55 protein-coding genes, 1 pseudogene and 1 riboswitch (2 of these 57 running past the window's edge) are annotated in these 55188 nt (G+C 61.0%); of the genes and pseudogenes, 24 read left to right on the forward strand and 32 right to left on the reverse strand.

From position 1 onward, the window contains the following. Window positions 1-638, reverse strand: the 5' portion of a protein-coding gene (locus J3P76_RS20730) for a FadR/GntR family transcriptional regulator (RefSeq protein ID WP_434650037.1). 76 nt of this gene lie to the left of the window's left edge; 638 of the gene's 714 nt are visible here — the first part of the coding sequence; the start codon lies at window positions 636-638; its stop codon lies off the left edge, out of view. Between the two features lie 96 nt (window positions 639-734). On the opposite strand from J3P76_RS20730, the gene J3P76_RS20735 reads away from it, so the two are divergent. Continuing rightward, on the forward strand, window positions 735-1478 hold the full coding sequence (locus J3P76_RS20735) for a FadR/GntR family transcriptional regulator (RefSeq protein WP_434609640.1): 744 nt from the start codon (window positions 735-737) through the stop codon (window positions 1476-1478). A gap of 146 nt (window positions 1479-1624) precedes the next feature. On the opposite strand, the gene J3P76_RS20740 is transcribed toward J3P76_RS20735, so the two are convergent. From J3P76_RS20740 to J3P76_RS20770, 7 genes are all read right to left on the reverse strand, one after another. Next, window positions 1625-2347 carry an oligogalacturonate-specific porin KdgM family protein gene (locus J3P76_RS20740; RefSeq protein WP_434609638.1) on the reverse strand — a complete coding sequence of 241 codons (723 nt, stop codon included), beginning with the start codon at window positions 2345-2347 and terminating at the stop codon, window positions 1625-1627. Window positions 2348-2477: 130 nt separating this feature from the next. Continuing rightward, a complete protein-coding gene (locus tag J3P76_RS20745; RefSeq protein ID WP_434701186.1) occupies window positions 2478-3245 on the reverse strand; it encodes an ABC transporter ATP-binding protein in 768 nt (255 codons plus the stop codon). A gap of 10 nt (window positions 3246-3255) precedes the next feature. Continuing rightward, entirely contained in the window at window positions 3256-4095 is an 840-nt protein-coding gene (locus J3P76_RS20750; protein WP_434701188.1) for an ABC transporter ATP-binding protein, read from the reverse strand. A 10-nt stretch (window positions 4096-4105) separates the two neighbouring features. Continuing rightward, the gene (locus tag J3P76_RS20755) at window positions 4106-5014 is read right to left on the reverse strand and encodes an ABC transporter permease (protein WP_420764110.1); all 909 of its coding nucleotides are present in this window, start codon (window positions 5012-5014) and stop codon (window positions 4106-4108) included. Then, window positions 5014-6051 carry an ABC transporter permease gene (locus J3P76_RS20760; protein ID WP_434701189.1) on the reverse strand — a complete coding sequence of 346 codons (1038 nt, stop codon included), beginning with the start codon at window positions 6049-6051 and terminating at the stop codon, window positions 5014-5016. Before J3P76_RS20760 ends, J3P76_RS20755 begins: the two co-directional genes overlap by 1 nt. A gap of 33 nt (window positions 6052-6084) precedes the next feature. Then, entirely contained in the window at window positions 6085-7707 is a 1623-nt protein-coding gene (locus J3P76_RS20765; RefSeq protein WP_434701190.1) for an ABC transporter substrate-binding protein, read from the reverse strand. 69 nt (window positions 7708-7776) lie between these two features. Beyond that, on the reverse strand, window positions 7777-8931 hold the full coding sequence (locus J3P76_RS20770; protein ID WP_420764107.1) for a mandelate racemase family protein: 1155 nt from the start codon (window positions 8929-8931) through the stop codon (window positions 7777-7779). 266 nt (window positions 8932-9197) lie between these two features. On the opposite strand from J3P76_RS20770, the gene J3P76_RS20775 reads away from it, so the two are divergent. Continuing rightward, window positions 9198-9614: a VOC family protein gene (locus tag J3P76_RS20775; protein ID WP_434701192.1), complete on the forward strand. Its 417-nt coding sequence runs from the start codon at window positions 9198-9200 to the stop codon at window positions 9612-9614. Window positions 9615-9635: 21 nt separating this feature from the next. Here the strand turns inward: J3P76_RS20775 and J3P76_RS20780 are convergent, their stop codons facing one another. After that, complete coding sequence (locus tag J3P76_RS20780) at window positions 9636-10007, reverse strand: PH domain-containing protein (protein ID WP_039592153.1); 372 nt, start codon at window positions 10005-10007, stop codon at window positions 9636-9638. Window positions 10008-10208: 201 nt separating this feature from the next. On the opposite strand from J3P76_RS20780, the gene J3P76_RS20785 reads away from it, so the two are divergent. From J3P76_RS20785 to J3P76_RS20805, 5 genes are all read left to right on the forward strand, one after another. Next, window positions 10209-11204 (forward strand): TRAP transporter substrate-binding protein, encoded by a 996-nt coding sequence (locus tag J3P76_RS20785; RefSeq protein WP_434562385.1) that lies wholly within the window; start codon window positions 10209-10211, stop codon window positions 11202-11204. A gap of 125 nt (window positions 11205-11329) precedes the next feature. Next, on the forward strand, window positions 11330-12325 hold the full coding sequence (gene dctP / locus J3P76_RS20790; RefSeq protein WP_434609626.1) for a C4-dicarboxylate TRAP substrate-binding protein DctP: 996 nt from the start codon (window positions 11330-11332) through the stop codon (window positions 12323-12325). 66 nt (window positions 12326-12391) lie between these two features. Further along, complete coding sequence (locus tag J3P76_RS20795; protein WP_420764103.1) at window positions 12392-13024, forward strand: TRAP transporter small permease; 633 nt, start codon at window positions 12392-12394, stop codon at window positions 13022-13024. Beyond that, window positions 13021-14304 (forward strand): C4-dicarboxylate TRAP transporter large permease protein DctM, encoded by a 1284-nt coding sequence (gene dctM / locus J3P76_RS20800; RefSeq protein WP_420764102.1) that lies wholly within the window; start codon window positions 13021-13023, stop codon window positions 14302-14304. Before J3P76_RS20795 ends, dctM begins: the two co-directional genes overlap by 4 nt. A 111-nt stretch (window positions 14305-14415) precedes the next feature. Next, window positions 14416-16323, forward strand: coding sequence for an alkaline phosphatase D family protein (locus J3P76_RS20805; protein ID WP_434701194.1), 1908 nt, complete (start codon window positions 14416-14418; stop codon window positions 16321-16323). Window positions 16324-16410: 87 nt separating this feature from the next. Here the strand turns inward: J3P76_RS20805 and J3P76_RS20810 are convergent, their stop codons facing one another. The 6 genes from J3P76_RS20810 to J3P76_RS20835 all read right to left on the reverse strand — a co-directional run bounded on the left by J3P76_RS20810 (window position 16411) and on the right by J3P76_RS20835 (window position 26181). Continuing rightward, the gene (locus tag J3P76_RS20810; RefSeq protein ID WP_434562381.1) at window positions 16411-16911 is read right to left on the reverse strand and encodes a methylated-DNA--[protein]-cysteine S-methyltransferase; all 501 of its coding nucleotides are present in this window, start codon (window positions 16909-16911) and stop codon (window positions 16411-16413) included. 171 nt (window positions 16912-17082) lie between these two features. Then, the gene (locus J3P76_RS20815; RefSeq protein WP_434701195.1) at window positions 17083-19815 is read right to left on the reverse strand and encodes a LuxR C-terminal-related transcriptional regulator; all 2733 of its coding nucleotides are present in this window, start codon (window positions 19813-19815) and stop codon (window positions 17083-17085) included. A 335-nt stretch (window positions 19816-20150) separates the two neighbouring features. Next, a complete protein-coding gene (locus J3P76_RS20820; RefSeq protein WP_434650029.1) occupies window positions 20151-21515 on the reverse strand; it encodes a DUF1329 domain-containing protein in 1365 nt (454 codons plus the stop codon). A gap of 25 nt (window positions 21516-21540) precedes the next feature. Continuing rightward, window positions 21541-23436, reverse strand: coding sequence for a DUF1302 domain-containing protein (locus J3P76_RS20825; protein WP_420764097.1), 1896 nt, complete (start codon window positions 23434-23436; stop codon window positions 21541-21543). A gap of 287 nt (window positions 23437-23723) precedes the next feature. Next, complete coding sequence (locus J3P76_RS20830; RefSeq protein ID WP_434675368.1) at window positions 23724-25406, reverse strand: fatty acid--CoA ligase; 1683 nt, start codon at window positions 25404-25406, stop codon at window positions 23724-23726. Window positions 25407-25551: 145 nt separating this feature from the next. Then, the gene (locus J3P76_RS20835) at window positions 25552-26181 is read right to left on the reverse strand and encodes a LysE family transporter (protein ID WP_434562373.1); all 630 of its coding nucleotides are present in this window, start codon (window positions 26179-26181) and stop codon (window positions 25552-25554) included. Between the two features lie 199 nt (window positions 26182-26380). Here J3P76_RS20835 and J3P76_RS20840 point away from each other — a divergent pair, with 199 nt between their 5' ends. The 3 genes from J3P76_RS20840 (at window position 26381) to J3P76_RS20850 (ending at window position 29226) form a co-directional block, all read left to right on the forward strand. Further along, a complete protein-coding gene (locus J3P76_RS20840) occupies window positions 26381-27346 on the forward strand; it encodes a 2-hydroxyacid dehydrogenase (RefSeq protein ID WP_434609611.1) in 966 nt (321 codons plus the stop codon). A 33-nt stretch (window positions 27347-27379) separates the two neighbouring features. Beyond that, window positions 27380-28378 (forward strand): methyltransferase, encoded by a 999-nt coding sequence (locus tag J3P76_RS20845; RefSeq protein WP_434701196.1) that lies wholly within the window; start codon window positions 27380-27382, stop codon window positions 28376-28378. Between the two features lie 51 nt (window positions 28379-28429). Further along, window positions 28430-28551: riboswitch (yybP-ykoY riboswitch) on the forward strand. A gap of 90 nt (window positions 28552-28641) precedes the next feature. After that, the gene (locus tag J3P76_RS20850) at window positions 28642-29226 is read left to right on the forward strand and encodes a TMEM165/GDT1 family protein (protein ID WP_039592168.1); all 585 of its coding nucleotides are present in this window, start codon (window positions 28642-28644) and stop codon (window positions 29224-29226) included. 63 nt (window positions 29227-29289) lie between these two features. Here J3P76_RS20850 and J3P76_RS20855 read toward each other — a convergent pair whose 3' ends face one another. Further along, window positions 29290-30105: a M48 family metallopeptidase gene (locus J3P76_RS20855; RefSeq protein WP_420764092.1), complete on the reverse strand. Its 816-nt coding sequence runs from the start codon at window positions 30103-30105 to the stop codon at window positions 29290-29292. A 1393-nt stretch (window positions 30106-31498) separates the two neighbouring features. Between J3P76_RS20855 and J3P76_RS20860 the strand changes: the two are divergent. After that, window positions 31499-31555 (forward strand): annotated as a pseudogene (locus J3P76_RS20860) (hypothetical protein); the annotation flags it as partial. Between the two features lie 201 nt (window positions 31556-31756). Further along, window positions 31757-32461, forward strand: a complete 705-nt coding sequence (locus J3P76_RS20865) for a methyl-accepting chemotaxis protein (protein ID WP_434702045.1) — start codon at window positions 31757-31759, stop codon at window positions 32459-32461. A gap of 49 nt (window positions 32462-32510) precedes the next feature. Here J3P76_RS20865 and J3P76_RS20870 read toward each other — a convergent pair whose 3' ends face one another. The 3 genes from J3P76_RS20870 to J3P76_RS20880 all read right to left on the reverse strand — a co-directional run bounded on the left by J3P76_RS20870 (window position 32511) and on the right by J3P76_RS20880 (window position 33765). Then, window positions 32511-33134 carry an SOS response-associated peptidase gene (locus J3P76_RS20870; RefSeq protein WP_434701198.1) on the reverse strand — a complete coding sequence of 208 codons (624 nt, stop codon included), beginning with the start codon at window positions 33132-33134 and terminating at the stop codon, window positions 32511-32513. Between the two features lie 178 nt (window positions 33135-33312). Continuing rightward, window positions 33313-33573, reverse strand: a complete 261-nt coding sequence (locus tag J3P76_RS20875; protein ID WP_434609604.1) for a putative signal transducing protein — start codon at window positions 33571-33573, stop codon at window positions 33313-33315. 9 nt (window positions 33574-33582) lie between these two features. Next, on the reverse strand, window positions 33583-33765 hold the full coding sequence (locus J3P76_RS20880; protein ID WP_186612369.1) for a CPXCG motif-containing cysteine-rich protein: 183 nt from the start codon (window positions 33763-33765) through the stop codon (window positions 33583-33585). Between the two features lie 137 nt (window positions 33766-33902). Between J3P76_RS20880 and J3P76_RS20885 the strand changes: the two genes are divergently transcribed. Continuing rightward, window positions 33903-35069 carry a 1-acyl-sn-glycerol-3-phosphate acyltransferase gene (locus J3P76_RS20885; protein ID WP_434562359.1) on the forward strand — a complete coding sequence of 389 codons (1167 nt, stop codon included), beginning with the start codon at window positions 33903-33905 and terminating at the stop codon, window positions 35067-35069. A 66-nt stretch (window positions 35070-35135) separates the two neighbouring features. Here the strand turns inward: J3P76_RS20885 and J3P76_RS20890 are convergent, their stop codons facing one another. Next, on the reverse strand, window positions 35136-35417 hold the full coding sequence (locus tag J3P76_RS20890; RefSeq protein ID WP_420764088.1) for a hypothetical protein: 282 nt from the start codon (window positions 35415-35417) through the stop codon (window positions 35136-35138). A gap of 225 nt (window positions 35418-35642) precedes the next feature. Between J3P76_RS20890 and J3P76_RS20895 the strand changes: the two genes are divergently transcribed. Continuing rightward, window positions 35643-35849 (forward strand): hypothetical protein, encoded by a 207-nt coding sequence (locus J3P76_RS20895; RefSeq protein WP_420764087.1) that lies wholly within the window; start codon window positions 35643-35645, stop codon window positions 35847-35849. Window positions 35850-35983: 134 nt separating this feature from the next. On the opposite strand, the gene J3P76_RS20900 is transcribed toward J3P76_RS20895, so the two are convergent. Next, window positions 35984-36568, reverse strand: a complete 585-nt coding sequence (locus J3P76_RS20900) for a YajG family lipoprotein (protein ID WP_030138601.1) — start codon at window positions 36566-36568, stop codon at window positions 35984-35986. A 205-nt stretch (window positions 36569-36773) separates the two neighbouring features. Here J3P76_RS20900 and J3P76_RS20905 point away from each other — a divergent pair, with 205 nt between their 5' ends. Then, the gene (locus J3P76_RS20905) at window positions 36774-37007 is read left to right on the forward strand and encodes a hypothetical protein (protein WP_420764086.1); all 234 of its coding nucleotides are present in this window, start codon (window positions 36774-36776) and stop codon (window positions 37005-37007) included. A gap of 735 nt (window positions 37008-37742) precedes the next feature. Further along, the gene (gene mqo / locus J3P76_RS20910; RefSeq protein ID WP_420764085.1) at window positions 37743-39251 is read left to right on the forward strand and encodes a malate dehydrogenase (quinone); all 1509 of its coding nucleotides are present in this window, start codon (window positions 37743-37745) and stop codon (window positions 39249-39251) included. A 112-nt stretch (window positions 39252-39363) separates the two neighbouring features. On the opposite strand, the gene J3P76_RS20915 is transcribed toward mqo, so the two are convergent. The 4 genes from J3P76_RS20915 to J3P76_RS20930 all read right to left on the reverse strand — a co-directional run bounded on the left by J3P76_RS20915 (window position 39364) and on the right by J3P76_RS20930 (window position 41356). Further along, window positions 39364-39651, reverse strand: a complete 288-nt coding sequence (locus J3P76_RS20915) for a PA4642 family protein (RefSeq protein WP_420764084.1) — start codon at window positions 39649-39651, stop codon at window positions 39364-39366. Between the two features lie 61 nt (window positions 39652-39712). After that, entirely contained in the window at window positions 39713-40198 is a 486-nt protein-coding gene (locus J3P76_RS20920; protein ID WP_420764083.1) for a hypothetical protein, read from the reverse strand. 122 nt (window positions 40199-40320) lie between these two features. Further along, window positions 40321-40794 carry a WbuC family cupin fold metalloprotein gene (locus tag J3P76_RS20925; protein WP_434562357.1) on the reverse strand — a complete coding sequence of 158 codons (474 nt, stop codon included), beginning with the start codon at window positions 40792-40794 and terminating at the stop codon, window positions 40321-40323. Between the two features lie 4 nt (window positions 40795-40798). After that, window positions 40799-41356, reverse strand: coding sequence for a hypoxanthine-guanine phosphoribosyltransferase (locus J3P76_RS20930; RefSeq protein WP_030138595.1), 558 nt, complete (start codon window positions 41354-41356; stop codon window positions 40799-40801). Between the two features lie 163 nt (window positions 41357-41519). Here J3P76_RS20930 and upp point away from each other — a divergent pair, with 163 nt between their 5' ends. Further along, window positions 41520-42158 carry a uracil phosphoribosyltransferase gene (gene upp / locus J3P76_RS20935; RefSeq protein WP_039592183.1) on the forward strand — a complete coding sequence of 213 codons (639 nt, stop codon included), beginning with the start codon at window positions 41520-41522 and terminating at the stop codon, window positions 42156-42158. Between the two features lie 2 nt (window positions 42159-42160). Continuing rightward, window positions 42161-43435, forward strand: coding sequence for a uracil-xanthine permease family protein (locus J3P76_RS20940; RefSeq protein WP_434562355.1), 1275 nt, complete (start codon window positions 42161-42163; stop codon window positions 43433-43435). 143 nt (window positions 43436-43578) lie between these two features. Here the strand turns inward: J3P76_RS20940 and hemH are convergent, their stop codons facing one another. Both hemH and J3P76_RS20950 read right to left on the reverse strand, forming a co-directional pair. Beyond that, entirely contained in the window at window positions 43579-44604 is a 1026-nt protein-coding gene (hemH, locus tag J3P76_RS20945) for a ferrochelatase (RefSeq protein ID WP_434675371.1), read from the reverse strand. A 13-nt stretch (window positions 44605-44617) separates the two neighbouring features. Further along, window positions 44618-45517: a TIGR01777 family oxidoreductase gene (locus J3P76_RS20950; RefSeq protein ID WP_420764079.1), complete on the reverse strand. Its 900-nt coding sequence runs from the start codon at window positions 45515-45517 to the stop codon at window positions 44618-44620. A 195-nt stretch (window positions 45518-45712) separates the two neighbouring features. Here J3P76_RS20950 and J3P76_RS20955 point away from each other — a divergent pair, with 195 nt between their 5' ends. The 6 genes from J3P76_RS20955 (at window position 45713) to J3P76_RS20980 (ending at window position 51380) form a co-directional block, all read left to right on the forward strand. Beyond that, the gene (locus J3P76_RS20955; RefSeq protein WP_434562351.1) at window positions 45713-46699 is read left to right on the forward strand and encodes an NAD(P)/FAD-dependent oxidoreductase; all 987 of its coding nucleotides are present in this window, start codon (window positions 45713-45715) and stop codon (window positions 46697-46699) included. Between the two features lie 171 nt (window positions 46700-46870). Then, window positions 46871-47833 carry a YbgA family protein gene (locus J3P76_RS20960; protein ID WP_434650022.1) on the forward strand — a complete coding sequence of 321 codons (963 nt, stop codon included), beginning with the start codon at window positions 46871-46873 and terminating at the stop codon, window positions 47831-47833. After that, window positions 47833-48747: a MerR family transcriptional regulator gene (locus J3P76_RS20965; RefSeq protein ID WP_434701199.1), complete on the forward strand. Its 915-nt coding sequence runs from the start codon at window positions 47833-47835 to the stop codon at window positions 48745-48747. The genes J3P76_RS20960 and J3P76_RS20965 overlap by 1 nt, the downstream gene beginning before the upstream one ends. Window positions 48748-48758: 11 nt before the next feature. Next, entirely contained in the window at window positions 48759-50198 is a 1440-nt protein-coding gene (phrB, locus tag J3P76_RS20970; protein WP_434609586.1) for a deoxyribodipyrimidine photo-lyase, read from the forward strand. A 140-nt stretch (window positions 50199-50338) separates the two neighbouring features. Continuing rightward, on the forward strand, window positions 50339-51046 hold the full coding sequence (locus tag J3P76_RS20975; protein ID WP_434702046.1) for an SDR family NAD(P)-dependent oxidoreductase: 708 nt from the start codon (window positions 50339-50341) through the stop codon (window positions 51044-51046). 28 nt (window positions 51047-51074) lie between these two features. Next, window positions 51075-51380: a YkgJ family cysteine cluster protein gene (locus tag J3P76_RS20980; protein WP_420764073.1), complete on the forward strand. Its 306-nt coding sequence runs from the start codon at window positions 51075-51077 to the stop codon at window positions 51378-51380. A gap of 120 nt (window positions 51381-51500) precedes the next feature. Here J3P76_RS20980 and J3P76_RS20985 read toward each other — a convergent pair whose 3' ends face one another. The 5 genes from J3P76_RS20985 to prfA all read right to left on the reverse strand — a co-directional run. Further along, window positions 51501-52019 (reverse strand): acyloxyacyl hydrolase, encoded by a 519-nt coding sequence (locus J3P76_RS20985; RefSeq protein ID WP_434562343.1) that lies wholly within the window; start codon window positions 52017-52019, stop codon window positions 51501-51503. Window positions 52020-52134: 115 nt separating this feature from the next. Then, complete coding sequence (gene murI, locus J3P76_RS20990) at window positions 52135-52926, reverse strand: glutamate racemase (RefSeq protein WP_434701200.1); 792 nt, start codon at window positions 52924-52926, stop codon at window positions 52135-52137. Then, the gene (locus tag J3P76_RS20995) at window positions 52919-53674 is read right to left on the reverse strand and encodes a molybdopterin-synthase adenylyltransferase MoeB (protein WP_434701201.1); all 756 of its coding nucleotides are present in this window, start codon (window positions 53672-53674) and stop codon (window positions 52919-52921) included. Before J3P76_RS20995 ends, murI begins: the two co-directional genes overlap by 8 nt. Beyond that, complete coding sequence (gene prmC, locus J3P76_RS21000; protein ID WP_434609581.1) at window positions 53668-54498, reverse strand: peptide chain release factor N(5)-glutamine methyltransferase; 831 nt, start codon at window positions 54496-54498, stop codon at window positions 53668-53670. Before prmC ends, J3P76_RS20995 begins: the two co-directional genes overlap by 7 nt. Window positions 54499-54512: 14 nt before the next feature. Then, a protein-coding gene (gene prfA / locus J3P76_RS21005; RefSeq protein WP_039592197.1) for a peptide chain release factor 1 crosses the window boundary here: on the reverse strand, window positions 54513-55188 show its 3' portion. It continues 407 nt past the right edge of the window; only the last 676 of its 1083 coding nucleotides appear in the window; the start codon falls outside the window, past its right edge; its stop codon occupies window positions 54513-54515.

Genomic DNA, 55188 nt, shown 5'->3' on the forward strand with positions numbered 1-55188 from the left:
GCTGCTTGCGCATCGTGCCGCGCCAACGCCGCGTAGATCTGCTCCCGCTCGCGCACCACCAGTGCCCGGTTCTGGCCTGTCACCGACGGCCCGGCCTGTTGCACTACCTCGATCAACGTGTTGCCCACATGGGCCATGGCATCGATGAAAAAGCTGTTGCCGGTGCACTGGGCGACCTGCCGATGAAACTCGAAATCGACCCGGGCGCTTTCCTCATCCGTTGGATCAAGCGCATTCGCCGCATCGAGCGCCTCACGCATCGTTAGCAACTGATCCGGCGTGGCGCGTTGCGCAGCGATACCCGCAGCTTCCACTTCCAGGCTCAGGCGCAGCTCGATCACGGCCAGCGCGTCATAAGCACCACCCTTGACATGTTTGCCGCCCTGGAAATCTCCCGGGCGCGCGGTGTCCACCACAAACGTGCCGATGCCATGTCGGGTTTCCACCAAGCCTTCAGCCTGGAGCCGGGACATGGCTTCACGGACAACAGTCCGACTGACGCCACGCTCCTTGATGATCACCTGTTCCGTTGGCAACTTGCTGCCCGCAGGCAGGTCGCCCGTGAGTATCTGCTGCGTCAGGTCGACCACCAGTTGCTGAGTCATGCTCAGGCGTCGATCGGTTGTGACACGCTCCATTGCACCTATCCATCAAGCCAGACGATCGCGGCATTATAGCCGCGACCTTGCCTCAAAACTCACTATAATGCCCGCTGATCTCACTAGAGCACGCCGATGACGGACCAAGCGTTATCTCCATTGAACAAGCCGCGCCGCCTGGCCGAAACACTGGTCGACCGTTTTGCCCAGCGCATGCGCGACGGCATCCTGAAATGTGGCGAAAAACTGCCCACCGAAGTGCACATCATGGAAGCCGAAGGCGTCAGCCGTTCGGTGGTGCGCGAGGCATTGTCGCGTTTGCAGGCGGCGGGGTTGGTGGAGACGCGCCATGGCGTCGGCACGTTTGTTCTGGATATGCCGGCACCGGAAGGGTTTACCCTCGGGCCAGCGACGATTGCCACATTGTCCGACGTGCTCAACTTGCTGGAGTTTCGTCTGAGCCTCGAAGTGCAGGCCGCCGGCATGGCCGCCGAACGCGCCACGCCCGAAGCCCTGGCCGAACTGGCCCAGGCGTTGGATGCGTTGTTGCAAGGGCCGGAAAAATCCGGCACCACCATCAACGCCGACTTTCAGTTCCACTTGAAAATCGCCAAGGCGGCCGGCAATTACTACCTGATCGACATCATGAAGCACCTGGGTACGAAGCTGATCCCGCGCACCCGGATGAACTCCGCCTACTCAGGGCAAAGTGATCGCAGCGCCTACCTGCAGGGGATCAATGCCGAGCACCAGCAAATCTTCGATGCCATCGCCAGTCGCAATGTCGATGCGGCGCGGGCGGCCATGTACCTGCATTTGAGCAACAGCCGCATGCGCCTGTGTGAAACCCAACAACGCCAGGCGTTCTACAACGACTAAATGCTTGTAGGCCCCTGTGGCAAGGAAGCTTGCTCCCGCTTGGCGCGAAGTGCCCACAAAGAAGGACTGCTGCGCAGCCCAGCGGGAGCAAGCTCCCTCGCCACGCAATTCAACTATTGCTCGAATGAGCAGTGCCGCCTCACAACTTAGAAGAAGCTGTATTTAACGCCGACCCGCAACCGCAGTTGTCGATCACTGTCCACCGAGTTGACCTTGATATCACCCACTTCAAAGAACGGCGCCCAGCGTTTATCCCACTGGTATTTAACCACGGCATTCTGCTCATAGTCGTCAGTACCGCCGTTATAGCGAATGTAGTCGGCGTCGAAGTAAGTCAATTGATATTCATAGGCCCACGGTCCTTGAGGACCGTAGTTGACATAAACATCGTAACGGTTGACCTTCTGGTCGTCCTGCCCATTGTGCGGAACGTCACGGTCAATCTTGTCGCGGTCCAGCTTGGCTGAATCATAACGATAGCGACCGGCGATACTCAGCTCTTTGGTTACTCGGTAACCCAGGCGCAGGCCCAACTTGTAGGTGGTGGACTCCTCATCGCTGTCCAGGGCCAACGAAGGCGTCAGCGTCCAGCGATCATTGATCTTATGCTGGTAGTTGACGGTAAACTCATGGCCGCTGCCGACGGTATTGTCGAAGGCGACGTCTTTCCGGTCACCGGCCGTCTTGTATTTGAGTTCACCTTCCAGGCCCACGCCGTTATCCAGCCTGATGCCGAACTTGGCGCGGTCGGCATGCATTCGAGTCTTTTCAGCATATTGATGCCGGACATTGATATAACCGGTATCCGCCTGAGCGACAACCGAGGTGAACAACGAAGCGATCGACAAAACTACGAGGGTCTTTTTCATATTTTTTATTCTTGTAAGTTGAAATCATTAGTTGGGTTGAACGCCAAATCGCAGGCGAGCGCGTACGCGCATTGAAACGTGCGGTTCAACGTGTTCTGCGGTTTAAAACAGGTACAGCGGGTCAGTTACTTCAAACGGCAATAGGTACGCGTTGAATATCGCGACTGGCTTGCACCAACAGGCGCGTGTATTCATGGTCGGCGCCATTGTTCGCGAGCAAGTGACTGTCGAGTGTCTCCACTACCCTGCCCTGCTGCATCACCGCCAGCCGATCGCACAAATGCGCAACGACCGCCAAGTCGTGGGTGACCATCAAATAGGTCAGCCCTTCCTGACGACGCAGATCGGCCAACAGATTGAGGATTTCCGCCTGCACCGAGACATCCAGCGCCGAGGTCGGCTCGTCCAACAGCAATACCCGAGGGCGCAGGATCAGCGCACGGGCAATCGCCACGCGTTGGCGCTGGCCGCCGGATAATTGATGCGGGTAACGAAAGCGAAAGCTGTCGTTCAAACCAACCTTGCGCAGGATCTCGCTGACCTTCGGCCCACGCCCGTCGATACCGTGGATACGCAGTGGCTCCTGCAGCGCGGCGTCGATGGTGTAGCGCGGATGCAGCGAGGCGTACGGGTCCTGGAAAACCATCTGCACGGTACGGTAGTGGTCCAGCGGCAGCTTGCGCGTCACTGCCCTGCCGGCGATTTGCAGTTGACCAGTCCAGTGCTGGTATTGTCCGGCCAGGCAACGCAGCACGGTGGTCTTGCCCGAACCGGACTCCCCCACCAGGCCAAACGCCTCACCTTCGCCAACGCTCAGGTCCACGTCGTGCAGTACCGCGTTCAGTGCCGCGCCGGTGCCGAAACTGAGGTTCAGGCCGGTGATTTCGATCATGCTCATGACAGGCTCCTCAAGGATTCAACCAGTGCGGGTCGCGCTGCAACACCGGCAGCGTGGCGCGCGGATGGTCCAGGCTGGGCAATGCGGCCAACAGGCCTTGGGTGTAGGGATGGGTGGCGTTATCCAGGTCGGCGGCGGCAATCGACTCGACCACGCGGCCGGCGTACATCACCAGCACGCGGTCGCAGAAATGCCGTACCAGGTTCAAATCGTGGCTGATGAAAATCAGTCCAAGGTCACGCTCGCTGACCAGCTCTTCCAGCACGTTGAGCACCTGCCGGCGCACCGATACGTCCAAGGCCGAGGTGGGTTCGTCGGCGATGATCACCTGGGGATCGGTGATGACCATCATGGCGATCATGATCCGCTGGCCCATGCCGCCAGAGACTTCGTGGGGGTGCAGGTCATAGACCCGACGAGGGTCACGAATGTGCACCTTTGCGAGCATGTCCAAGGCCCGTTCCCGCGCTTGGCGATGGGGCACTTTGTGATGGGCAAGATAGGCTTCGGCGATTTGCTCGCCAACGCGCACCACCGGGTTCAGTGAATATTTCGGGTCTTGCATGATCATCGACATGCGCGCGCCGCGAATCGCCTGGATCTGCTTTTCGCTCGCGCTCAGCAAGTCGATATCGGCGAAGCGCAGGGTCTTGGCGGTGACCCGCGCCGTCGGCGGATGCAGACGCAAAAGGCTGCGGCCGACGGTGGATTTGCCCGAGCCGGATTCGCCGACAATGGCGAGTTTTTCCCGGCCCAGGTTGAACGACACATCACGCACCGCCAGCGAGGTTTTGCCCGCGTTGCGAAATTCCACGCACAAATCCCGTACCGCAAGTTTTATCTCAGTCATGACTTGTTCCTCAGGATTGGCTGCGGGGATCAAGGACGTCGCGCAAGCCGTCGCCCAACAGGTTGAAGGCCAGGCTGACCAGCATGATCGCCGCACCGGGCGCCGCCACCAGCCACCAGCTTTCGAGCATGTAGCGCCGCCCGGTGGAGATCATCGCCCCCCACTCCGGCAAGGGTGCCTGAGCGCCGAGGCCGAGAAAGCCCAGGGCGGCGGCGGTGAGGATGATGCTCGCCATGTTCATGGTCAGGCGGATGATCACTGACGACAGGCACATCGGAATGATGTGGCGCAGGATGATCCGGGGACTCGACGCGCCCTGGAGCTGGACCGCCACGACAAAGTCAGCGTTGCGCAGCGGCAGGGTTTCAGCGCGTGCCAATCGGGCTATCGGCGGCCACGCCGTCAGCGCGATGGCGATCACCGCGTGCTCCAGGCCCGGGCCGAGGGCAGCGATGAAAGCCAGCGCCAACACCAGGCTGGGGAACGAGATGAAGATGTCAGTGATGCGCATGAACAGGCTGTCGACCCAACCGCCGAAGTAACCGGAAACCGTGCCGACCAACAGGCCGATAGGGCCGACGATCACCGTCACCAGCAAGACGATGTACAGCGTGATGCGCGAGCCATACACCAGCCGGGCGAACACATCGCGACCGTACTCGTCAGTGCCGAACCAGTGCTCGCTGCTGGGCGCATGCAACGCGCCAGCAAGGTTCTGCGCCAAGGGATCGTGACCGGCGATCCAGGGCGCGAAGGCCGCGACCAGGATCAGGGTCGAGACGACGACCAGGCCGGCGAACGTCATCGGGTTGCGCAGCAGAAATCGCAGCAGCCGGGTGGCGCTGGCGACCAGCGCAGCCGTACTCGAAGCAGGCAGCGCGGCACTGCCGGCTGCGCTGGAAGCAAGGGGCAGGTTCATTAGCGAGTCCTCGGGTCGAAGATCTTGTAGAGCGCATCGCTGATCAGGTTCAGCGTCACGAAGATGAGGCCGATCAACAGAACGCAAGCCATCACCGCGTTCATGTCACCGAGCAACAGACTGCTCGTCAGGTACTGCCCGAAGCCCGGCCAGGCAAACACGGTTTCGATCAGCACCGCGCCTTCGAGCAACCCGCCGTAGGCCAGCGCAACAATGGTCAACAGCTGCACGCGAATGTTGCCGAAGGCATGGCCCCAGACGATCTTGCGTTGGGACAGACCCTTGACCCGGGCCGTGATGATGTACTCCTGGGACAGCTGTTCGAGCATGAAGCTGCGGGTCATGCGGCTGATGTAGGCGACCGAGTTGAAGCTGAGGATCACCGCCGGCAGCAGGATGTGCCGCAGTGCGCTGCGAAAGGCCTCCCAATCGCCGGACCAAGCCGTGTCGATCAACAACAATCCGGTGTGACTGGGGATCAGCCCGTCATAGGCCAGGCCGATCCGCCCGACGCCGCCGGCCCAACCCAGCCAGGCGTAGAACACCAAAAAAGCCATCATGCCGATCCAGAAAATCGGCGTGGAATAACCGAACAGCGTGATCAGCCGTGCGATATGGTCACCGGCACGGCCCTGATGGGTCGCCGCGTAGACACCCAGCGGCAGGCCCGCCAGCACGCCGAACAGAATGGCCAGGGTCGCCAGTTCCAATGTCGCCGGGAATACTCGGGCGATGTCAGTGATGACTGGATTGCCCGTCAGCAACGCCATGCCGAAATCACCGTGAACCAGATCGCCGAGATAGATAGCGAACTGGGTCCACAATGGCTTGTCCAGGCCGAGCTCTTTATATACCTGGGCATACGCCGAAGCGTCGGCGTCCGGGCCGACGATGGCCAGCACCGGGTCCAGGGGCATCACGCGTCCGATAAAGAAAGTCAGCAGCAGCAACCCCAGCAGCGTCACCGCCACCGAGCCGCCGCGCCGGGTCGCCGAAACGGCCCGGATGGTCCAGATTGAAAAGGATGCAGTCGACATATTCATTCCTGCCTTGCCCTGCGGCCGTCGATTTCAGCGCTGCTTGTAGACGTCCCGAAGGCGCGTGGTAGCGGCGGTGTGTCCGATGTAGTTGCGCACGTCAGCGTGGATCACCACCTCATCGACCATCTGTGAGACCGGCATGATTGCCCCGGCCTGTTGGTCATAGAGGGTCTGGACCTGGGCGTACATTTGCCGCTGACGCTCGGGGTCGCGCTCGCGCTCGGCCTGTTCGATCAACTGGTTGAGCTGCGGGTTGAAGAACGAGGTGCGCCAGCCCTGGAAGTTGCTCAACTTGGCTTCGGTGCGGTTGTCCGGGTTGTACACCAGAGCGCGCAGGCTCGAATGCGGATGGCGCTCAGCCCCGCCACCACCACGCCCCACGAGGATGTCGAACTGTCGGTCGCGCATCGCCCCGTAAATCTGGTTGCCGGTGCCGGTGATGATCGTCGCCTGGATGCCCGCCTGGGCCAGCGTCGCTTGCAGGCTGGTGGCGATGTTGATGAACGGCGGGTCGGTCAGCGAGCGAATGCTCACCTTGAAGCCTTCGGCATGTCCGGCCTCCGCCAGCAGCCGCTTGGCCTTGGCCACGTCCAGGCGATAACCCGGATCGTCCAGGCGCGCCGGCAAGCCCAACTGCATCGGCCGCTGGTTGATCACGCCGTAATGCGGCATCACCACATCGTTGATGCCCTGGTAGTCGATCAACAGACGGATCGCCTGGCGCACGCGGATGTCCTGGAACAGCGGTTGCTGCATGCTCATCGCCACGTAGTACAGCGTTCCGCGGGCGATGCTCTGAATGCGCACCTCGTCGACCTTGCCCAGCGCCTTGATGTCGGTGGCGGCCATGCCGCGCGCTACGTCCAGGTCACCCCGCTCGACCATCAGGCGCAACGCCTGTGACTCGGTCATGTTGCGCATGATCACCCGGCGCAACTTCGGCGCGCCGCGCCAATAGTCGTCATTGCGACTCATCAGGATCACATCGTTGGCCCGCCATATGTCGAGCTTGAATGCGCCTGACCCGGCCGTATGCGTAGCCAGCCAGGCCGCGCCCTGATCGTCACCGACCTGATGCTGCAAGGCCACCGAGCGGTCGACGATGAAGGCACTGGGCGAAGTTGCCAAGGTATTGAGCACCAGCAGCGGATCGGTGCTGCGCGCCAGCTCCATGACAAAGGTGTGCGGCCCTTCTGCCCGCATCAGTTTGACGACATTTTCGGCTGTGAAACCGTAAGCTTTCCAAGTCGAAGCCAAGGCGCGGTTGAGGATGACAACGCGCTGCAAGGACCAGGCGACATCCTGCGCAGTGAGCGGAGCGCCGGAGTGAAAGCGTACGTCGTCGCGCAATTGAAACGTCAGGCGCATCCGGTCCGGGCTGATTTCCCAGCTTTTGGCCAAGGCCGGAACCAGCGTGTCCGGCTGCGCCGCGTCTTGCTCCAGGAGCATGTCGTAGACGTTGGCGTTGACCTCGGCAACCTCCAGGCCCGTCGCGGCGGCCGGGTCCAGGGACAACAGGTTGATCATGCTCATGCCCACCACCAATTGGTCGGCGGGCGTTTCGCCTTTGGCCAGGCTGACGGGCACCTGCACTGTGCACAGCGCCACGATGACACACAGCAGCCTGGACAGGCGCTTGGGCCAGAGTTTCATGGTTCAGTCCTTTTTTATATTTATATAGACTTGCCGTCCGGGCCATTCAGCCCCGGACGCAGTGCGCCATCAATGTCGGGATAATGTGTTGGCTTCGATATAGGCGAAGTTGATGTCCTCGCCCAACCCCGGCCGATCAGACAGGTGCACATAACCGTCGGCGTCCATCGGATCGACGATGCTGTTGAGATGCGCCGGCACTTGCTCGTAATCGAGGAACGGGTGCAGCAGGCCACGCTCGTACCAACGACAATTGCTGATCGCCCCCACCACGGCGAGGTTCGCCGCGCCGTTGCCGTGGACTTCGCAATCCATGCCGAACGACTCGGCCAGGTGCGCCACTTTCAGGCAGGGCCCGATGCCGCCGACGCCGGCCACGCCGGCGCGCAGGATGTCACAGGATTTGTGCGTGACCCAACTGGCGCGGCTGTGGAATTTGCCGGCGATGCTTTCGGGGCCCAGCACCGGAATATCCAGGTTGGCCGCCAGCCAGGCGTAGGACTCGGCGGAGTCTTCCATCATCGGCTCTTCGAACCAGGCGAAATTCAACTTTTCCAGGGCCTTGCCGATGGTCAGCGCGTCCATGCGGCTGTACCAGTGGTAGCCGTCGAGCATCAGCGCGATGTCCGGGCCAACCGCTTCGCGCACGGCGGCGCAGGCCTGGATATCCATCTGCGGATTTGGCGCGAAGGAAATCGGCGGCATCCAGGTGTGCAGCTTGATTGCCTTGTAGCCGCGCTCGACGAGCTTTTCGGCAAACTGGCCGTACTCATCCGGCGTCGATAGACCGCCCGGCAGATCATCGCCGCACATCGTCGAGCCGTAGGCCAGGACTTTGTCGCGGTAACCGCCGATGAGCTTGTGCACCGGCAGCTTCAGCTTGCGCCCGGCCAGATCCCACAAGGCTTGTTCCACCAGGGCCAGCGCCCGGTCGGTGAACTGCCCTGCGCTACCGCGCTGCCAATGCGCCAGGTCCTGCCAGATGCGCTCACGGTCCATCGGGTCGCGACCGATCAGCACCTTGCGCACGAAGGATTCGATGATGTGCGGTCGAATCAATTCAGGCGTACCGAACGCATAACCCTCCGATCCATCGTCACAGCTGATCCGCAGCAGGGCCATCTTGATCATGACTTCGTCGCCGGGATGAGCGTGGCCGGCGCTGTCCTGGGCGCGACGCGACGGAGTGGAAAATATTTCGACGTGAACGCCTGTGATTCTCATAGGGAGGGCACCGTGTTGTTATTCATATTTGTATGTCGTCATACAACGTGTCCGATTATTTGGGCACCTTAGCCGGCATGTCAACCCATCAAATCAACGAAAGAAGAGATTTATCTTGTCCGGACAGCTTTTTACAACCATGACAATCTTAAGAAGTCGTCATACCACAAACCACTTCCTCGCCACGAATCAGCCCGTGCCCGTTGCGGGAATCATTGGCTACAGTGACTGGACTCATTGGCGCCAGAACTCATGCGGAGGCCGACATGAAGAACTTCAGCATCGAGCGCATCGACCACATCGTCTTGCGCGTGAAAGACATCGAACGCAGCCTCGCCTTCTACACATCGGTATTGGGTTGCGAGCTCAGGAAACGTCGGGACGAGCTGGGACTGATCCACCTCGGCGCCGGTGCATCGATGATCGATCTGGTGGACGTCGACGGGCCACTTGGCCGTCAGGGTGGCGAAGCAGCGGGCCAACAGGGCCATAACGTCGACCATTTCTGCCTGCGCATCGAACCGTTCGACGAACCAGCGCTGCTCGCTCATCTACACGCAGCCGGCCTGGAGGTCGAGAAAGCGCAAATGCGCTTCGGGGCGGAGGGTAAGGGCTTATCGATCTACTGCTGCGATCCGGATGGCAACCAGATCGAGTTGAAGGGGCCGTCGCTGGAGCCCTGAGCTCCAGCCGGCCTGCTGGGATCAGGCCAAGAGGTGCCTGGAGATGACCTTGGAGATTTCAACGATACCGGTCTTGCCGGTGAATTCGAACTTCACCTTGCCCAGGGACGAAAAGTAAATCTCCAGTTCAGAATCCAGGTCGAAGGTGCCGGAGGTTTCCACCGAGTACGCGACGATGTTTTTATAGGGCAGCGAAGTGAAGTCCTTTTTGCTGCCGGTGATGCCCTGCACGTTCACGGCAATGATGCGTTTGTTGGTAAAGACCACCCCATCGCGCATGGACTTGTAGGCGTCGATGACTTGTTCGCCGTCCAGCAAGAGGGCTGTGACGCGTTCGGCGTACTCATCGTTTTGCTTGAGCTTGAAGAAACCTTTGTTGTTGAAATCGATCATGGAGCGAAGTCCTTGCTGGTATTTGAGAACATCCTGCTTGCTTGATTCTGAAGGCCAGTCCCGGCAGGTGCCAAGCGATTTTACCCACCACGCCAAAACAGCCCGGCGGCCCGCATTTTATCTCCTAGACTTGCCATTGTTTGCTGTTCGCAGGGGCATCGAAGGTGTCCGTACGATAAACATAATTCCAAGAGATCCGCCATGCTCAAATCCTTGTGGAAAGCGCTCGCCTGTACATTGGTCATTACCGCATCGGGCGCCGCCATGGCAGCCGATCCCATCGTCATCAAGTTCTCCCACGTAGTCGCCGAGCAGACGCCGAAGGGCCAAGGCGCGCTGATGTTCAAGAAACTGGCGGAAGAACGCTTGGCGGGCAAGGTGAAGGTCGAGGTTTACCCCAACTCCACGCTGTTGGGCGATGACAAGGAGATGGAAGGCTTGCTGCTGGGAGACGTGCAGATCATTGCCAGGTCACTGGCGAAGTTCGAGCAGTACACCCGCAAAGTCCAACTGTTCGACCTGCCGTTCCTGTTCGATGACATCGCGGCGGTAGATCGCTTCCAACAAAGCCCCCAGGGCCAGCAATTGCTCAAGTCCATGGAGAGCAAGAACATCACTGGCCTGGCCTATTGGCACAACGGCATGAAACAGCTCTCGGCGAACAAACCGCTGCGCATGCCCAGCGATGCGCAGGGCCTGGTGTTTCGTGTGCAGACCTCCGCCGTGCTGGAGGAGCAGTTCAAGGCGGTAGGCGCCAAAGGGCAACCGATGATTTTTTCGGTGGTGTATCAGGCCCTGCGCGCGGGTGTGGTCAATGGCGCGGAGAACCCCTATTCGAACTTTTACAACCAGAAACTGAACGAGGTGCAGAAGTACGTCACCGAGACGGACCACGGCATTCTCGACTACATGCTCATTACCACGTCCGATTTCTGGAACGGTTTGCCAGCGGACATTCGAGTCGAACTGGACAAGATCGTGGTCGAGGCAACCGCCCATGCCAACAAAGAGGCGCAGCGACTGAACCAGCACGACAAGGAACGGGTTCTGGCCGCCAAGACCACCGAAATCACCACCCTCACGGCGGACGAGCGCAACGCGTGGCGCGACAAGATGAAGCCCGTTTGGGCGAAGTTTGAAGCAGATATCGGCCCGGACCTGATCAAGGCTGCCGAAGCGTCCAACAAGACGCAGTAAAGCCGCGCACTTGATGTCACAATGCCCCGGCAAGCTAATTTCTGCCTAGACTTGCAACTGTCCCACCGTGCGTTGTGTTTTGAATGAGCCCGCACGGGCGAAACTAAAAATAAAAGGAAACCGCAATGTTTAAACCTATGTGGAAAGCACTCGTCTGCACGCTGGCTCTCAGCGCGCTGAGCACCGCCATGGCGGCTGATCCGGTGGTCATCAAGTTCTCGCACGTGGTGGCTGAACAAACGCCAAAGGGCCAGGGCGCGCTGCTGTTCAAGAAGTTGGTGGAAGAACGCCTGCCGGGCAAAGTCAAAGTCGAGGTGTACCCTAACTCCTCGCTGTTCGGCGACGGCAAGGAAATGGAAGCCCTGCTGTTGGGCGACGTGCAGATGATCGCCCCGTCCCTGGCCAAGTTCGAGCAGTACACCAAGACGGTGCAGTTGTTTGACCTGCCCTTTCTGTTCGATGACATCTCCGCCGTGGACCGCTTCCAGCTGAGCCCAGAGGGCCAGAAACTGCTCAAGTCCATGGAAAGCAAGAACATCACCGGCCTGGCCTATTGGCACAACGGCATGAAGCAACTGTCCGCCAACAAGCCACTGCGCGAACCCAAGGACGCCCGTGGCCTGAAGTTCCGCGTTCAGGCGTCGGCCGTACTGGAAGAACAGTTCAAGGCGGTGAACGCCAACCCGCGCAAGATGAGCTTCGCCGAGGTGTACCAAGGCCTGCAGACTGGCGTGGTCAACGGTGCGGAAAACCCGTACTCGAACATCTACAGCCAGAAAATGCATGAAGTTCAGAAGTACATCACCGAGTCCAACCACGGCTTGCTCGACTACATGCTGATCACCAACACCAAGTTCTGGAACGGCCTGGACCCAGACGTTCGTACCGAACTGGACAAGATCGTGGTGGAAGTTACCAAGCACGTGAACAAAGAAGCCGAGCAACTGAACCAGAAAGACAAGCAGAACATTATCAACGCCAAGACCACCGAGATCATTACGCTCACGCCTGAACAGCGCAACGAATGGCGCGAGAAGATGAAACCGGTGTGGAAGAAGTTCGAAGGTGACATCGGTGCCGACCTGATCAAGGCCGCCGAAGCCTCCAACAAGGCTCAGTAATGGGTTGGCCGGCGCTGCCGCCATGGCAGCGCCGACCTGTCGTCCTCCCTGCAGGAGATGCCATCCATGAACGCCCTTCGGCGCACTTGGGAACATTTCGAGGAAGCTTTCATTGCCTTCCTTTTGGCCGCCATGACGTTGGTCACCTTCGTCTACGTGGTCCTCAACAACCTTTATGCGGTGTTCTACAGCCTTGGCGACAACTGGCCGGCCGCCAGCGAGCCCATGTTCGCCATCGGCGACGGCATCATGGGCATGGCCCAGGCCATGACCTGGAGCAGCTCCTTGACCAAGGCGCTGTTCGGCTGGTTGATTTTCTTTGGCCTGTCCTACGGCGTGCGCACCGCCGGGCACATCGGTGTCGATGCGCTGGTGAAACTGGCGAGCAAACCGGTGCAACGCTACATCGGCGTGATCGCCTGCCTGTGCTGCCTGGGTTATGCCGGGTTGCTCGCGGTGGCGAGTTTCGAGTGGATCAACACCTTGATGATTGCCGAGATCGGCGCCGAAGACCTCGGCCACTTCGGCATCATGCAATGGCATATCGGGCTGATCGTGCCCGTAGGATTCGCGTTGGTATTCATCCGCTTTGCGGAAATTCTCGTACGCATCCTGATGAATCGTCAGACCGGACTGGGCCTGGCCGATGAAGCGGCGGAAGCGATCAAACTGACCGATATCGAGGAAGACAAGCCATGACCATTGCCTTCCTGTTCCTCGCGCTGTTCGTGCTGATGTTTATCGGCGTGCCGATCGCGATTTCCCTGGGCCTGGCCGGATCGCTGACGATCATTTTCTTCAGCCCCGACTCGGTACGTTCCCTGGCGATCAAGCTGTTCGAAACCAGCGAACACTACACCCTGCTGGCGATTCCGTTCTTCCTGCTGGCCGGTGCGTTCATGACCACGGGCGGCGTGGCGCGACGGCTGATCGACTTTGCCAACGCCTGCGTCGGCCACATCCGTGGCGGCCTGGCGATTGCGGCGGTGCTGGCGTGCATGCTGTTTGCCGCCTTGTCCGGCTCCAGCCCCGCGACGGTGGCGGCGGTGGGTTCCATTGCCATCGCCGGCATGGTGCGTTCGGGTTATCCGCAGGCATTTGGCGCGGGTATTGTCTGTAACGCGGGCACCCTGGGCATCTTGATCCCGCCGTCGATCGTCATGGTGGTGTACGCCGCCGCGACCGAAACCTCGGTGGGCAAGTTGTTCATGGCCGGTGTGATACCGGGCCTGCTGCTTGGGACCGCCTTGATGGTGGTGATCTACATTGTCGCGGTGAAGAAAAACCTGCCGGCCATGCCCAGGGCAACCTTGCGTGAATGGCTGACGGCAGCGCGCAAGGCAGGCTGGGGCCTGCTGCTCATGGTGATCATCCTCGGCGGGATATATTCGGGGATGTTCACACCCACCGAAGCAGCAGCCGTGGCGGCGGTCTACTCAGCGTTTATCGCACTGTTCGTCTACAAGGACCTGACGTTCCGCGAAACGCCCAAGGTGCTGTTGGAGTCGGCCAAGTTGAGCATCATGCTGATGTTCATCATCGCCAACGCCATGCTCTTCGCCCACGTGCTGACCACCGAGCAACTGCCGCAGCAGATCACTGCGTGGGTGATCGAAGCCGGGCTGACGCCGGTGACCTTCCTGCTGGTGGTGAACATCGTGCTGCTGATTGCCGGTGCGTTCATGGAGCCGTCGGCGATCATCCTGATCCTGGCGCCGATCCTGTTCCCCATCGCCATGAAACTGGGCATCGACCCGATCCACCTGGGCATCATCATGGTGGTGAACCTGGAGATCGGCCTGATCACACCGCCGGTGGGGCTGAACCTGTTCGTCACCTCGGCGGTGACAGGCATGTCGTTGACAGCGACCATCCGCGCGGCCATGCCGTGGCTGATGATCCTGCTGGCGTTCCTGGTGCTGATTACTTATGTGCCATGGATCTCGTTGGCATTGCCGAACTGGCTGGGCATGAGCTAAGTCTTGTGGCGAGGGAGCTTGCTCCCTCGCCACACCAGTGCAGCCTCCACAGCCCTCGGGCACATTGCGTTATGATCCTCGCTTTCTTTTGAAAGCAGAGCTTTTCCACGCATGTTGCCGTCCTCTTCCGACACCTCTTGCACCCTGCCCTCCGTCCTTGTAGGCCCGCTGCTTCGGCGGCTGGAGCCCCGGCGGCTGGTGATGTGGCTGGTGGGCTCGCGGCCGTTGGCGTTGACCTTGCGGCTGGACGGCGCAGCCGATCTGCAACTCGACGCCCTGCATTGCACGGTGGTGCCGGTGGGCCGCCACGCGTTTGTGCATTTGATCGATGTGCAACTCGATACCGCCCTGCCGCTGGACGCGGCGATTGACTATGACCTGCTGGTGGACGGTGCCGGCATCGCCGAATGGGCGCCGCATCTGGTGTATGACGATGCACGGTGTCCAAGTTTCATGGTGCATTCGCGCATCGACCAACTGGTCCACGGCTCCTGCCGCAAACCCCATTTCCCCGCCAACGACGGATTGCTCTGCGTCGACCGGTTGTTGGCGCAATCCCCCGAACAACGGCCGGCGCTGCTGATGATGAGCGGCGACCAGGTGTATGCCGATGATGTGGCGGGCCCGATGCTGCGGGCGATCCATGCCTTGATCGAGCGCCTTGGGCTGTTTGAAGAGTGCCTTGAAGGCGCGGTGGTGCAAGACAGCGCCAAGCTTTACCAACACCCGGCCAGTTACTACCACCGCGCCGATCTGCTGCCGGCACTGGAAAGCAACGAAACCCTGCGGGAACGATTTTTCGGCGGGGCGCGCAAGCCGATCTTTACCAGCAGCAGCGCCGATAATCACTTGGTGACCTTCGCTGAAGTCATGGCGATGTATTTGCTGGTGTGGTCACCCGTGCCGTGGACGCTGATCGATCCGCAACCGCCGGAACTGACCGTCGAACGGCGCCAGCGCTACGAGCTGGAACACCAACGGATCGAGGCCTTCAAGACCGGGCTGGACGGCGTGGCGCGGGTATTTGCTCACCTGTCCTGCCTGATGATCTTCGATGATCACGACATCACGGACGACTGGAACCTGTCCGCCCAATGGGAAGAAACCGCCTACGGTCATCCCTTCTCCAAGCGCATCATCGGCAATGCATTGATCGCCTACATGCTCTGCCAGGGCTGGGGCAACAACCCGGATGCCTTTGGTGAGGTCATCCAGCAAACCGTGGCCTTGAGCGGAACCGCCCAGGACCGCTACATCGACAGCGCCCCCCAGGATGCGTTGATCGATAGATTGCTCAGTTTCCAACAATGGCATTACGTGTTGCCGACGACCCCGGCGTTGGTGGTCCTCGACACCCGTACTCGCCGTTGGCGCAGCGAGAGCAGTCTCAAGCAGCCGTCGGGCCTGCTGGATTGGGAGGCCCTGAGCGAACTGCAACAAGAATTGCTCGACCACCCTTCGGCGATCATCGTCTCGCCGGCGCCGATTTTTGGCGTCAAGCTGATCGAGACCGTACAACGGGTGTTCAGCTGGTGCGGCTACCCGCTGCTGGTGGACGCGGAAAACTGGATGGCCCACCGTGGCGCGGCCCAGGTGATCCTGAATATCTTCCGACACTCGCGCACACCGGGCAGCTACGTGGTGCTGTCCGGCGACGTGCATTATTCGTTCGTCTACGAGGTATTGATCCCACATCGCAAGGGTGGCCCGCGCGTCTGGCAGATCACCAGCAGCGGCATCAAGAATGAATTTCCGCCGGCGTTGCTGGAGTGGTTCGACCGCCTGAACCGCTGGCTCTATTCACCCCGTTCGCCGTTGAACTGGTTCACCAAGCGCCGCAGCATGCGCATCGTTCCCCATGTCCCGGAACACGCCGAGGCCGGGGAACGGTTATGGAACTCGGCCGGGATCGGCCAGGTATTTTTCAACGAACAGGGGCAACCGGCGCGAATCTATCAACACAATGCCGATGGCAGGCCGCCAACGCGCATGCTGTCGCCAAAAAACCCCATGAGCTGATCACTTGCTGTCAGAGGTCATCAACGCCTATGCAACTGAACGACCGCTTTCGCGAGCAAGCTCGCTCCCACAGGGGGTTGGGCCAGGTCAGAATGCCAGTTGCAGGCTCTGCTGGCCTTCAAGGCTGAGCAAATACTGTTTGGCGGCGAGGCCGCCGGCGAAACCGGTGAGGCTGCCGGATGTACCGATGACCCGATGACACGGGGCGATGATCGAGATCGGATTGCGGCCGTTGGCCGCCCCTACCGCCCGGGTCGCGGTCGGTTGGCCGATCTGGATGGCGATGTCGCGATAACTGCGGGTTTCGCCGAACGGGATGGTCAGCAACGCCTGCCAGACCCGCACCTGGAAGTCAGTGCCGGCGAAGTCCAGTGCCAGCTCGAACTGGCGGCGCTGACCGGCGAAATATTCAAGCAACTGGCGCTCGGCCTCCTTGAGGGTCGGGTGATCGCTGTCGAGCTCCAGCGGTCCGAGGCGCACCCGGTTGAGCCGTTCGTTTTCCCACAGGATGGCTGCCAGCTTGGCGTCGCGAGCAACGAGGATCAGCTCGCCGACCGGGGATGGGATGGTTTTGTACAACGGCAACATTCGAGTGATTCCTTGGCTCAAACCCAATAGGTGCTTGTGGCGAGGGAGCTTGCTCCCGCTGGCATGAAGCAGCCCCATGCAAAGCCTGATACACCGCGGCGCTTGATGTTGGGGTCCGCTTCGCAACCCAGCGGGAGCAAGCTCCCTCGCCACAGGTTTCTCACAGCATCGTCATCCCAACAATCCCAACGCCTTGGCCCGAGCCACGGCCTGGGTGCGGCGCTCGACGCCGAGCTTGCTGTTGATATGGCTGGCGTGGGTCTTCACCGTGTGCAGCGAGATGAACAGTTGCTCGCTGATCTCCTGATTGGAACATCCCTGGGCAATCAGTTGCAGCACCGCTCGCTCCCGGCTGCTGAGGGTCTCCACCGATGGCGCGGCCTCGACAGGCAGTACCGTCGACGGTAAACGATCGAGCAACTGTTGACGCAACTCGCTGTGCGGAGCTTGCAGCAGTTGCTCACGCAACCATTCGGGACGCTCCTTGAACAACCATTCAAATGGCTGCAGCGCCCCCCCGATGGCGGCTTCGAAAGCCTCGGCCAATGTGCCGCGCGCATCGGGTTCGCGGCCCACGCTCAGCAGCAAGGCGACTTTCTGGTTGAGCACCATCACGGCGAGCATCTGCCGTCCGGTTTGCTGGGCGTGCTGGAGCAACGCATCGAGCCGCCCTTCAGCCTGCATCGGCTGGCCGCGGATGGACTCCAGCAGGGCTTGTTGCAGCTCGACATGCAACGGCAGTTGCGGATGGAATTCCGGTGGCGCGGCGGCGCGTTCGCCGGTATAGGTCTGCCCCAGCCGCGCCAGCCAGGCTTCGGCCAGTTCAGTGCGACCCTGGGCCAACCAGAGCTCGCATTTCACAAGGGTGATCATCGCCAGGTAGTACACCGGCGGAACATCCCAGATATGCATCAGGCGCTCGGCTTCGGCCAGTTCGGCAAAGGCTCGGGCAAATTCGCCCGCGTGGCCTTCGACGCGGGCGATCACGCAATGGCCGATCAACACGCTGATATCCCGGCAGGTACGGGCTTCAGTGAGGCCTGCCTGCAACCGCGCCAACCCGGCCGTGGATTGCATGCGCAGCGTCAACAGGAAACCTTCGTACAGGACCAGTCGCGCGCGCACCGCATACAACCGTTGAGGCGAGAGCGCGTGCAAGCGCTGCAAGCCCTGTTTCACCTCATCGAGCGCCCTCAGGATTTCCCCTCGGGCCTGCAACACCCGGGCGCGATCGTAATGGGCCAAAGCCTCGAAGAGGGGGTTGCCGACCCGCTGCGCCAGTTCCAGGGAATCGCGGTTCAGCGCCCGGGCGCGCCACAGGTCGCCGTCGGCAATCGCCAGGTTCGACAAGGTGGACAAGCACATCAGGCGTTGGCCGTAACGTTTTTGCGGCAGGCTTTCCAGGGCTTCGGTGCAATAGCGAAGGGTGGCCTGGCGATCGCCACGGCCACGGGCGACGATGCCGCTCAGGGCCAGCCACTGGGCGAGCATGGATTTATGCGCGGTGGCCGAAGGGGCCGGCAGGAAGCGGCTCAAATGAGCGGCCAGCTCCTGCGCGGCGTCCAGTTGGCAGGCCAGGCCCAAGGCCCAGCTGTAGAGCACGATCAAGCGCGGCGTGCTGATGAGCAGGCTGTCGGGCAGGTCCATTTTCCAGCGCAGCAACATACCGACATTCTGTTCGGCCAGCAGTTGTTCCTCCGAAAGGTTTTGCACCAGGTTTGCCGCCACGTCCAGATGCCCGGCGCGCAGCGCCTGCTCCACGGCTTCATCGATCAGGCCTTGGGCGTTGAACCAGCGACAGGCGCGCAGGTGCAACGTTGCGCCCGGCACCATGGCTTGCGCGCTGGGCCGACTGCGCAACAGATCGGAAAACAGGTGATGGAAGCGATACCAGCGCCCGTGCTCGTCCAACGGCACGAGGAAAACCTGATGGGCCGCCAGGTATTGGAGAATTTCCTGGCTGTCGTGGGCGTCGCGCACCGCATCGCACAGCTCGCTGCAAAAGCGTTCCTGCGGGGCGATGTCGTAGAGAAACGCTTGCACCTCGGCGGGCAGGCAATCGATGACTTCTTCCAGCAGATAGTCACGGATCAGCCCTTCCCCCCCGTGCAGGGCTTGGGGCAATCGCCCCTCGCTGCCGGCCTCGGAAGCAGCCAGCAGCCAGAAACGCAGCCCGGCGACCCAGCCTTCGCTGCGCTGGATCAGGTTTTCCAAGGCTTCCCCACGCAGTGAACTGCTGTGGTGCTGAAGCAGCGTCAGCGCTTCGTCGTGGGTCAGGCGCAGGTCCTGCTCGTTGAGTTCCAGCAACTGGCGCGACAGGCGCAAACGCGCCAGATGCCAGTCCGGCCGCTGGCGACTGGTCACCAGCACCAGCAACCCATCGGGCAAGTGGTTGAGGAAAAACTGCAAGCAGCGATCCAGCACCGGACTCTGGGCGAGATGGTAGTCATCGAGCACCAGCAGCAAGGGCGCCCGTGGCGATAGATGCCCGGACAGCTCGTCCAGCAGGCCGTCCAGCCATTCCTCGAAAGCAAAGGGCTGGTGGCGCTGGCGCATCTTCAACAGGCCCAACGCCTGGCCGCCCAACTGGGGGAAAAACGCCTGGAGCCCTTCAAGCAACCGCTCCAGGAAACGCCCCGGATCGTTGTCCCTGGCACTGAGCCCCAACCAGAGGCTGTGCCAATGCGTCGGCAAACCCTGGCAAAACTCCACCGCCAACGAGCTCTTGCCGAACCCCGCCGGGGCGCTCACCAACAACAACCGGCCACCGAGCCCCGCGCTCAGGCGCTCGCACAACCGCGGCCGCACGACGTGGCCATCGGGCAAAGGGGGGCGATAAAAGCGCCCTTCCTGTACCGCGAAGGCTGCGCGGGAAGAATCCGGGAGTGAAGACAGATCAGTCATGGCCGGCTCTTGTTGGAATGCGGGTGGCGGCGTTGCAGATGTCCGCAGACTAGCCGTAAACGAGGACGTATTGAAGGGAGTGCTACAAATGGCTACAAAAAGACTACACATTGTTTATCGCCGTCGAGGCGAGGGAGCTTGCTCCCGCTGGGTTGCGAAGCGCCCCCCAAAGCGGACCGCCCTGGCTTATCGGATACCGTGGGAGGGTTTGATCTGGGACTGCTTCGCAGTCCAGCGGGAGCAAGCTCCCTCGCCACAAAAGATATGCGTTGGCAAAAAAAAAGCCCCGAACCAGTCGGGGCGTTTTTTCGAGGATGCGGCCTCGGGCAAAGCGGTTAGCGAACGCCTTCCTGGCGCAGCGCCGCTGGGGTGAAGTCGCTGGTGGACGCGGTGAAGCCGAAGTCGTAGGCCGATTTCTCTTCGTTCTTCATGCCCAGGGCCAGGTAACGACCGGACTGCAGGTCGTAGAGGGTTTCCAGGGCGTACCACGGCACTTGCTTGTCGTAGTAGTTCTCGGCATGGGCCTCGGCCACGCGCCACAGTTGGCCACGACCGTCGTAGTGGTCGATAACCGCCGCTTGCCAGGTGTCTTCGTCGATATAGAAGTCACGCTTGGCGTAGATATGGCGCTGGCCTTCCTTCAGGGTCGCGGTCACGTGCCAGACACGACGCAGTTCATAGCGCGCCAAGTCCTGGTTGATGTGGCCGGCCTTGAGGATGTCGGCGTACTTGAGTTGCGGCGAATCGATCTTGTGGCTGTTGGAGGCGATGTACAGCTCTTTCTTGCCTTCAAGCTTCCAGTCGTAACGATCCGGCGCGCCGTTGTACATGTCCAGGTTGTCGGAGGTGCGCAGGCCGTCGGCGGCGGTACCCGGGCCGTCATAGGCGACTTGCGGGGCCTGACGCACACGGCGTTGGCCGGCGTTGTAGATCCAGGCCTTGCGTGGTTCCTTCACCTGGTCGAGGGTTTCGTGAACCAGCAGCACGGTACCCGCCAGGCGTGCCGGCGCGGTCACTTGCTGCTTGAAGTAGAACAGCACGTTGCCCGGGTTGGCCGGATCGAAGCCCTTGATCTTGTCGCGGAAGACGAACTGATCCTGGAAGTACACCAGGTTGTACGAACCGTTTGGCTGCGGCGTGGCCTGGGTCACCAGGCGGGTCACGCTGCCGCCGCGATAACGGGTGATGTGGTTCCAGATCACTTCGAGTCCGCTCTGGGGAATCGGGAACGGCACGGCCGTCTCGAAATTCTCCAGGCCGTTGCCGCCGCCCACCAGTTTGGTGTTCACGGCGTTTTTCTTGATGGAGGCCAACACATCATCGGGCACGGTTGCGCCGCGATGGGTCGTGTAGACCGGCATCTTGAAGGTTTCCGGGTAGCGCTTGAACATCGCGTACTGGCCGGGGGCGAGTTTGTCCTTGTACTGGTCGACGTTTTGCGCGGTGATCGTGAACAACGGTTTTTCACTGGCGTACGGATCGGCGAGGAAACCCTTGCCGTCCACGCTACCGGCGTTCTTGGTCATGGGTTTCCAGGCCGAAATCGAACCATCGGCGTTACCCGCCATCTCGGCGCCCATCGGCGTCAGGCTCTTGCCCAGCTTATCGGCCTCGGCCGCAGGCACGGCGGCCATGACGCTGGCCGCCAGCAGGGACAACCCCAGCGCTCCGACTTGCAACAGATTCTTTGTTATTTTCATAGTGTGTCGTCCTGAAATACGGTGCTTAGAAGTTCACGCCGACGCTGAGCGCCACGAAATCCCGGTCGTCCACGGTGGTGTACTTGCCGTCGAAGAAATTGGTGTAGGCCAGGCTGGCGGTATAGGTGTTCTGGTATTCGGCATCAACACCCAGGCTCACAGCCTTGCGGCCTTCCTCGAAGTTGGCGCCAGGGCCTGGCGAGTAGCCCTTGACGTCATGGGACCAAGCTACGTTGGGACGGAGATTTACACCGGCAAATACGTCGTTGTAGTCCCAAATGGCACGACCGCGATAACCCCAAGAGTTTGCCGTGGTGAAGCCGTCATTTTCGCAATAGCGACTAGCGTTGTTCTGCGCTCCGCCTGCCAGGGTCGAACCGTTCAATATCTCACATTGGCCATTCGGCAAAGGCCCAGGGCCATAGCTCGGATCACGGCCATAACGCGCCTTGGAAGTGCTTTCCAGACCGCCGACGTGAGTGAAGCCGACCTCGCCTACGAGGGTCAGACGCTCGGCACCCATGACCTGATCGAAGAAGTGGGTAAAAGTGGTTTGCAGCTGTGTCACTTCTTTGCGGCGATAGCCTGGCTGGTCCGTGTCTGCCTGTCCTGGCAGTACGGAAACATCGGGGTTCAAAGGCGTCAATCCGGAAAACAGGATATCGGTGGTATTGAGCTGGACCGGCGCATTCGGGCGGTAGCTGATTTCGCCGCTCCATGCGGTACCTGTGGGCAATGTGGTCGAGAAACTCAGGCCATACAGGCGGATATCTTCGGGATACTCGACGTAGTAGTTTGAATTACCTGCGACAACCATCGGTACCATGGCTTGAGCCATGGCAACCGCTTGAGCAAACGGAATGCCGGCAGCCATCAGCGACCCTACCAATCCGGGTCCGCTGGTATAAGCGCTGGCTGGTGCACCATGACCACTGAAAATTGGTGCACGGCTGTGGTAGTTCATGAAATAAGCGCCAAACTCGGTATCCAGCGGCTCGTACATGTACTTGAAAGACACGCCGAACTGGCCGCTGTCCCGAGCATCACGGTCGGGGCCACGACGCACCAAAGTGCCTTCGCCATCTACGTCCACACCGAACGCACCCAACGTAGGCATGGCAGCCGCCGGAATCGCCGACGCGCTCCTCAGCACTCGCAGGTTACTGTCACAACCATCGGAAATGACGTCCGGCTGCGAGAAGAAAGTCCCGCAGTTGTCAGTAACGGTCTGATCCCACTCCAACTGGTAGAACGCTTCAGCCGACAAGTTATCGGTCAAGCTCTGTGACACATAGAACATATTGACCGGGATCAGCCCTTCCTTGACCTCGGCGCCCGGACGACGGAACGCGGACACATCGACCGGGTTGATGGCATTGATGCCGTTCTGAATGAAGGTGCTCTCGCCCCAACTAACCACCTGCTTGCCGAGGCGCACCGAGCCGGGCTGATCGGCAATGGCGTAGTTGTGGTAAATGAACGCATCGAGAATCTGCCCGCCGGAAGACTGAGCGCCTTCCTTGCGGTTGCTGTCGCTGATGTCCTTGAACGGACGGCTTTCGTCCTTGAGCTCAAAGTCATACCAGTACTTGCCACGCACAAACACACCGGTGTCGCCGTACTTCAGCTCCAGGTCATGGATACCCTTGAAGATCTTCGAGAAAGTTTCCCCTCGCTTGAAATTCAAGTGACCGTCATCAGAGGTCTGGGACAAACCATGGCCACCGTTGTTGACGCCGATCAGGTTCTTGTTGGCCTTGGCCGTGGACCAGCTCGCGCCGACCGACAGGGACGAATCGAACTGGCCTTCGATTTCACCAATGTTGAAGCTGACGCCGAATGCCGGGCCGGCGAGCGAGGAGGCAAGACTGACGGCCAGAGGCAGTTTTGCCCGGCGCCAGAAAGTGTTTGCTGAGGTCATCGACGCAACTCCATGTGTTTTATTGTTATGGCAGTGGACGTTTCCGGAAACCCTTCGCCATGCTGGCACGCGCGTCCCATTCCGAAAAGCCTTGGGCGGACTATAGCCAGCAGGTAGTACGGCTTGATCCCTCTAAAGTGTGATTTGCAGCCCCCGACCACTCTGGAACAGTCCTTCGCCAGGCCGACGTTTGTCGGCACGGCAAGGATGGCTGAAATTTCCGATTTAACAAGACAAGCGCTTGCTTGGTGGGGCTGCCGTGCCCTTTTCGGGCACGGCGAGGACGCTCAAAGCGTCGAAAGGAAGGTGCTGTTGTTGCTCTGCCATTCGGTGATGTCAACGCGGATACGTTTCTTGTCGAGCTTGCCGACGCTGGTCTTGGGAATTTCCGTAACAAGGGCAATCTGGCTAGGGATCGCCCATTTGCTCAGGTGCCCCAGCTCGACAAACGGCTTGAGGTGCTCCTTGAGCTCGCGAGCCCCGATCTGGTGCCCCTCACGAACGACCAGCAAGGCAAACGGCCGCTCGCCCCACTGCGGGTCGGGAATGCCGACCACTGCTACTTCGCGTACCGCCACATGCCGACTGATAAGGTCTTCCAGGTCCAGGGACGAGATCCATTCGCCGCCGGTCTTGATCACATCCTTGATGCGGTCGCGAATGTCGATGAAGCCCATGCCGTCGAGCGTGGCGACGTCGCCAGTGTGCAACCAGCCGCCACTCCAGAGTTCGGCGCCCTTCTGCGGTTCGTTGAAATAACCTTCGGTGAGCCATGGCGCGCGCAATACCAATTCGCCCTGGGTTTCGCCATCGGCGGGAAGGAAGCGGCCCTCGCCGTCGACGATCGCTGCCTCCACCAGTGGCCCTGGCACGCCGGCCTTGATCCGATAAGTGATGCGCTCGTCTTCGCCGCCGGCCATCAACTCATCGTTGAGGTGGGCGCAGGACACCAACGGGCCGGTTTCGGACATGCCGTAGGCGGCGGTGAGCTGGATGCCCTTGGCCTTAGCAGCCTCGTACAGGCTGCGGTTCAGGGCGCTGCCGCCGATGACGATTTTCCAGCCGCCGAAATCGGTGTCCTGGGCGCCCTTGGCGTTGAGGACCATTTGCAGGATGGTCGGCACGCAGTGGGAAAAAGTGACCTTTTCCTTGCGCCACAGCTCCACCAGGAACTCCGGGTCGTAGCGACCTGGGTAGACCTGCTTGAGGCCGAGCATGGTTGCCACGTACGGCAAGCCCCAGGCGTGAACGTGGAACATGGGTGTGATGGGCATGTACACGTCGTTGGTGCCCAGCAGGCGCACGCTGTCGATGGCGCCCATGATGGTCGACACACCCAGGGTGTGCAGCACCAACTGCCGATGGGTGAAATACACGCCCTTGGGGTTGCCCGTGGTGCCGGTGGTATAGAACGTGGTGGCGACGGAGTTTTCGTCGAAATCCTGGAAATCGTAGGTCGGACTGGCGCCGGCCAGCAGTTGCTCGTACTCGCCCACGAGGTCGGGCAGGTCGGCGGTCTTGTCCGGCTGGTCGGTCAGCAGTAGCGTCTTTTTCACCGTTGTCAGCTGGCCGGCGATCGCCTGGTACAAGCCGACGAACTCGCTGTTGACCAGCACGAAGCGATCCTCGGCGTGGTTCATGGTGTAGAGGATCTGTTCCGGCGACAGTCGCACGTTGATGGTATGGATCACCGCGCCGATCATCGGGATAGCGAACATGCATTCCAGGTACCGATGGCTGTCCCAGTCCATGACCGCCACGGTATCCCCGGCTTTCACCCCGGCCTCGGTCAGCACGTTGGCCAGCCGTGCGACGCGCTCGATCAGGGTGGGGTAGCTGTAGCGCAACTGGTCCCGGTAGATGATCTCGCGGGTTTTCTCATAGCGTGCGCCGGACATCAGCAGCCGCTTGATCAGCAACGGGTATTGATAAACGCCCTCGGCTGGAGGAATAACGCGAGTCTGCAACATAGGAATCCCTTTTCTGACTGCACGGTCTTGGCTGGAAAAGTAAGCACTTTAAAGCGCTTGTCCGCGGATCAAATCAGCCGAAGGAATGATTTGATCCGCCCGCAAACACTAGCCTTGAGCCATCATCAGGATTCGCTCAACTCGTTCAATGGGCCTCGGTAAACGCCAGTTTCACGCCGATGGCGATCAGCACGGCGCCCATGGTCCGGTCGAACCAATGGCCCATGCGGGCAAAACCGGCACGCACCCGCGCCTGGCTGAACAACATTGCAACCATGCAGAACCAGGCCGCCGTGGCAACCGCCAGGTACACACCGTAGCCGGCCTGGATCGCCAGGGGCGTATGGGGATTGATGACCACGGTAAACAGGGAGAGGAAGAACAGCGTCGCCTTGGGGTTCAGGCCATTGGTAACGAAGCCGGCGGTAAACGCGCCCCGAGCGGTGCGCTCACCTGCCTCCTTGTGCAGGTTTTCCTGGCTCGCCTTGGCCGGCTGGGCGCGCAGGGCCTTGAAGCCGATGTACAGCAGGTAAGCGGCGGCGGCCCACTTCAAGGCGTTGAACAGCACGATCGACTGGGACACGATCAGGCCGATGCCCAGCAACGAATACCCCACGTGCAGGAAAATCGCCGTGCCGACCCCCAACGCCGTCCAGGTCCCGGCGCGGCGGCCGTGGGTCACGCTTTCGCGGACCACCACGGCGAAGTCCGGGCCAGGGCTGGCCACGGCCAACAGGTGGATCAGGGCGACAGTGAGAAATTCGGCGAGGTACATGGTGGTGCTCCTGGCGACAATCTTTGTTGAATGAAATCCGTGGCGAGGAGCTTGCTCCCGCTCGGCTACGCAGCAGTCGCTCGTCGCGTATCGGGGCCTTGCCTTGCAGGCCAGCGGGAGCAAGCTCCCTCGCCACGGCAACTCTTCTGATAGGCTCGCCACATTACGCCTTCAGTCTTCTACATGACAGGTACAGCTGATGACCAATACCGCACGCGCAGTTTTCCTCGATCACGCTTCACTGGACCTCGGCGACCTGGAGCTGGCTCCATTGCGCGATTGCTTCACCGAACTGCAGCTGTTCCCCGGCACCCGCCCGGATGAGGTGGCAGGCCGGCTCGAGGGCGCCACGGTGGCGATCACCAACAAGGTCGTGATCGACGCAGCCGCGATGGCCGCCAACCCTGAACTGAAGCTGATCCTGATCAGCGCCACCGGCACCAATAACGTCGACCTCGCCGCTGCCCGCAGCCATGGCATCGTCGTCAGCAACTGCCAGGGCTATGGCACACCGTCGGTGGCCCAGCACACGATCATGCTGCTACTGAACCTGGCGACGCGCCTGGGCGACTATCAAAAAGCCGTGGGCGAAGGTCGCTGGCAACAGGCTTCGCAGTTCTGCCTGCTGGACTACCCGATCGTCGAACTGCAGGGCAAGACCCTCGGGCTGCTCGGCCATGGCGAACTGGGTGGCGCCGTCGCACGGCTGGCCGAAGCCTTCGGCATGCGCGTGCTGCTGGGGCAGATTCCAGGAAGGCCCGCCCGTGCGGACCGCGTGGCCCTGGACCAACTGCTACCCGCGGTGGATGCCTTGACCTTGCATTGCCCGCTCAACGAGCACACCCGCCACTTCATTGGCGCGCGTGAACTGGCGTCGCTCAAACCCGGCGCGTTCGTAGTCAACACCGCACGCGGTGGCCTCATCGACGAACAGGCACTGGCCGATGCGCTGCGCAGCGGTCACCTGGGCGGGGCGGCCACCGATGTGTTGAGCGTGGAGCCGCCGACCCAGGGCAATCCGCTGTTGGCAGGTGATATCCCCCGGCTGATCGTCACACCGCACAACGCCTGGGGCAGCCGCGAGGCCAGGCAACGGATCGTCGGCCAACTGGCGGAAAACGCCCGGGGCTTTTTCAGCGGTACAGCGCAACGAGTCGTCAATTGATAGACTGCCGCACTTTTTTACAAGGAGCAGACCATGGATCCGCGCAGTGAAGTACTGCTTCGTCAGGCCGAGTTATTCCAGGGTCCGGTCCTGCTGGCCGGGCTCCCAGCCGACGACCTGCTTGGCCGCTTGCCCGAGGCCCATGGCTGGTGCTGGCATGCCGGCGACCAGGCGGCCCTGGATGCCCGCTTCCCAGGGCGCAGCCATTTTGGCGTGAATGTACCCGAACTTTCGTTCGACGCTGCCGTGGTCTTCCTGCCCAAGGCCAAGGACCTGACCGACTACATCCTCAACGCCGTTGCCGCGCGCCTGGCTGGGCGCGAGGTGTATCTGGTGGGGGAAAAGCGCAGCGGCATCGAAGGCGCTTCCAAGCAGCTCAACCCCTTTGGCGAGCCGCGCAAGCTCGACAGCGCGCGGCATTGCCAACTGTGGCAGGTCACCGTCGCCAACGTCCCTGAAGCCAAGCCGCTGGAAAGCCTCGCGCAAACCTATGAACTGCCACTGGTCGAGGGCCCGCTCAAGGTCATCAGTTTGCCGGGAGTCTTCAGTCATGGCCGCCTTGATCGCGGCAGCGCGCTGTTGCTGGAGCATCTGGACAAGCTGCCCAGCGGCCACCTGCTGGACTTCGGCTGCGGCGCCGGCGTGCTGGGGGCGGCGGTCAAGCGGCGCTATCCCCATAACACCGTGACGCTGCTGGACGTGGATGCCTTCGCCGCCGCCAGCAGTCGATTGACGCTGGCCGCCAATGGCCTGGAAGCCGAAGTGCTGACGGGTGACGGGATCGACGCCGCGCCCATGGGCCTGAACGCGATTCTGAGCAACCCGCCGTTCCACGTCGGCGTACACACCGACTACCACGCGACCGAAAACCTGTTGCGAAAAGCGGCCAAACATCTGAAAAACGGCGGCGAACTGCGCCTGGTTGCCAACAGTTTCTTGAAGTATCAGCCGTTGATCGAAGAGCACCTGGGCCCCTGCGCGATCAAGGCCGAGGGCCAAGGCTTTCGCATCTACCGGGCCAAGCGCGGCTGAAGCGTTTTTGAGAAACAGCGCTTGCCCAATCGGATTTGCCTAGGCAGAATCCGCACCGTCCTAGGGGAGTAGTCTCCCGCGAGCGCCCTGCTCGCCCGGCATACGTCAACATACTTGGTCAGCAGACCATGGCGTATGCGGCCCAAGCGTCCACGCAGATGGTCGCTGGGTTTGACAAGACCTATGACACGCACACCTTACCCGGGGCGGGAAGGCTGTACGTGTCATAGCCGTGTCGACCCGCCCCTCTTAGGAATTACCTGATGCTGGACTCTTTCCTTGTTCCCACCGCCATCGTTGCACTGGCCGAAATCGGCGACAAGACGCAACTGCTTGCGCTTATCCTCGCTGCTCGCTTTCGCAAGCCGTGGCCGATCATCGCTGGCATCGTCGCCGCGACCCTGGCCAACCATGCGGCCGCGGGCGCGGTAGGAGCCTGGGTCAGCGGGTTCTTTTCCGATGCGGTGTTGCACTGGATATTGGCGGCAAGCTTCGCGGCCACGGCCCTTTGGACCCTGGTGCCGGACAAGCTCGACGATGAAGAGGCGAATACGGCCCGCAAGTTCGGCCCCTTCCTGACCACGCTGATCGCGTTTTTCCTGGCGGAAATCGGTGACAAGACCCAGATCGCGACGGTGATGCTCGCCGCGCAATACCCGGAACTGTGGCTGGTGATCATTGGCACCACCGTGGGCATGTTGATTGCCAACGTGCCGGTGGTACTGGCTGGCAACTTTGCCGCCGAGAAACTGCCCCTGGCCCTCATCCGCCGCCTGGCCGCCTCGGCGTTTTTCATCCTGGCGATCGTTGCGGTGTACAAGGCGATGCAGAGCAGTGGGTGGGTTTGAGGCTGTTGTGGCGAGGGAGCTTGCTCCCTCGCCACAAAAAAAAACTTCACCACATGACGGTGGTTACTTCTTGGCTTGCTGATAAAGCGGCATCACCTTCGGAATCGCCGCCTGCAACGAGGCGATCCGGCTGCTCGAGGACGGGTGGGTGCTCATGAATTCCGGTGGTGCCCCTTCCGAAGCCTTGGCCATCTTGTTCCACAAGGTGATCGCGGCGTTCGGGTCGTAGCCTGCGCGGGCGGCCAGCTCCAGGCCGATCAGGTCGGCTTCGTTCTCGTTGCCACGGCTGTTAGGCAGGGTCATGCCATAGTTGGCAACCGTGTCGGCCAACGCCAGGCTATCCTGGCCCAGGCCGAATATCGCACCGGCACCCTGCTTGGCCATTTCGATGCCATAAGCCTTGGACATGGCTTCACGGCCGTGCTCGCGCAAAGCGTGAGCGATTTCATGGCCCATGATCGCGGCGATTTCAGCGTCGGTCAGCTTCAGTTTGTCGATCAGGCCGGTGTAGAACATGATCTTGCCGCCGGGACCACAGTTGGCGTTGAGTTCATCGCTCTTGATCAGGTTCACTTCCCAGTTCCACTGCGCCGAATCCGGACGGAACACAGGCGCCTGGGCGATCAAACGATCAGCAATGACCTGAAGGCGCTTGGCGTCGCTACTGGTCTTGTCCAGGGCACCTTGCGCACTCGCCTCACCCAACGTCTTCTGATAGGACTGGGCATACATCTGGTTGACCTCGGCGGTCGACAGCATGCTGAACATGTACTGCTTGCGCTCCACGCCCACGGCTCCGCCGCTGGTGGTGTTGACTGACTGGCAACCGGCGAGCAGCAGAGCCGCGCCCAGAGCGCTCACCATCAAAGTCTTGTTCATACAAAAGAAGCTCCATGGAATCGTGGGCGTATCCTAGGCTTTGATTTGTATCGGCGCCAGATACACAGCGAGCGATTACAGTTTTTTCGGACAGGTCCCACTCATCCTTTTACGACTCCCACCTAACCAATACAGTCACCCGACGAACAGCGCCTCATGCCCGCCCACGGAAATGCCGATACAGATACCAGACGTCATTTCCGGGTCCGGAGCCATTATGAAATTCAAATCGATCCAGTTTTCCGTTGCCGCCCTGGCCGGTGCCATCGTCCTCAGCGTTGTTGGTGCCCTGGTGCTGTACGCATTGTTCGCCGGCGCCCGTACCCAGGAAATGGTGCAACAACGGACCAAGGCGCAATTCGAGCAACTCATCGAACAACGCCTCAGTGCGCTCGCCCGCACCCAGGCCAGCCTGATCCAACGCGAGCTTGAAGCACCGCTGTTGCTTGCCCGAGGACTGGCGACGACTAACGCCCTGATGGGCATGAACGGCACGGACGGCAACCCGTTATTGAAGATGCCCCGTGAGCAGATGATCAGCCTGTTGCGCGAGTCCGTGGTGCGCAACCCGAAGGTCCTGGGTGCCTACATCGCCTGGGAACCGAACGCTATCGACCACGACGACGCCAACTATGTGAACAGCCAGGTGCTCGGCATGGAAACCAATGGGCGCTTCCTGCCGTGGTGGTTTCGCAACCAGGACGGCACCTTGGGCCTGGAAAAGCTCGCCGACGTGACTGACCAGAAACTGCTGTCCACCGGCATTCGTGCCAGCGAATACTACCTGTGCTCCCAGGACAGCAGGAAAGCCTGCGTGATCGACCCGGCGCCCTACCGCGTCGGCAGCACCATGACCATGCTGGCCTCCTTCATCGAACCGATCCTCATCGATGGTAAATTCCAGGGCATCGTCGGCGCCGACCTGTCGGTGAACTTCATCCAGGACATGCTCGTTGCCGCTGACGCCAAGCTGTACGACGGCGCCGGGGAAATGGCCTTGCTCGCCAGCAACAATCGCCTGGTGGCCTTCACCAAGGACCCAAGCAAGCTCGGGGAAAAAGCCAGCGACCTGCTGGACGCCAACGAGCTGGACAACCTGGCCAAGCTTGGCGCTGGCGAAGTGCGTTACGACGTCGACGAAGCCCACGGTCACATCGAGGTGTACATGCCGTTCGGCATCGGCGAGACCAGCGCTCGCTGGACGCTGATGATGCAACTGCCGTTGAACGCGGTGATGGCAGATCTGCAAGCCTTGCAGAAGGACCTCGACGATCAGCGCGAGACCGACATTTTCGGCATGGCCATGGTCGGCCTGGCGATTGCCGCCATCGGCCTGCTGGTGATCTGGCTGGTGGGCCACGGCATCGCCCGGCCGCTCAAGCAAATGGTGGCGATGCTCGATGACATCGCCCAGGGCGAGGGCGACCTGACTCGCCGATTGACCAGCGACCGCGCCGATGAACTGGGCGCCATCGCCAAGGGCTTCAACACGTTCCTCGGCAAATTGCAGGGAATGATTACCCAAGTGGTGACCTCGGTGCAGAGTGTCAGCGACTCATCGGAGCACACCGCCGACATCGCAATCCGCACCAACCAGGGCGTGCACAAGCAGATGTCGGAGATCGATCAGGTCGCCACCGCCGTGCATGAAATGACTGCCACCGCCCAAGACGTGGCCCGCAATGCGACCCAGGCCGCCCAAGCCGCCAGTCACGCCGACCAGGCCGCCAGCCAGGGCATGCAGATCGTACGCGACACCTCCACCTCCATTGGCGCGCTGGCCGTGGAAATCGGCAAGGCCGTGGGCGTGGTGCAAACCCTGGCCAAGGACAGCGAGAACATCAACGCGATCCTCACGGCCATTCGCGGGATCGCCGAGCAGACCAACCTGCTGGCCCTCAACGCGGCCATCGAAGCGGCTCGGGCCGGTGAACAAGGTCGAGGTTTTGCGGTGGTCGCCGATGAGGTGCGCAACCTCGCGCAGAAGACGCAGCAGGCCACGGAAGAAATCCAGTCGATGATCCAGCAGTTGCAACAGGGCACCCGCGATGTCGTGCGCGTCATGGAAGACAGCCAGCACCGCACCGATGAAAGCGTGCAGCACGCAGCCAAGGCAGCCCAGGCGCTGGAGACGATTACCCAGGCGGTGTCGGTCATCAACGACATGAACACCCAGATCGCCAGCGCCGCCGAGGAGCAAAGCGCTGTAGCTGATGACATCAACCGCAACGTGATCAACATCGGCCAAGTGGCGAACGAAGTGGCCAGCGGCGCCGACGAGTCGAGCGCGGCCAGTGCCGGGCTGACCAAGTTGGCGGAGCAGCAGCGGCGGTTGATCAATCAGTTCAGGGTCTGACCCAAGCACCTCATTGCGAGCAATGAGGCCTGCACAGCCATCACAAACCTCAAGCCGGCGTCAGGCACTCCGGCCCATTGAGTTTCGGGTCGTTGACCATGTTGGCCAGCACCCGCTCGCGCAGTTGCGCAGGCTCGCTCGCCAGCAGCCCTTGCAAGGCATGCAAGGGTGTCTCGGGGTCGAGCCACAACCGTTGGCCTTCTTCATTCAGAATCAATGGACGCCGCTGACCGGCCGCCGGCTGGGTGATGACGGCGGTGCTCAACCACACCTGTTCCTGCACCGGATACGCTTCCCAGATCGCCGCAAAAAACAGCGACGAACCTTCCCCCGGCGTCAGCCAATAGGGGCGTTTACGCGAACCACCGCGCCATTCGTAGAACCCGTTGGCCGGCAGCAGACACCGACGCAACCGCAGGGCCTCGCGGAACATCGGCTGTTCGGCGACGGTTTCGGCCCGAGCATGGGCCGGGGTCCGGGACAGGTCCGTCAGCCACGGAGGCGTAAGCCCCCAACGGGCGCGGGCCAATTCGCGCTGGCCATCGGCGCCAGCCCGCAGCATCAGAACCGAATCATTGGGCGATATGTTCCATTGGGCCTTCTGGTCGGCAGGGAAGCCAGGCAAGGCCGCAAAGGCGGGGTTCCAGCGAAACAGGGCATAACGTCCACACATGGGGTAACACGACTCTCCTATCAAACGGCGGCCAGCCTAGGGTCTGTACGAAATGTATTCGCGCGAAGGCCAGACAAGGCGAAACGGGGCGAGGAAGCGCAGTGTACTGGAGTACATGAGCATTCCGAGCCCCGTTTCAACGCAGTATGGGTGAGTGCGGATACATTTCGTACAGAGCCTAACAGACCAGCGTTCCGGGGTAACTGTCCGGCTCATCGCCGGGTACCGGCAGCGCGGCATTGTAGGCGGCGATCAGTTCCTGGGCGTATTGCGCCTGTTCATCGTCCACCGCCAGCCCCAGCAAGCCATGCATCGGCAATTCCCCTGCGCCCCCCACCAGGTCACGTCCCACCAGATGCGCGGTGATGCCTTCGCTGGCGAGCATGCCTTGCAGCAATTCGCCTTCCATCAGGTTTTCCAGTTCGTAGATTCGCTGCATGGCCGCCCCTCATTCGTTTTCGCTGAAGACCTCGAGGTGCCATTCTTCATCGTGTACCTGTAGTACGAAAGTGATCGGCCGGCAACAGACCTGGCAATCCTCGATATAGGTCTGGTCGCCACCGGAAAGATCCAATGAAGTCTCGACCTCTTCTCCACAATATGGACATTCATATTCAGCAGCTTCCAGCATCGCGGTCTCCCGAGTGACTTGTGCGTATAATCGCCGGTCTATTTGCAGGGCTATTGTTGCCTGGACTGTCTTCCTGGCCGTGCCCTGGCGCTATTTATCGAACCTTTACTTACCCTAGCCGTTTCCAACAAGAGAGCATGATGGGCGAATTCGATGCCATCCGACCTTACGACGACAGTGAAGTCCCAGCGGTGCTGGCACGGCTGCTCAGCGATAAGGCGTTTCTAGATATCCTCACCCACTTCCGCTTCCCGCGCCTGGCCGGTGCTTTCGGCTGGATGCTCAAACCCCTTATAGCGCAGAAGCTGCGTCGAGAGTTCGCCGGTGTGACATCGGTCGCCACGTTGCAGGACAAAGTGGAGTTCTATGTCGACCACACCATCGAACGCGCCACCGATGGCGTGACCTACACAGGGGTGGAGCAGTTCAAGTCCGGCAACGCGTACCTGTTCATCGCCAACCACCGCGATATCGTGATGGACCCGGCATTCGTCAATTACGCCGTCTACCACGCGGGCCTGCCGACGCCGCGCATCGCCATCGGCGACAACCTGCTGCAAAAGCCGTTTGTCAGCGACCTGATGCGCTTGAACAAGAGTTTTATCGTGCACCGTTCCATCACCGGTCGCCGGGAAAAAATGGCGGCGTACCAGTTGCTGTCGGCGTACATCAATCACTCGATCCGCAACGATTGCGCCTCGATCTGGATCGCCCAGGCCGAGGGCCGAGCCAAGGACGGCGATGACCGGACCGAATCGGCGATCCTCAAGATGTTCCACATGAGCCGCAAGGACGAGCCGTTCGGCGAGGTCATCCGCTCGCTGAACCTCACGCCGGTGTCGATCAGCTACGAATATGATCCGTGCGACCAGGCCAAGGCCCGGGAGCTTTACATCCGCGCCACCACCGGGACCTACACCAAGGCACCAGGCGAGGACGACGTCAGCATCGCCAAGGGCATCACCGGCTACAAAGGCCGGGTCCACGTGAACTTCTCCGCGCCGATTACAGAGCTGTTCGAGGACACCAAGCAGTTGGCAGCGGAGATGGACCGGCAGATTCTCGGCGGTTATCGCCTGTTCCCCGTGCACTACCTGGCCTACGCCCAATGGACCGATGCCGACCCGCAGCTGCAGGTGCCGACGGCGGCTGAAGTGTTCGGTGCCGAAGAACTGGCGAAAGCTCAGGAAGAATGGCAGCGTCGGTTGGATGCGTGCCCGGCGGAACAGCGGCCATTCCTGGTGCTGCAATATGCAACGCCGGTGCGTAATCAGTATCGGGTCAAGGCGGGGTTGCCGCTTTAAAGCAGTGATTGCTTAGCGGCTTTAATGGCGAGGGGGCTTGCTCCCTCGACACTGAAGCTGCTGCGCTCAGAGCTGCGTGCTGATCCAGGACATCAGCAGCGCGACGCCCAGGCAGGCAAAGCCGAACCGGTAGAAAAACCGGTTCATGCGCTGGGTGGCCAGGTCCAGCAGGGCTTCGAATCGTTCATTGCTTTCGCCACTGCGCGCTTGGAGGCAGGCGCGTGCTCGCTGTTCGCGGCGGCGCGTTGCATGCAATACCCAGCCACCCGGGCAGGCAAACAGCAGCGCGAGCAGGTTGATCAGTTTGGCCGGGTGGGCAGCGAACAGCGAAAACAATTGCAACGACATCACAGACCTCAAGCGAATAACGGACGCCTTGCGCCCGGGACCTACGAACAGGGCGCGGATTCTACCGAAAGCCTGGCGTGCTGCGTCGGTTTTTCCGACCGGTAACGATGCCTCGCAAGGTTGGGTGCTTTTGGGCGAGCGTGTTTGCGGATTAATTTCATCGGTAACGGTTTCGTCATATGGATAGGTCACCCTGTCGCCCTCCAAACCCGCACGGAACCCGTCATGCTGCACGCCGAAAACCAGGATCGCCTCTATCTCATCAGCCCGAGCGACGAACAACAGAACCTCGTCGACAGCCTGTCCTTCAACGTGCAGGACCGGCACTGGCTGGTGTATTGCGCCCTCGGCGGCCATTCACATGCCGATCTGCCGGAGACGGACCTGCTGACCGGGATCAGCGTGCTGGAGCTCTATTCCCAGGCGGCGTGAATTTATCGCCCATAAAAAAACCCCTGTGGGAGCGAGGTTGCTCGCGATGACGATGGATCAGCCAACATCGAAGTGGCTGAAACATCGCTATCGCGAGCAAGCTCGCTCCCACAGGGGATACGGGTCTTCAGTCGTTACTCTGCCAACACCTGACCGATGGTCGGGTCCTTGAACAGACGGGTCAGGGCATCACTCAATACATCGCTGACCAGCTTGGTATTGGTGTCCTGGTTGGGCGCCATGCCGAAGCGTTGGTCCAGCGAAGCGCCATAACGACCGCTGTAGCGACGATTGGCGTTCTGCACGTCAGAGCGGAAGGTCGCGCCAATCGTCGCCTCGGTCACGTACATGCCTTCCTTGGGCGACTGGTATTTCAGTTCCGCCAGGGTCACGGTCAGTTGCGGGGCATTCATTGCATTGGCGGTGGGGGTGAAGCCCAGCAAACGCACGGCCGCCTCGGCCTGGGCCTGCAATTTAGGCAAGATTTGCGCACCCTGCACCGTGATCACGCTGGTTTCCGGGTACAAGCCACCACGTGTGCCGAGGGTCGGCGACGGACGACCGTCCACGACACGGACCACCACCGGCTGGCCGCGACCCACCGGCGCCAGTTGGGCGTTGAGCTTGGGCTCCGGGTTAAGTTGTTGCGGGCTGTGGGCACAGCCGACGAGGGTCAGACTGGTCACTGCGATCAAACCGAACAACAGGCGTTGCAACATGCTCTTCTCTCCAGAATCGGGCACAGACAGGCCGGCAGTATAGCGGTGCGCCATCGCGGCGAACCAGCGCCTTCGATGAATACTGAATTGTCTGACACGGGCCCGGATAGGCGGTTCCTGTCACCCCTTTGTCACGGTCCTTACACCAGGGTGTCATGGCTGGCTGTCAGGCTGTCCCCAAGCTCCCCGGACACGGTACCTGACCATGCGTTTTCTCATCTCCCTGTTTACCCCGCGCCCGCATCATCGTTGCTTCGCCCTGCTGGACCGTACCGGCCGCTGCCAGGCATTCAAGCAGTGCAGCCTGCAGCCCATGGGCGATGGCTGGGTGGAAATCGAAGAGATCCGCCTCAACTGGCTGCACCAGCCCTTGCCTGCCAGTGCCCTGGTACAACCGCCTCGCACTCGCGTACGTAACCGCCAGCTGTTGGCCTTCTGACCGCAAGGCTAATAAAAGTCATAAAACACGACCATTTCTACGCGTTTCTTCGTTACAATCTCCCCCCGATTATAAGGACGTCTCCTGATCGGGCCTCGCAACGCCGCTGATGCGCTTGTATTGGCACCCCGCACCGCCCACAGAGAGCCGCCCACACAGATCGAGTGAAGCTGGCGCGCTTGCTGTTTCCCTGGCAAATCACCGCTTTTCGCGAATCTGCAGAGCTGTCATTACGCTCGGTCACTGAGCTGTCTGCCCGTTTTGCCTGTCATGTATTGCATGGGGGCAACCAAACCGGGCCCGGTGCCAGGCTGGGACAGCCCTTTTTTGAGGTTCACGTCTTCAAAAGAGCGTGAAAAAACGGGTTTTCACAACTTCACAAGAGTGTGGCGAGCAAATGAAGAGTTTTGCGTCTGAACAAGCACCATCAGCGTCTGGAACAGCCCAACGACACAGGACCGGATATCGCTCAAGAACCGCCGCCTGAAGCCTGTCCGCTACGGATTTGGTTGCACGAACGGATGTCTCGGCCATAAGTCGAATTGCTTGCCCTGCGCTTAAATGAGTTCATGGGACTCTAGAGGCCAGGCTGCATGCATCCGCAAGAGTGCGAAAAATTGCGAAGATTCGGACATGGCGATTCCTGGCCATGGATACCTGGGGCGCAACTGACCTGCCCCGCTTCCTGGCCGCTATGCCGACAATTTGGTGCTGCAGATTTTGGAGACGCGTTAAATGGCGCATAACGAAGCAGTTGATGTAGTTCTGGTAGGGGCCGGCATCATGAGTGCCACCCTGGCCGTACTGCTCAAGGAGCTCGACCCGGCGATTTCCCTGGAAGTCGTCGAGCTGATGGACTCGGGTGCCGCGGAGAGTTCCAACCCCTGGAACAACGCCGGTACCGGTCATGCCGGGCTGTGTGAGCTGAACTACACGCCCCAGGCCGCCGATGGCACTGTCGACATCAAGAAAGCCGTGCACATCAACACCCAGTTCGAGGTGTCGAAGCAGTTCTGGACGTACCTGACTAAAAAGGGCACGTTCGGCTCGTCGAAATCCTTCATTGCCCCGGTGCCGCACCTGAGTTTCGTACAGGGTGAAAAAGGCGTGGAGTTCTTGAAGAAGCGCTTCGAACTGATGAGCCAGCATCACGCCTTCGCCGACATGGAATACACCGAAGACCGCGACCAGATGGCCGAGTGGATGCCCCTGATGATGCCAGGCCGGCCGGCCGATGAAGTCATCGCCGCCACCCGCGTCATGAACGGGACCGACGTCAACTTCGGCGCCTTGACCAACCAGTTGCTCAAGCACCTGGGCAGCGCGCCGGACACTCAGATCAAATACTGCAAGCGCGTCACCGGCCTCAAGCGCAAAGGTGACGGCTGGACCGTGAGCATCAAGGACGTCAATTCCGGCAGCACCCGCGAAGTCGACGCCAAGTTCGTCTTCCTCGGTGCCGGTGGCGCCGCGTTGCCGCTGTTGCAAGCGTCGGGTATCGAAGAAAGCAAGGGCTTCGGTGGTTTCCCGGTCAGCGGCCAGTGGCTGCGTTGTGACAACCCGGAAGTGGTCAAGCACCACCAGGCCAAGGTCTACAGCCAGGCCGCCGTGGGCTCGCCACCGATGTCGGTGCCGCACCTGGACACCCGCGTGGTCGACGGCAAGAAGTCCCTGCTGTTCGGGCCTTACGCCGGTTTCACCACCAAGTTCCTCAAGCACGGCTCGCTGATGGATCTGCCGATGTCGGTACGCGCCGGCAACATCGGCCCGATGCTGGCCGTGGCCCGGGACAACATGGACCTGACCAAGTACCTGATCAGCGAAGTGATGCAGTCCATGGAGCAGCGCCTGGAATCCCTGCGCCGCTTCTACCCCGAGGCGAAAGCCGAGGACTGGCGCCTGGAAGTGGCCGGCCAGCGGGTGCAGATCATCAAGAAAGACCCGAAGAAAGGCGGCGTACTGCAATTCGGCACCGAACTGGTGGCGGCCAAGGACGGAACCCTCGCCGCCCTGCTCGGCGCTTCGCCAGGCGCCTCGGTCACCGTTTCGATCATGCTGGAACTGATCGAGCGTTGCTTCCCGGAAAAAGCCAAGGGCGAGTGGGCCACCAAGCTCGCGGAAATCTTCCCAGCCCGGGAAAAAGTACTGGAAACCGATGCCGCGCTGTATCGCAAGATCAATGCGCAAAACAACATTGCGTTGGAACTGGTTGAAGAAAGCAGCGAGACCCAAAGCTACGCTTGATTCGGTCGGCTAAAAAAAGCCCCGCTCTCAATGAGGGCGGGGCTTTTTTTTTGAAGCTTTTCGTGGCGAGGGAGCTTGCTCCCGCTGACCTGCCAGGCAGGCCCTCGGCCTATCAGCCACGCGCCTTGTTGATCAACTCGATGTATTCCTCGGCGTTGCGCTGGTCCTTGTTCAGCGCAACGAAATCATTGCCATGTTCGTCCTTGCCATCGAGGTCGTAGCCCGCCTCGACGAAAAACACCAGGAAACGCTCGAAGTCGTCGACACGCAGCCCACGGTAGGCCTTGATCAGTTTGTGCAGCGACGGCGACGTAGCATCGACCGGTTCAAAATTGAGGAACAGCTTGATCTGTTCGTCGCCAATCTCGTCACCAATCACTTGTTTCTTGTCTTTACGCATTGCCGGCTCCAACTCGCACAATTCACGGGGCGGGCAGTTTACCCCCGGCGGGCGTTGCGGCTCAACGCGGGCGTGCGGTGCCGGTGTGCAGATCGGCCCAGATATGGCCGTTGGCGTAGCTGAGGAATTGCACGTACACCGTGTCATTGCGCAACAGGTCGATGACCACCCGGTACTGGGCCTGTGGATAAGACAAGGTCAAGGTCTTGCTCGCCTCGTCGTACGCCGGTTTCTTCAGGCTTTTGCTTTCCCCGTCGAAATTGAGAATCACCTGGCTGATGGTCGCGCCCTTGTTCAACGGTTTGCCTTTGAGGCGCACCATCAATGGTGAGGTGACCGGGATCGGCTGCTGGTTGGAAGGGCGCTGGTTGCCCAGTACCACCGAGTATTCGGTGACTTGCAGCAACTGCTGCTGTTCAGGCTGCTCCTGGCGCGCCACGAGGTCATCCGGCGGCAAGAACTGACTGTGCATCGGCGCGGCCACGGCCATCAAGGGCAAGCTAGTTAGCAACAGCAAAGTGGCGCAGCGGCGGATCGATACACTCATGACAGGCTCCGGAGGCTTGGCCGGGCACGCTAGCATTCATCGAAAAAATAAGCGACCCGGACAATTCATTCGCGGCACAGGCTATCAGCGCGGGCCTCATAAAAGCGCGATCGCCATCGATATTAGTCGAATTGAGCGCGCATCCAGGCCTGGTATTGCGCAACGCCGGGCTCGCCTTCGCGGGGCGCCCAAGGGGCCAGTTCGCCGTCGCCCACCGGCCGGTAGGGGCCGGCTTTGCATTCGAACATCAGGCTGTCAGCCTCCAGTACCACCAGGCCATGGTAGACACCGGCCGGCAGATCGACACCGAGGCAATCGCCACCGGCCTGCAGGATGCGCTTGCCGGTCACGGTTCCGGTTTCATCGAAGATCAACACACCGAGGCGGCCTTTGAGCACCAGTAAGGTTTCAGCCTTGTCGGCGCTCAGGTGGCGATGCGGCGGGATGTAGGTCGAGGGCTGCAAACCCACCGCCATGCGGTGGCAAGGCTCATCCATCTGGTGGAAATTGTGGTGTTGGCGCCCACGCGCACTGGCCCCGGCCTTCTCGGCCAGCTCATCGAACAAGGCTTGATCCAGGAAGGCAGGGCCAGTCATCCGATTACATCCCCTTGACGGCGAAAATGCCATTGGCGTTGCGCCAGTAGCCTTTATAGTCCATGCCGTAGCCGAAGATGTAGCGGTCGATGCACGGCAGGCCGACAAAATCGGCCTTCAGGTCAGGACGGGCCTTGCGGTCGTGGTCCTTGTCGATCAGCACGGCGGTGTGCACCGCGCGGGCGCCAGCGTGTTTGCAGAAATCGATGATCGCGCCCAGGGTATGCCCTTCATCCAGGATGTCGTCGATGATCAGCACGTCACGGTCTATGAACGAGACTTCCGGCTTGGCTTTCCAGAACAGGTCGCCGCCGCTGGTCTCGTTGCGATAACGGGTGGCGTGCAGGTAGGAAGCTTCCAGCGGGAAGTTCAGATAGGTCAGCAGCTTGCCGGAGAAAATCAGCCCGCCGTTCATCACGCAGAACACGACCGGATTGCTTTCAGCCAATTGATCGTTGATTTGCGCACCGACACGGGCGATGGCCGCTTCGACTTCAGCTTCGGTGTACAGGCAGTCAGCCTCTCGCATGACTTGACGGATATGCTCGAGATCAGCGGACATGTGCGCTCTCCAGGGGTGGCAGTTCGGAAAAGCGGGCAAAGGTACGCATCCCGCCCGGCCAGATCAAGCATTTGTGGACTAACGTTCTGTATTGTCTATAGGACAACACCCTCGGATAGATTAATCTAGGCCGGTTTTTTTGCCCGCCGCCGGAGCCTTCCCCATGCCCATCCTCGAGATCCGCCATCCGCTGATCAGACATAAACTCGGCCTGATGCGCCGCGCAGACATCAGCACCAAGAACTTCCGCGAACTCGCCCAGGAAGTCGGCGCCCTGCTCACCTACGAAGCCACCAAAGACCTGCCGCTCGAATCCTACGAGATCGCCGGCTGGGCCGGTGCGGTGCAAGTGGAAAAAATCGCCGGCAAGAAGATTACCGTGGTGCCGATCCTGCGCGCCGGTATCGGCATGCTCGAAGGCGTGCTCAGCTTGATCCCGGGCGCCAAGGTCAGTGCCGTGGGCGTGGCTCGCAACGAGCAGACCCTGCAAGCCCACACCTACCTGGAAAAACTGGTGCCGGAAATCGACGAACGCCTGGCAATGATCATCGACCCGATGCTCGCCACCGGCAGCTCGATGGTCGCCACCATCGATCTGTTGAAAAAGGCCGGTTGCCGCGATATCCGCGCCATGGTGCTGGTCGCCGCGCCCGAAGGCATCAAGGCCGTGGAAGATGCCCACCCCGACGTGACCATCTACACCGCCTCCATCGACCAGAAACTCAACGAACACGGCTACATCATTCCGGGCCTGGGCGATGCCGGCGACAAAATCTTCGGCACCAAGCAGAAGGACGCCTGAGCATGCAGGACGAATTCAACGATCCGCTCTGGCGTCAGGTGCTGTCCGGCGCGCAGATGCTGTTCGTCGCCTTCGGCGCGCTGGTGCTGATGCCGCTGATCACGGGCCTGGACCCGAACGTGGCACTGTTCACGGCGGGCCTGGGAACGATCCTGTTCCAGATCGTCACTGGGCGCCAGGTGCCGGTGTTCCTGGCGTCGAGCTTTGCCTTCATCACACCGATCATCCTCGCCAAGGGCCAGTTCGGCCTGGCGGCGACCATGGGCGGCGTGATGGCGGCCGGTTTCGTCTACACGTTTCTGGGCTTGGCGGTGAAGATCAAGGGCACCGGGTTCATTGACCGCCTGCTGCCGCCGGTGGTGATCGGTCCGGTGATCATTTCCATCGGCCTGGCGATGGCGCCGATTGCCGCGAACATGGCCATGGGCAAGGCCGGCGACGGTACCGAGCTGATTCATTATCAGACCGCGATGATGATTTCGATGCCGGCGTTGCTCACCACGTTGATTGTCGCCGTGTTCGGCAAGGGCATTTTCCGCCTGGTGCCGATCATCTCCGGCGTGCTGGTGGGCTTCGCCATGGCGTTTTTCTTTGGCGTCGTCGACACCGCGAAGATCGCCGCGGCCCCCTGGTTCGCCCTGCCCGCCTTCACCGCACCGGAGTTCAACTGGCAGGCGATCCTGTTCATCGTGCCCGTCGCGCTGGCACCGGCCATCGAGCACATCGGCGGCGTCATTGCCGTGGGCAGCGTGACCGGTCGCGATTACCTGAAGAAGCCGGGCCTGCATCGCACGTTGTTCGGCGACGGCGTCGCCACCACCGCAGCCGGCCTCTTCGGCGGCCCGCCCAACACCACTTACGCCGAAGTCACCGGCGCGGTGATGCTGACCAAGAACTACAACCCGAAGATCATGACCTGGGCCTCGATCTTTGCCATCAGCCTGGCGTTCATCGGCAAGTTCGGCGCGCTGCTGCAAAGCATTCCGGTGCCTGTGATGGGTGGGATCCTGTGCCTGTTGTTCGGCTCGATTGCCGCAGTGGGCATGAACACGCTGATTCGTCACAAGATCGATCTGGGCGAGGCGCGCAATTTGGTGATCGTTTCGGTGACGCTGGTGTTCGGCATCGGCGGCGTGCTGGTCGGCACCGGCACGGGCCCGGACGACTTCGGCCTCAAGGGCATCGCGCTGTGCGCCGTGGTGGCGATCGCGTTGAACCTGATCTTGCCGGGCAATGACGGATGGAAGCAGAAGAAGGCGGATGAGCCTCTGGTCTGACTCAGCTTGAGGTTATTGTTGTCAGTCAGATTGCTTTGGCGAGCAGGCTCGCTTCCACAGGAGATCTGTTGTGAACACAAATTTTGTGACCACTCGAGATCTACTGTGGGAGCGAGCCAGCTCGCGAAGGGGCCGCAGAATTTTTATAGCGCTAGAGGCGCCCGTTCGCAGAGGGTACTCAAGGCCTGCGCCCAGCGCGAATCGTCATTGAGACATGGCACCAGTACCAACTCCTCGCCTCCCGCCTCGCGGAACTGCTCTCGGCCGCGATCACCGATTTCCTCGAGCGTCTCGATGCAATCGGCCACGAACGCCGGGCACATCACCAGGACTTTTTTCACGCCGCTCTTGGCCAGTTCCTCCAGACGCGCTTCGGTGTAGGGTTCGATCCACTTGGCACGGCCCAATCGCGACTGGAACGACACCGACCATTTACCCTGCGTCAGGCCCATGCGCTGGGCGAACAATTCGGCGGTACGAATGCACTGGGCGCGGTAACAGGTCGCCATGACTTCAGGCGGCGCGTTCTTGCAGCAGTCGGCATCCCTGAAGCAGTGGTAACCCGTGGGGTCGAGCTTGGTCAGGTGCCGCTCGGGCAAGCCATGGAAACTCAACAACAGATGATCATGGTCCTGCATCAGGTACGGCTTGGCGGTGGCAACCAGCGCATCGAGGTATTCCGGTTGATCGTAGAAAGGCTGGAGAATCGAGAATTTCACGTCGAGCTTCTTCTCGCGCACAACCCGCTTGGCTTCTTCGATGACTGTGGTGACAGTGCTGTCGGCAAATTGCGGATACAACGGGGCGAGGGTGATGCTCTTGTGGCCCTGGCTCGCCAGGCGCACCAAGGTGGACTCCAGCGACGGCTCGCCGTAACGCATCGCCAACTCTACGGGCCCCTGCGTCCATTGGGCGGTCATCGCCTGTTGCAAGCGGCGGCTGAGCACTACCAGAGGTGAGCCCTCTTCCCACCAGATCGACGCGTAGGCGTGGGCAGACTGTTCGGGGCGCTTGATCAGGATCAGCGACACCAGCAACCGCCGGACCGGCCATGGCAGGTCGATCACGTACGGGTCCATCAGGAATTGATTGAGGTAGCGGCGCACATCGGCCACCGAGGTGGAGGCAGGCGAACCCAGATTCACCAGAAGCAACGCGTGATCGGTCATGCAACGTCCTATTTCAAAGGCGACCCGATAAATCTTCCAGGGCCGCGGGCAAATCAGTGAACTGGAATGAAAAACCCGCCGCCTGCAATCGGGCCGGCGTGGCGCGCTGGCCGCCCAGCAACAGCAATGACAATTCCCCCAACGCGACTTTCAGCGCAAGCTCCGGCATCGGCACCACGGCCGGGCGATGCAACACGTGCCCCAGGGCCTTGGCAAAATCGCGGTTGCGCACCGGGTTCGGCGCGCAGGCATTATAAGGACCGCTGGCATCACTGCGGTGCAGAAGAAAATCAATCAGAGCGATTTGATCGTCGATATGTATCCATGGCATCCACTGTCTCCCGTTGCCGATACGCCCGCCCAGCGCCAGTTTGAAGGGCAGCAGCAACCGCGACAAAAAGCCGCCCTCGGCGGACAGGACCAGGCCGGTTCGAACCAGGACCACGCGCAGGCCCAAGGCCTCGGCCCGCTGCGCCGTTTCCTCCCAAGCGATGCACAGCTGGCTGGCGAAGTCCTCGCTGACCGGCCCTGATTCCTCGGTCAGCTCCCGCTCGCCACCGTCGCCATACCAGCCCACGGCGGATCCGGAAATCAGCACCTGCGGTTTCTGCTCGCACCGTTCCAGCCATGCAAGCAAAGCCTCGGTCAACGTGATGCGGCTGCTCCACAGCAAGATCTTGCGCTTGTGGCTCCAGGGCCGATCAGCGATGGGCGCGCCGGCGAGGTTGACCACCGCGTCCACCGGCTCGCCAATTTCATCGAGCGCGGCGATGCCGCGCACCTGCGCCCCGCAGATTTTCGCCACCTGCTCGGGTCGACGACTCCATACCGTCAAGCGATGGCCTTGCTCCAACCAGTGCTGGCAGAGCTGACGTCCGATCAAACCAGTACCGCCGGTCAGCAATATGTGCATGAGGTGTTCCTCGCATCGCGTTTTACCCGGCCCATTAGTCTATTTTTATAGGTAGAGATTTTTCACATCGGCCAAGGTCTGTTTCTAACAATAGGACAACCTGCCAAAACGCGAACGGTAAAACTTATACCAAAAACCAAAATTGTACAGGATTAAACGACGGCGTAGTCTGTACAGAAAGTAAACGAGGCCCTCATGACTGTACCTATCGCAATCATCGGCACCGGCATCGCCGGACTCTCCGCCGCCCAGGCCCTGACGGAGGCCGGGCATGTCATCCAACTTTTCGATAAAAGCCACGGTAGCGGCGGACGCATGTCGAGCAAGCGCAGCGACGCTGGCGCGCTGGACATGGGCGCCCAGTATTTCACTGCCCGGGACCGGCGCTTCGTCACGGAGGTGCAGCGCTGGCAAGCCAACGGCTGGGCAGCGGAATGGAACCCGCAGCTCTATCACTTCCAGGACGGGCAGATGAGCCCTTCACCGGACGAACAGACCCGTTGGGTCGGCACCCCGCGCATGAGCGCGATTACCCGTGCCCTGCTCGGCGACCTGCCCGTGCAGTTCTCCTGCCGCATCACCGAAGTGTTTCGCGGCCAGGAGCACTGGCATCTGCAGGACGCTGAAGGGTTCACCCATGGCCCGTTCGGCCAGGTGGTCATCGCCACGCCCGCGCCCCAGGCGACCGCATTACTGGCCGCGGTGCCGAAACTGGCTGGCGTGGCCGCCGGGGTAAAAATGGACCCGACCTGGGCGGTGGCGCTGGCCTTCGAACAGCCTTTGGATACGCCCATGGAAGGCTGCTTCGTACAGGATAGCCCTCTCGACTGGCTGGCACGCAACCGCAGCAAGCCAGGCCGCGACAGCAAGCTCGACACTTGGGTGCTGCACGCCACCAGCGACTGGAGCCGCCAGCACATCGACATGTCCAAGGAAGCGGTCATCGAACACCTGCACGGTGCCTTCGCCGAACTGCTGCACAGCGCGATGCCCGCCCCGAGCTTCAGCGTGGCCCACCGCTGGCTGTACGCCCGCCCCGCCAGCAGTCACGAATGGGGCGCGCTGGCCGATGCCGACCTGGGGTTGTACGTATGCGGAGATTGGTGCCTGTCCGGCCGGGTCGAAGGGGCTTGGCTCAGCGGCCAGGACGCCGCGCGCCGGTTGCACGCCAGCCTCCAATAAATCGCCCTTGCCTCCCTCGCTGCTGTCGCAACAGACAGCAGCCCATCTGCGCCCTCCGTGGCATCGCCCGTTCATTCCATTGCCGGTTGACTTGTGTCCATTCAGACCTATGATTAAAAATATTGTACAGCGAAGTAAATATGTACAAGATTTTTATCCCAGAGGTAGCTCATGCCCAGCGAAGCGAACGCCAAACCCAAGATTGCTATCAGCGCATGCCTGATGGGCGCCGAAGTTCGCTTCAATGGCGGGCACAAGCAATCCCAGCTATGCAGCCGCACGCTTAATGACTTTTTCGATTTCGTCCCGGTTTGCCCTGAGGTCGCCATAGGCTTGGGCATTCCCCGGGAACCGATTCGGCTGGTGGGCAAACCCGAGCAACCCCACGCGGTCGGCACCGTGAACCGCGATCTCGACGTCACCCAACCACTGGACGATTACGGTCGGCAAATGGCCGAGGAACTAAACGACATTTGCGGCTACATCTTCATGCAGAAGTCGCCGTCGTGCGGGCTGGAACGGGTCAAGGTCTACGATCACAACAGCGTGCCCCAGGACGGCGGCGGGCGTGGTATCTACGCGCAGGCCTTTTGTGCGCGCCATCCGGACCTGCCGGTGGAAGAAGACGGTCGCCTCAACGACCCGGTTCTGCGTGAGAACTTCCTCACGCGTGTGTTCGTCTACGCCGCTTGGCAACCGCTGCGCCGTCGCGACCTGACCCGGCGCGATCTCATCGAATTCCACTCGCGCTACAAATACTTGCTGATGGCTCACGATCCGGTGCAATACAAGGCCCTCGGCAACCTGTTGGGCAACATGGGCACGTCGGATCCCAATGAGTTGGGCCCGCGTTATTTCAGTGCCCTGATGACGGCCTTGAAGAAATGCGCCACCCGCCGAACCCACGCCAACGTACTTCAACATTTGAGCGGCTATCTCAAACGCGCCATCGGCGCCGATGACAAGCGGGAAGTGCAGCACCTCATCCAGCAATATCGCCTCGGCATCGTGCCCTTGGTGGTGCCGCTGACGTTACTCAAGCATCACCTGCGCCAGCATCCCGATCCATATCTCGCGCAACAGGCGTACCTGCAACCCCACCCGGAAAATCTCAGCCTGCGAAATGCCATCTGATGAACGACGAACCCGACTCCAGCGCCAGCGAAGACCTCGGCGCTGATTTTGCCACAGCGCTGGCGCAGGGCTGGCTGCCCATACGCGAAGTGTCCCGGCGGACCGGCGTCAACGCCGTCACGCTGCGTGCCTGGGAGCGCCGCTATGGCTTGATCGTGCCGCACCGCACCCCCAAGGGCCATCGCTTGTTCAGCGCTGAACATGTGCAACGGATCCAGAGCATCCTCACTTGGATCAATCGCGGCGTGGCCGTGAGCAAGGTCAAGCCGTTGCTCGACACTCCGCAGCCGCCCGACGAGCCATTGGAAGATGATTGGCAGTGCCAGCGCCACGCCCTTGCGCTGGCGGTGATGCAACTGGTCAACCAGGCGATGGCGCTTTATCCGCCCAGTACTGTTTGCGAACAGTTGCTGCTGCCCTTGCTCGACGAATTGCAGACACGTTGGCAAGGGCAGTTCGGCGCGCAGTTGGAGCAGGTGTTCTTTTATTCCTGGCTGCGCAGCAAGTTCGGCAGCCGGGTCTACCACAACAACCGCCAGGTGCATGGCGCGCCGTTGCTGATGGTCAATCATTCTCTGTCGTCCCAGGAACCGCACCTGTGGTTGACGGCCTGGCTCGCCAGCAGCTCCGATTGCCCCGTGGAGGTCTTCGATGCGCCTTTGCCGGCGGGAGAGTTGGCGCTGGCGGTCGAACGGCTCAAGGCCCGCGCCGTGTTGCTGTATTCAAGCAATGCCTTGAACCTTTCCCAATTGCCTAGGCAACTGAATGCCGTCGACTGCCCGATCATCATCGCCGGCCCGGCCGTGTCCATTCATCTCGCCAGGCTATCCACCGACGTCTCGATGCCCCACGTCAGTTGGGCCGAAAACCCGCTCTGCGCTCACGCCGAACTGAATCGTCGGGCGCTTCTTTAAAGAGTATGTCCATGCAATTGATCTGGCTGCGCAGCGATTTGCGCGTGCACGACAACACCGCGCTTGCCACCGCTGCCGCCCGAGGCCCCTGCGTGGCGGTATATCTGCCAAGTCCGGGGCAATGGCGCGCCCACGATGATGCGCCTTGCAAAGTCGATTTCTGGTTGCGCAACCTGGCGTCGCTGAGCACGGCGTTGGAACGACTGAACATCCCGCTGCTGATCCGCCAAGCGCCCCAATGGGACCAGGCGCCAGAAGTATTGGCGACACTGTGCCGGGAGCTGAACATCGACGCCGTGCACGTCAACGAAGAATACGGCCTGAACGAAACCCGACGCGACACCGAAGTCGCTCGTGCGCTGGCTGGAGAGGGTGTCGAGTTTCATAGCCACCTCGACCAGCTCTTGTTCAAGCCCGGCAGCGTGCTGACCAAGACCGGCAACTATTTCCAGGTATTCAGCCAGTTTCGCAAGGTGTGCTACCAACGCTTGCATTTCTCACTACCGAGCGTGGTGCCCACGCCTGCCCGGCAAGCGTCCACCGCCATAGCCAGTGATCCCGTGCCGACGTGCGTCGAAGGCTTCGAGCCACCCAGCGAAACGCTGCGAACCCTGTGGCCGGCCGGTGAGAGCGAAGCCCGGCGGCGGCTGGATGGGTTTGTCGAGCAGCACATCGACGACTACCTGACTGAGCGGGACTTCCCGGCCAGGCCTGGCACCAGCCAGCTTTCGGCCTACCTGGTGGCCGGCGTGGTATCGCCGCGCCAATGCCTGCACGCGGCACTGCACGCCAACCAGGGTGAATTCGAAAGTGGAAATGCAGGAACAGTGACCTGGATCAATGAATTGCTCTGGCGGGAGTTTTACAAACACATATTGGTGGGCTATCCACGCGTGTCCCGACACCGCGCGTTTCGCCCGGAGACCGAGGCCTTGGCCTGGCGCCAAGCGCCGGATGAACTGGCGGCGTGGCAACAGGCGCGCACCGGCCTGCCGATCATCGATGCGGCCATGCGCCAGCTGCTGGAGACGGGCTGGATGCACAACCGGTTGCGGATGGTGGTGGCCATGTTCCTGACCAAGAATCTGCTGATCGACTGGCGCGAAGGCGAACGTTTTTTCATGCGCCATCTGATCGACGGCGACCTGGCGGCCAACAATGGCGGCTGGCAATGGAGCGCTTCCACCGGGACGGACTCGGCGCCCTGGTTCCGCATCTTCAATCCACTGAGCCAATCGGAGAAATTTGATCGCGAGGGACTATTTATCAAGCGTTGGCTGCCTGAATTGAACAATTTGGATAACCAACGTGTCCACCGTCCTGATGCCCAGCGCGAACTGTTTGACGCAACGGATTATCCGTCACCGATCGTTGATCTGGCGCAATCAAGAATGCGGGCTTTGGCGGCCTTCAAGCGGTTGCCGTCTCGCCAGGACATGAAATCAAACTGAAGCGCGATTATCAGACATGAAATTGGCCAAATCGGGAATTCACATCGCGCTGGACCTTATATAGTCTTACTAACTTAGGGCTTCTGCATAGGAGAACAGGATTGGGACGGAGGTATTGGCTAACCGGTGCGGCTGATGGCGTGGGTGCCTCGCTGGCTGAAGCATTGCTTCAGACCGGGGCGCAGTTGGCTATCGGCTCGTCTAAAATGTCCAAGCTCCTTTCCCAGCGCTTTCCCGATCAAGTCTTGGCGGTCCCGGCCAAATTGACCAACAGCCAGATTGCTCGAGAGGTCGGCCAATTGATTTCCCAGCAATGGGGCGCGTTGGACACGGTGATCATCAATGCCGGAACGGCCGAATACGTTGAAGGCCAACCGGCTGACCATACGCTGGTCGAACGCATCATCCGCAGCAATCTGTTGGTTGCAAGTTTTTGCATTGACGTGGCGCTGCCGTTATTGCGCCAGGGGGGCACGCCTCACCTGGTAGGCATTACCAGCCCCGTCACGTACCTGGCACCTTCCCACGCGCCAGGCGACGGCACTACGCTGCGCCAGGTGTTTGAATCGGTTCGTGGCGCCCCGTCCGGCAAAGGCATCGACGTAACGCTGGTTATCCCAGGATTCGACGACCCGGCGATGGGTCTCGACGGTAGCCTTCCCATCCCGACCCGATGGTCGGCCCCAGCGACGGCGAACTACATCTTGGCGCAGTTGAACGAACGCCCCCACGAAACGCCCCTACCCGCCGCCTCCATGAAGACGCTCTGGCCGTTACCCTCCCCGGCCAACAATTTTCCCGCGGACACCCAGCCCGCTGGCGAATCCCCGATCAAGGGACAACCCTGATCGACCCGGTTGCCTTACACTGCGCGCCATGAAAACCATCCCCCTCGTTGAACTGCCTGCGCCGGTCGTCACATGCTCGACATGCGCGGCGTGCTGCTGCCAGCTGGAAGTGATGTTGATCACCGATACTGGCGTTCCGGAACGTTTCATCGACACAGACGATTGGGGTGGGGAGGTCATGCTGAGGCTCGATGACGGCTGGTGCGCGGCGCTGGATCGCGACAGCATGATGTGCACGATCTACGAAAAGCGCCCGCTGATCTGCAGAGAATTCGAGATGGGCGCGCCGGAGTGCCTGGAAGAACGCCAGGGCATTGCGACGGCGTATCGATAAAGAATGGTCTGACGCACTGGATCCCTGTGGAGCGAGCTTGCTCGCGATAGCGGTGGACCAGGCGAGTGCAGGCGCTGGTCACCGCTATCGCGAGCAAGCTCGCTGACACGGTTTTTGCTGTTACAGCGGCATCGTGTAGTGCAGCGCGTAACTTTCTACCCCGTCGTTGTCCGACGAGATGCCGGCGTTGGAATAGTGAGTGGCACGAATGCCCACTTCGTGTCCGCCATTGAAGCGCAGGCCGAAACCGACACGGTCTTCGAACTGGAACGACGTACCGAGCTTGTTGGTTTCGATCTCGGTATTGTCAAAAAACGCGACGCCGATCCCCGCCTCGATGTAGGGCTTCACGTTCTGACCCGCAAATTCGTACACAAACACCGGCGAGAACGACAGGCTATGGTTACTGGAGGTCTTGTCCCCTTCCCAGTAAGTGTAGGCACCGCTCCAATAACCGGTCAGCCGACCCACGTCACTCTGCAGCCAGCTCTTGTCCCAATCGAACTGCATGCCCAGGCGATAGGTCATGGTCGAGTCGCCGGTCTGGCCGACCCCGAACTCCACGCCTGCCGCCTGTGCGGTGTAAGTGTGCCCCAGCAACGCAGCCGCAAGCGCGGCAAAGCAGAATAAACGCTTCATTAGAAACATCCTTTTCCGACAGCTTTAGTTAGTTTTTTCTTACAAACAGACAGAGCTATAGAAATCCGCGTCAAAACAGAAGTTCAGCACGATTTACATAATTTTCACGTTTTTTTTACAGGACGAAGCTTCGCACAATGCCGGAAGAATTCCATAGCATCGGTAGGATTTTTCTTAAATGTGACGGATCGGCACTGCTCCAGAATTGCGTTTCGCCAGCAGGCCCCTCGGCAGCTATTGCCCGCTCGCTCAGTAAGCGCTGGAGTTGGCGAGCCACGGCAGCGCCAGTGTCGATCAGGCTGACATCCTCCGGAACCATCTCTTTGAGCAGTGACTTGAGGAATGGATAGTGCGTGCAACCCAGGATCACCGTGTCGCAACCAGCCGCCAGCAACGGGGCAACGTAGCCCTGCAGCAACTGGCGCAAGGCCGGGCTGTGCAAGTCGCCAGCCTCGATCAGTTCGACCAATCCGGGACAGGGCTGCGTGACCACTCGCACGTCCGTGGCGAAGCGGTCGAGCAATGCGGCAAATTTGGCGCTCTGCAACGTGCCTGTGGTGGCGAGCACACCGACGATGCCGCTTCGAGTCGCCGCAGCGGCCGGCTTGACCGCCGGTTCCATGCCGACAATGGGCCAGTCCGGATAATCACGACGCAGGTCAGCCACTCCGGCGACGGTTGCCGTATTGCAGGCCACCACCAGCGCCTTGGCTCCCTGGCGTTGAAAAAAATCGGCAATGATCGCGCACCGCCGACGGATGAATTCCGGGCTTTTTTCTCCGTAGGGAATATGCCCGCAATCGGCTACGTACAGCAGCGACTCACGGGGCAGCAATCGGCGAATTTCCCCCAGCACCGACAGCCCGCCGACCCCTGAATCGAACACCCCGACCGGTGCCTCACTCATGTCGGGTACCGCAAACGCCGCATTCCGGATCACGCTTGACCCGCAATTCGCGAAATCGCGTGCCCAGCGCATCGATCAACAGCAGGCGCCCCATTAGCGGCTCACCAAAGCCGGCCAACAGTTTCAGGGCCTCAAGCGCCTGGAGACTGCCCACCAACCCCACGAGCGGCCCAAGAACGCCGGCCTCGCTGCAGGTCAGCTCGGCTTCGCTGCCGTGCCCGTAGAGGCAGTGGTAACAAGGGCTTTCGGGGCGGCGCGGGTCGAATACCGACAGTTGGCCCTCCAGGCGGATGGCCGCGCCGCTGATCAAGGGCTTGCCCGCGGCGACGCAGGCTGCGTTCACCGCTTCGCGGGTGGAAAAGTTGTCGGAGCAGTCCAGCACGACGTCGACCGCCGCCACCGCGTCAGCCAGGCTGTCGTCGTCCATGGCCGCTGGATGGGGGACCAGTCGGACTTCAGGGTTGATGGCGGTGAGGCGGCGCATCGCCGAATCGACCTTGGTCAACCCGACGCTATCAGTGTCGTGGATGATCTGTCGCTGCAGGTTGGTCAGGTCGACCGTGTCGAAGTCGGCCAGGTGCAACTCGCCGACACCGGCTGCGGCCAGGTACAACGCCACTGGCGCGCCCAGGCCACCGAGACCGACAATCAATGCGCGGCTCTGCTTGAGGCGCAGTTGCCCATCGATGTCGAGGTGTTGCAACAAGATCTGTCGACTGTAGCGCAGCAGCTCTTGATCGTTCAGCACGGCAGGCGTCCCAGACTGATGCGTTCGTGATCACCGAGGTCCTTGCGGCTATGGACCTGGGCAAAACCTTGTTCTTGCAGCAGCCCCCGCACCGCGTCGGCCTGGTCATAACCATGCTCGAGCATCAGCCAGCCGCCTGCCTCGAGGTGATCGGGGGCCTGCTGGACAATCGCGCGCAAATCGTCGAGCCCGTCCGGCCCCGCCACCAGCGCACTGGCCGGCTCGAAACGCACGTCGCCCTCGGCCAGATGCGGATCGCTGGCGGCTATATAGGGCGGGTTACTGATGATCAGCCCGAAACGTTCGCCTTCCAGCGCACTGAACCAGTGGCTGCTCAGGATTGCGACGTTACGCAGGCCCAGGCGCTGGCGATTGCGTTCGGCCAACGCCACAGCCTCCAGCACACGATCGACCGCCGTCACGCTCCAGGCCGGACGCTCGCTGGCCAATGCCAAGGCAATCGCGCCGCTGCCGGTGCCCAGGTCGAGGACCCGGGCCGGCGTGGCTGTCAGCAGCTCCAACGCAGCCTCAACCAGCAACTCGGTGTCGGGACGCGGGATCAATGTGTGGGGCGCGACCTCCAGGTCCAATTTCCAGAAACCCTGCTGCCCGAGGATATAGGCCACCGGCTCGCCGGAGCGACGACGGCGTAGATATTCGGAAAACACCAGCGCGGCCTCGCTCGGCACGATCCGCTCGGGCCAGGTGTGCAGGAAGCTGCGGGACTTGCCCAGGGCAGCGGCCAGCAACAACTCCGCATCCAAGCGTGACGTGGGGGAATCCGGCAATTCGGCGGCGCGAAGCAAACTGGCGATGATGGTCATTGGGTCACCCGTGCTTACTCGCCAATCGCGGCCAGTTGGTCGGCCTGGTATTCGGCGAGCAAAGGTTCGATGACGGCGTCCACACCACCGGCCAGGATCTCGTCGAGGGAGTACAAGGTCAGGTTGACCCGGTGATCGGTGACCCGGCCCTGGGCAAAGTTGTAGGTACGGATGCGCTCGGAACGGTCGCCCGACCCCACCAGCAGTTTGCGCTCGCTGGCGATGGCGTTGGCGGCGGCGCTGGTCTGCTGGTCGTTGAGCTTGGCCGAAAGCCAGGCCATTGCCCGTGCCCGGTTCTTGTGCTGAGAGCGTTCTTCCTGGCACTCGACGACAATGCCCGAGGGCAAGTGAGTGATGCGGATCGCCGAATCGGTCTTGTTGACGTGCTGGCCACCAGCCCCCGAGGAACGGTAGGTGTCGATCCGCAGGTCCGCCGGGTTGATCTCGATGGCTTCCTGCTCGTCCGGCTCGGGCAACACCGCGACGGTGCAGGCCGATGTATGGATGCGGCCCTGGGATTCGGTGGCCGGCACCCGTTGTACGCGGTGGGCGCCGGATTCGAACTTCAACTTCCCGTAGACGTTGTCGCCCTCGACCCGGGCGATGACTTCTTTATAGCCACCGTGTTCGCCTTCGTTCTCGGACAGGATCTCCACCCGCCAGCCGCGACGCTCGGCATAACGCGAATAC

This window comes from Pseudomonas sp. D1-36, from assembly GCF_051132205.1.
GTDB lineage: Bacteria > Pseudomonadota > Gammaproteobacteria > Pseudomonadales > Pseudomonadaceae > Aquipseudomonas.

What these genes read in the sequence shown, in the direction of transcription:
- J3P76_RS20805 (WP_434701194.1), top strand. Translation starts at nt 14,416, where the DNA reads ATGTTGCCGTCCTCTTCCGACACCTCTTGCACCCTGCCCTCCGTCCTT.
- J3P76_RS20785 (WP_434562385.1), top strand. Translation starts at nt 10,209, where the DNA reads ATGCTCAAATCCTTGTGGAAAGCGCTCGCCTGTACATTGGTCATTACC.
- prmC (WP_434609581.1), bottom strand. Translation starts at nt 54,498, where the DNA reads ATGACCATCATCGCCAGTTTGCTTCGCGCCGCCGAATTGCCGGATTCC.
- J3P76_RS20980 (WP_420764073.1), top strand. Translation starts at nt 51,075, where the DNA reads ATGAAAACCATCCCCCTCGTTGAACTGCCTGCGCCGGTCGTCACATGC.
- upp (WP_039592183.1), top strand. Translation starts at nt 41,520, where the DNA reads ATGCCCATCCTCGAGATCCGCCATCCGCTGATCAGACATAAACTCGGC.
- J3P76_RS20930 (WP_030138595.1), bottom strand. Translation starts at nt 41,356, where the DNA reads ATGTCCGCTGATCTCGAGCATATCCGTCAAGTCATGCGAGAGGCTGAC.
- J3P76_RS20890 (WP_420764088.1), bottom strand. Translation starts at nt 35,417, where the DNA reads ATGTCGTTGCAATTGTTTTCGCTGTTCGCTGCCCACCCGGCCAAACTG.
- J3P76_RS20885 (WP_434562359.1), top strand. Translation starts at nt 33,903, where the DNA reads ATGATGGGCGAATTCGATGCCATCCGACCTTACGACGACAGTGAAGTC.
- J3P76_RS20830 (WP_434675368.1), bottom strand. Translation starts at nt 25,406, where the DNA reads ATGTTGCAGACTCGCGTTATTCCTCCAGCCGAGGGCGTTTATCAATAC.
- J3P76_RS20915 (WP_420764084.1), bottom strand. Translation starts at nt 39,651, where the DNA reads ATGCGTAAAGACAAGAAACAAGTGATTGGTGACGAGATTGGCGACGAA.
- dctP (WP_434609626.1), top strand. Translation starts at nt 11,330, where the DNA reads ATGTTTAAACCTATGTGGAAAGCACTCGTCTGCACGCTGGCTCTCAGC.
- J3P76_RS20955 (WP_434562351.1), top strand. Translation starts at nt 45,713, where the DNA reads ATGACTGTACCTATCGCAATCATCGGCACCGGCATCGCCGGACTCTCC.
- J3P76_RS20735 (WP_434609640.1), top strand. Translation starts at nt 735, where the DNA reads ATGACGGACCAAGCGTTATCTCCATTGAACAAGCCGCGCCGCCTGGCC.
- J3P76_RS20760 (WP_434701189.1), bottom strand. Translation starts at nt 6,051, where the DNA reads ATGTCGACTGCATCCTTTTCAATCTGGACCATCCGGGCCGTTTCGGCG.
- J3P76_RS20745 (WP_434701186.1), bottom strand. Translation starts at nt 3,245, where the DNA reads ATGAGCATGATCGAAATCACCGGCCTGAACCTCAGTTTCGGCACCGGC.
- J3P76_RS20765 (WP_434701190.1), bottom strand. Translation starts at nt 7,707, where the DNA reads ATGAAACTCTGGCCCAAGCGCCTGTCCAGGCTGCTGTGTGTCATCGTG.
- J3P76_RS20845 (WP_434701196.1), top strand. Translation starts at nt 27,380, where the DNA reads ATGGATCCGCGCAGTGAAGTACTGCTTCGTCAGGCCGAGTTATTCCAG.
- J3P76_RS20855 (WP_420764092.1), bottom strand. Translation starts at nt 30,105, where the DNA reads ATGAACAAGACTTTGATGGTGAGCGCTCTGGGCGCGGCTCTGCTGCTC.
- murI (WP_434701200.1), bottom strand. Translation starts at nt 52,926, where the DNA reads ATGAGTGAGGCACCGGTCGGGGTGTTCGATTCAGGGGTCGGCGGGCTG.
- J3P76_RS20950 (WP_420764079.1), bottom strand. Translation starts at nt 45,517, where the DNA reads ATGCACATATTGCTGACCGGCGGTACTGGTTTGATCGGACGTCAGCTC.
- hemH (WP_434675371.1), bottom strand. Translation starts at nt 44,604, where the DNA reads ATGACCGATCACGCGTTGCTTCTGGTGAATCTGGGTTCGCCTGCCTCC.
- J3P76_RS20750 (WP_434701188.1), bottom strand. Translation starts at nt 4,095, where the DNA reads ATGACTGAGATAAAACTTGCGGTACGGGATTTGTGCGTGGAATTTCGC.
- J3P76_RS20825 (WP_420764097.1), bottom strand. Translation starts at nt 23,436, where the DNA reads ATGACCTCAGCAAACACTTTCTGGCGCCGGGCAAAACTGCCTCTGGCC.
- J3P76_RS20740 (WP_434609638.1), bottom strand. Translation starts at nt 2,347, where the DNA reads ATGAAAAAGACCCTCGTAGTTTTGTCGATCGCTTCGTTGTTCACCTCG.
- J3P76_RS20960 (WP_434650022.1), top strand. Translation starts at nt 46,871, where the DNA reads ATGCCCAGCGAAGCGAACGCCAAACCCAAGATTGCTATCAGCGCATGC.
- J3P76_RS20820 (WP_434650029.1), bottom strand. Translation starts at nt 21,515, where the DNA reads ATGAAAATAACAAAGAATCTGTTGCAAGTCGGAGCGCTGGGGTTGTCC.
- J3P76_RS20870 (WP_434701198.1), bottom strand. Translation starts at nt 33,134, where the DNA reads ATGTGTGGACGTTATGCCCTGTTTCGCTGGAACCCCGCCTTTGCGGCC.
- J3P76_RS20850 (WP_039592168.1), top strand. Translation starts at nt 28,642, where the DNA reads ATGCTGGACTCTTTCCTTGTTCCCACCGCCATCGTTGCACTGGCCGAA.
- J3P76_RS20880 (WP_186612369.1), bottom strand. Translation starts at nt 33,765, where the DNA reads ATGCTGGAAGCTGCTGAATATGAATGTCCATATTGTGGAGAAGAGGTC.
- J3P76_RS20770 (WP_420764107.1), bottom strand. Translation starts at nt 8,931, where the DNA reads ATGAGAATCACAGGCGTTCACGTCGAAATATTTTCCACTCCGTCGCGT.
- J3P76_RS20875 (WP_434609604.1), bottom strand. Translation starts at nt 33,573, where the DNA reads ATGCAGCGAATCTACGAACTGGAAAACCTGATGGAAGGCGAATTGCTG.
- phrB (WP_434609586.1), top strand. Translation starts at nt 48,759, where the DNA reads ATGCAATTGATCTGGCTGCGCAGCGATTTGCGCGTGCACGACAACACC.
- mqo (WP_420764085.1), top strand. Translation starts at nt 37,743, where the DNA reads ATGGCGCATAACGAAGCAGTTGATGTAGTTCTGGTAGGGGCCGGCATC.
- J3P76_RS20835 (WP_434562373.1), bottom strand. Translation starts at nt 26,181, where the DNA reads ATGTACCTCGCCGAATTTCTCACTGTCGCCCTGATCCACCTGTTGGCC.
- J3P76_RS20920 (WP_420764083.1), bottom strand. Translation starts at nt 40,198, where the DNA reads ATGAGTGTATCGATCCGCCGCTGCGCCACTTTGCTGTTGCTAACTAGC.
- J3P76_RS20965 (WP_434701199.1), top strand. Translation starts at nt 47,833, where the DNA reads ATGAACGACGAACCCGACTCCAGCGCCAGCGAAGACCTCGGCGCTGAT.
- dctM (WP_420764102.1), top strand. Translation starts at nt 13,021, where the DNA reads ATGACCATTGCCTTCCTGTTCCTCGCGCTGTTCGTGCTGATGTTTATC.
- J3P76_RS20810 (WP_434562381.1), bottom strand. Translation starts at nt 16,911, where the DNA reads ATGTTGCCGTTGTACAAAACCATCCCATCCCCGGTCGGCGAGCTGATC.
- J3P76_RS20755 (WP_420764110.1), bottom strand. Translation starts at nt 5,014, where the DNA reads ATGAACCTGCCCCTTGCTTCCAGCGCAGCCGGCAGTGCCGCGCTGCCT.
- J3P76_RS20775 (WP_434701192.1), top strand. Translation starts at nt 9,198, where the DNA reads ATGAAGAACTTCAGCATCGAGCGCATCGACCACATCGTCTTGCGCGTG.
- J3P76_RS20795 (WP_420764103.1), top strand. Translation starts at nt 12,392, where the DNA reads ATGAACGCCCTTCGGCGCACTTGGGAACATTTCGAGGAAGCTTTCATT.
- J3P76_RS20985 (WP_434562343.1), bottom strand. Translation starts at nt 52,019, where the DNA reads ATGAAGCGTTTATTCTGCTTTGCCGCGCTTGCGGCTGCGTTGCTGGGG.
- J3P76_RS20905 (WP_420764086.1), top strand. Translation starts at nt 36,774, where the DNA reads ATGCGTTTTCTCATCTCCCTGTTTACCCCGCGCCCGCATCATCGTTGC.
- J3P76_RS20865 (WP_434702045.1), top strand. Translation starts at nt 31,757, where the DNA reads ATGACTGCCACCGCCCAAGACGTGGCCCGCAATGCGACCCAGGCCGCC.
- J3P76_RS20940 (WP_434562355.1), top strand. Translation starts at nt 42,161, where the DNA reads ATGCAGGACGAATTCAACGATCCGCTCTGGCGTCAGGTGCTGTCCGGC.
- J3P76_RS20840 (WP_434609611.1), top strand. Translation starts at nt 26,381, where the DNA reads ATGACCAATACCGCACGCGCAGTTTTCCTCGATCACGCTTCACTGGAC.
- J3P76_RS20900 (WP_030138601.1), bottom strand. Translation starts at nt 36,568, where the DNA reads ATGTTGCAACGCCTGTTGTTCGGTTTGATCGCAGTGACCAGTCTGACC.
- J3P76_RS20780 (WP_039592153.1), bottom strand. Translation starts at nt 10,007, where the DNA reads ATGATCGATTTCAACAACAAAGGTTTCTTCAAGCTCAAGCAAAACGAT.
- J3P76_RS20895 (WP_420764087.1), top strand. Translation starts at nt 35,643, where the DNA reads ATGCTGCACGCCGAAAACCAGGATCGCCTCTATCTCATCAGCCCGAGC.
- J3P76_RS20925 (WP_434562357.1), bottom strand. Translation starts at nt 40,794, where the DNA reads ATGACTGGCCCTGCCTTCCTGGATCAAGCCTTGTTCGATGAGCTGGCC.
- J3P76_RS20815 (WP_434701195.1), bottom strand. Translation starts at nt 19,815, where the DNA reads ATGACTGATCTGTCTTCACTCCCGGATTCTTCCCGCGCAGCCTTCGCG.